50 protein-coding genes and 2 tRNA genes (2 of these 52 only partly in view) are annotated in these 56,068 nt (G+C 71.3%); 26 read left to right on the forward strand and 26 right to left on the reverse strand.

Annotated features, from left to right (window positions below; all coding sequences use genetic code 11):
- Positions 1-314, forward strand: the 3' portion of a protein-coding gene (locus ABZ622_RS05275) for an MFS transporter (RefSeq protein WP_360540563.1). The gene continues 1,063 nt to the left of window position 1, outside the view; the window shows 314 of its 1,377 coding nt (coding positions 1,064-1,377); its start codon lies beyond the left edge, outside the window; its stop codon occupies positions 312-314.
- A gap of 47 nt (positions 315-361) precedes the next feature.
- Here ABZ622_RS05275 and ABZ622_RS05280 read toward each other — a convergent pair whose 3' ends face one another.
- The gene (locus tag ABZ622_RS05280; protein ID WP_360540565.1) at positions 362-724 is read right to left on the reverse strand and encodes a cupin domain-containing protein; all 363 of its coding nucleotides are present in this window, start codon (positions 722-724) and stop codon (positions 362-364) included.
- A 152-nt stretch (positions 725-876) separates the two neighbouring features.
- Here ABZ622_RS05280 and ABZ622_RS05285 point away from each other — a divergent pair, with 152 nt between their 5' ends.
- On the forward strand, positions 877-1,863 hold the full coding sequence (locus tag ABZ622_RS05285; protein ID WP_360540567.1) for a pseudouridine-5'-phosphate glycosidase: 987 nt from the start codon (positions 877-879) through the stop codon (positions 1,861-1,863).
- Positions 1,860-2,807: a PfkB family carbohydrate kinase gene (locus ABZ622_RS05290; protein WP_360540569.1), complete on the forward strand. Its 948-nt coding sequence runs from the start codon at positions 1,860-1,862 to the stop codon at positions 2,805-2,807. Before ABZ622_RS05285 ends, ABZ622_RS05290 begins: the two co-directional genes overlap by 4 nt.
- Before the next feature lie 34 nt (positions 2,808-2,841).
- Here ABZ622_RS05290 and ABZ622_RS05295 read toward each other — a convergent pair whose 3' ends face one another.
- Together ABZ622_RS05295 and ABZ622_RS05300 are read right to left on the reverse strand one after the other, a co-directional pair.
- Entirely contained in the window at positions 2,842-3,492 is a 651-nt protein-coding gene (locus ABZ622_RS05295) for a uridine kinase (protein WP_360540571.1), read from the reverse strand.
- Positions 3,493-3,632: 140 nt separating this feature from the next.
- Positions 3,633-4,775 (reverse strand): nucleotidyltransferase domain-containing protein, encoded by a 1,143-nt coding sequence (locus ABZ622_RS05300; RefSeq protein ID WP_360540573.1) that lies wholly within the window; start codon positions 4,773-4,775, stop codon positions 3,633-3,635.
- 85 nt (positions 4,776-4,860) lie between these two features.
- Between ABZ622_RS05300 and ABZ622_RS05305 the strand changes: the two genes are divergently transcribed.
- Positions 4,861-5,226 (forward strand): nuclear transport factor 2 family protein, encoded by a 366-nt coding sequence (locus tag ABZ622_RS05305; protein WP_360540575.1) that lies wholly within the window; start codon positions 4,861-4,863, stop codon positions 5,224-5,226.
- Between the two features lie 26 nt (positions 5,227-5,252).
- On the opposite strand, the gene ABZ622_RS05310 is transcribed toward ABZ622_RS05305, so the two are convergent.
- Both ABZ622_RS05310 and ABZ622_RS05315 read right to left on the reverse strand, forming a co-directional pair.
- Positions 5,253-5,717, reverse strand: coding sequence for a cupin domain-containing protein (locus ABZ622_RS05310; protein ID WP_360541013.1), 465 nt, complete (start codon positions 5,715-5,717; stop codon positions 5,253-5,255).
- Positions 5,718-5,910: 193 nt separating this feature from the next.
- On the reverse strand, positions 5,911-6,579 hold the full coding sequence (locus ABZ622_RS05315; protein WP_360540577.1) for a winged helix-turn-helix transcriptional regulator: 669 nt from the start codon (positions 6,577-6,579) through the stop codon (positions 5,911-5,913).
- Positions 6,580-6,665: 86 nt separating this feature from the next.
- On the opposite strand from ABZ622_RS05315, the gene ABZ622_RS05320 reads away from it, so the two are divergent.
- Positions 6,666-7,877, forward strand: coding sequence for a pyridoxal phosphate-dependent aminotransferase (locus tag ABZ622_RS05320; protein ID WP_360540579.1), 1,212 nt, complete (start codon positions 6,666-6,668; stop codon positions 7,875-7,877).
- Positions 7,878-7,890: 13 nt separating this feature from the next.
- The gene (locus tag ABZ622_RS05325; protein ID WP_360540581.1) at positions 7,891-8,508 is read left to right on the forward strand and encodes a peptidase; all 618 of its coding nucleotides are present in this window, start codon (positions 7,891-7,893) and stop codon (positions 8,506-8,508) included.
- 316 nt (positions 8,509-8,824) lie between these two features.
- On the opposite strand, the gene ABZ622_RS05330 is transcribed toward ABZ622_RS05325, so the two are convergent.
- The 3 genes from ABZ622_RS05330 to ABZ622_RS05340 form a co-directional block, all read right to left on the reverse strand.
- A tRNA-OTHER gene (locus ABZ622_RS05330) sits at positions 8,825-8,910 on the reverse strand.
- A gap of 32 nt (positions 8,911-8,942) precedes the next feature.
- Positions 8,943-9,674, reverse strand: a complete 732-nt coding sequence (locus ABZ622_RS05335; RefSeq protein ID WP_360540583.1) for a hypothetical protein — start codon at positions 9,672-9,674, stop codon at positions 8,943-8,945.
- Between the two features lie 41 nt (positions 9,675-9,715).
- A complete protein-coding gene (locus ABZ622_RS05340; RefSeq protein WP_360540585.1) occupies positions 9,716-10,159 on the reverse strand; it encodes a Rid family hydrolase in 444 nt (147 codons plus the stop codon).
- Between the two features lie 304 nt (positions 10,160-10,463).
- Here ABZ622_RS05340 and ABZ622_RS05345 point away from each other — a divergent pair, with 304 nt between their 5' ends.
- The gene (locus tag ABZ622_RS05345; protein ID WP_360540587.1) at positions 10,464-10,979 is read left to right on the forward strand and encodes a DUF3574 domain-containing protein; all 516 of its coding nucleotides are present in this window, start codon (positions 10,464-10,466) and stop codon (positions 10,977-10,979) included.
- Positions 10,980-11,347: 368 nt separating this feature from the next.
- Positions 11,348-11,659 carry a hypothetical protein gene (locus ABZ622_RS05350; RefSeq protein ID WP_360540589.1) on the forward strand — a complete coding sequence of 104 codons (312 nt, stop codon included), beginning with the start codon at positions 11,348-11,350 and terminating at the stop codon, positions 11,657-11,659.
- A 16-nt stretch (positions 11,660-11,675) separates the two neighbouring features.
- Here the strand turns inward: ABZ622_RS05350 and ABZ622_RS05355 are convergent, their stop codons facing one another.
- The 3 genes from ABZ622_RS05355 to ABZ622_RS05365 form a co-directional block, all read right to left on the reverse strand.
- Positions 11,676-12,980: an SWIM zinc finger family protein gene (locus tag ABZ622_RS05355; protein WP_360540591.1), complete on the reverse strand. Its 1,305-nt coding sequence runs from the start codon at positions 12,978-12,980 to the stop codon at positions 11,676-11,678.
- Positions 12,977-15,982 (reverse strand): DEAD/DEAH box helicase, encoded by a 3,006-nt coding sequence (locus tag ABZ622_RS05360; RefSeq protein ID WP_360540593.1) that lies wholly within the window; start codon positions 15,980-15,982, stop codon positions 12,977-12,979. The genes ABZ622_RS05355 and ABZ622_RS05360 overlap by 4 nt, the downstream gene beginning before the upstream one ends.
- Before the next feature lie 215 nt (positions 15,983-16,197).
- On the reverse strand, positions 16,198-17,211 hold the full coding sequence (locus ABZ622_RS05365) for a slipin family protein (protein WP_360540595.1): 1,014 nt from the start codon (positions 17,209-17,211) through the stop codon (positions 16,198-16,200).
- A gap of 314 nt (positions 17,212-17,525) precedes the next feature.
- Between ABZ622_RS05365 and ABZ622_RS05370 the strand changes: the two genes are divergently transcribed.
- Entirely contained in the window at positions 17,526-17,873 is a 348-nt protein-coding gene (locus ABZ622_RS05370) for a hypothetical protein (protein WP_360540597.1), read from the forward strand.
- Positions 17,874-17,937: 64 nt separating this feature from the next.
- Here ABZ622_RS05370 and ABZ622_RS05375 read toward each other — a convergent pair whose 3' ends face one another.
- Both ABZ622_RS05375 and ABZ622_RS05380 read right to left on the reverse strand, forming a co-directional pair.
- Positions 17,938-18,648, reverse strand: coding sequence for a class I SAM-dependent methyltransferase (locus tag ABZ622_RS05375; RefSeq protein WP_360540599.1), 711 nt, complete (start codon positions 18,646-18,648; stop codon positions 17,938-17,940).
- Positions 18,649-18,715: 67 nt separating this feature from the next.
- Positions 18,716-19,927 carry a helix-turn-helix domain-containing protein gene (locus tag ABZ622_RS05380; RefSeq protein ID WP_360541015.1) on the reverse strand — a complete coding sequence of 404 codons (1,212 nt, stop codon included), beginning with the start codon at positions 19,925-19,927 and terminating at the stop codon, positions 18,716-18,718.
- Positions 19,928-20,121: 194 nt separating this feature from the next.
- On the opposite strand from ABZ622_RS05380, the gene ABZ622_RS05385 reads away from it, so the two are divergent.
- From ABZ622_RS05385 to ABZ622_RS05395, 3 genes are read left to right on the forward strand one after another with little or no spacing between them, the layout of a single operon-like run.
- A complete protein-coding gene (locus ABZ622_RS05385) occupies positions 20,122-21,018 on the forward strand; it encodes an SGNH/GDSL hydrolase family protein (RefSeq protein ID WP_360540601.1) in 897 nt (298 codons plus the stop codon).
- Positions 21,019-21,024: 6 nt separating this feature from the next.
- Positions 21,025-23,016 carry a hypothetical protein gene (locus ABZ622_RS05390; protein WP_360540603.1) on the forward strand — a complete coding sequence of 664 codons (1,992 nt, stop codon included), beginning with the start codon at positions 21,025-21,027 and terminating at the stop codon, positions 23,014-23,016.
- A 41-nt stretch (positions 23,017-23,057) separates the two neighbouring features.
- Positions 23,058-24,155 carry a tyrosine-protein phosphatase gene (locus tag ABZ622_RS05395; RefSeq protein WP_360540606.1) on the forward strand — a complete coding sequence of 366 codons (1,098 nt, stop codon included), beginning with the start codon at positions 23,058-23,060 and terminating at the stop codon, positions 24,153-24,155.
- Positions 24,156-24,203: 48 nt separating this feature from the next.
- On the opposite strand, the gene ABZ622_RS05400 is transcribed toward ABZ622_RS05395, so the two are convergent.
- Positions 24,204-25,322, reverse strand: a complete 1,119-nt coding sequence (locus tag ABZ622_RS05400; protein ID WP_360540608.1) for an ADP-ribosylglycohydrolase family protein — start codon at positions 25,320-25,322, stop codon at positions 24,204-24,206.
- Between the two features lie 77 nt (positions 25,323-25,399).
- Between ABZ622_RS05400 and ABZ622_RS05405 the strand changes: the two genes are divergently transcribed.
- A complete protein-coding gene (locus tag ABZ622_RS05405) occupies positions 25,400-25,678 on the forward strand; it encodes a DUF6343 family protein (protein WP_360540610.1) in 279 nt (92 codons plus the stop codon).
- 36 nt (positions 25,679-25,714) lie between these two features.
- Here ABZ622_RS05405 and ABZ622_RS05410 read toward each other — a convergent pair whose 3' ends face one another.
- The 3 genes from ABZ622_RS05410 to ABZ622_RS05420 all read right to left on the reverse strand — a co-directional run bounded on the left by ABZ622_RS05410 (position 25,715) and on the right by ABZ622_RS05420 (position 27,745).
- A complete protein-coding gene (locus tag ABZ622_RS05410; protein WP_124718274.1) occupies positions 25,715-26,083 on the reverse strand; it encodes a tetratricopeptide repeat protein in 369 nt (122 codons plus the stop codon).
- 77 nt (positions 26,084-26,160) lie between these two features.
- Complete coding sequence (gene coaE, locus ABZ622_RS05415; protein WP_360540612.1) at positions 26,161-26,766, reverse strand: dephospho-CoA kinase; 606 nt, start codon at positions 26,764-26,766, stop codon at positions 26,161-26,163.
- A gap of 40 nt (positions 26,767-26,806) precedes the next feature.
- Positions 26,807-27,745, reverse strand: a complete 939-nt coding sequence (locus ABZ622_RS05420; protein WP_360540614.1) for a PAC2 family protein — start codon at positions 27,743-27,745, stop codon at positions 26,807-26,809.
- 454 nt (positions 27,746-28,199) lie between these two features.
- On the opposite strand from ABZ622_RS05420, the gene ABZ622_RS05425 reads away from it, so the two are divergent.
- On the forward strand, positions 28,200-29,162 hold the full coding sequence (locus tag ABZ622_RS05425; RefSeq protein ID WP_360540616.1) for a right-handed parallel beta-helix repeat-containing protein: 963 nt from the start codon (positions 28,200-28,202) through the stop codon (positions 29,160-29,162).
- A 94-nt stretch (positions 29,163-29,256) separates the two neighbouring features.
- Here ABZ622_RS05425 and rpsA read toward each other — a convergent pair whose 3' ends face one another.
- Positions 29,257-30,771, reverse strand: a complete 1,515-nt coding sequence (gene rpsA / locus ABZ622_RS05430; protein ID WP_360540618.1) for a 30S ribosomal protein S1 — start codon at positions 30,769-30,771, stop codon at positions 29,257-29,259.
- A 402-nt stretch (positions 30,772-31,173) separates the two neighbouring features.
- Here rpsA and ABZ622_RS05435 point away from each other — a divergent pair, with 402 nt between their 5' ends.
- Both ABZ622_RS05435 and hrpB read left to right on the forward strand, forming a co-directional pair.
- Complete coding sequence (locus tag ABZ622_RS05435) at positions 31,174-32,004, forward strand: class I SAM-dependent methyltransferase (protein WP_360540620.1); 831 nt, start codon at positions 31,174-31,176, stop codon at positions 32,002-32,004.
- A gap of 47 nt (positions 32,005-32,051) precedes the next feature.
- Positions 32,052-34,547, forward strand: a complete 2,496-nt coding sequence (gene hrpB / locus ABZ622_RS05440; protein ID WP_360540622.1) for an ATP-dependent helicase HrpB — start codon at positions 32,052-32,054, stop codon at positions 34,545-34,547.
- Positions 34,548-34,597: 50 nt separating this feature from the next.
- Here the strand turns inward: hrpB and ABZ622_RS05445 are convergent, their stop codons facing one another.
- The 3 genes from ABZ622_RS05445 to ABZ622_RS05455 all read right to left on the reverse strand — a co-directional run bounded on the left by ABZ622_RS05445 (position 34,598) and on the right by ABZ622_RS05455 (position 37,683).
- Positions 34,598-35,581 (reverse strand): DUF3068 domain-containing protein, encoded by a 984-nt coding sequence (locus tag ABZ622_RS05445; RefSeq protein WP_360540624.1) that lies wholly within the window; start codon positions 35,579-35,581, stop codon positions 34,598-34,600.
- A 56-nt stretch (positions 35,582-35,637) separates the two neighbouring features.
- The gene (locus ABZ622_RS05450; RefSeq protein WP_266916575.1) at positions 35,638-35,775 is read right to left on the reverse strand and encodes an SPW_0924 family protein; all 138 of its coding nucleotides are present in this window, start codon (positions 35,773-35,775) and stop codon (positions 35,638-35,640) included.
- A 141-nt stretch (positions 35,776-35,916) separates the two neighbouring features.
- Positions 35,917-37,683, reverse strand: a complete 1,767-nt coding sequence (locus tag ABZ622_RS05455; RefSeq protein WP_360540627.1) for a lytic transglycosylase domain-containing protein — start codon at positions 37,681-37,683, stop codon at positions 35,917-35,919.
- A 185-nt stretch (positions 37,684-37,868) separates the two neighbouring features.
- On the opposite strand from ABZ622_RS05455, the gene ABZ622_RS05460 reads away from it, so the two are divergent.
- Complete coding sequence (locus ABZ622_RS05460) at positions 37,869-38,699, forward strand: DUF4184 family protein (RefSeq protein WP_360540629.1); 831 nt, start codon at positions 37,869-37,871, stop codon at positions 38,697-38,699.
- Between the two features lie 32 nt (positions 38,700-38,731).
- Here the strand turns inward: ABZ622_RS05460 and ABZ622_RS05465 are convergent, their stop codons facing one another.
- Both ABZ622_RS05465 and polA read right to left on the reverse strand, forming a co-directional pair.
- Positions 38,732-39,823 carry a hypothetical protein gene (locus ABZ622_RS05465; RefSeq protein ID WP_360541017.1) on the reverse strand — a complete coding sequence of 364 codons (1,092 nt, stop codon included), beginning with the start codon at positions 39,821-39,823 and terminating at the stop codon, positions 38,732-38,734.
- 290 nt (positions 39,824-40,113) lie between these two features.
- Positions 40,114-42,825 carry a DNA polymerase I gene (polA, locus tag ABZ622_RS05470; protein WP_360540631.1) on the reverse strand — a complete coding sequence of 904 codons (2,712 nt, stop codon included), beginning with the start codon at positions 42,823-42,825 and terminating at the stop codon, positions 40,114-40,116.
- Positions 42,826-42,983: 158 nt separating this feature from the next.
- Here polA and ABZ622_RS05475 point away from each other — a divergent pair, with 158 nt between their 5' ends.
- From ABZ622_RS05475 to ABZ622_RS05505, 7 genes are all read left to right on the forward strand, one after another.
- Positions 42,984-45,305 carry an FdhF/YdeP family oxidoreductase gene (locus ABZ622_RS05475; protein ID WP_360540633.1) on the forward strand — a complete coding sequence of 774 codons (2,322 nt, stop codon included), beginning with the start codon at positions 42,984-42,986 and terminating at the stop codon, positions 45,303-45,305.
- Positions 45,306-45,385: 80 nt separating this feature from the next.
- Entirely contained in the window at positions 45,386-45,856 is a 471-nt protein-coding gene (locus tag ABZ622_RS05480) for a hotdog fold thioesterase (protein ID WP_360540635.1), read from the forward strand.
- A 647-nt stretch (positions 45,857-46,503) separates the two neighbouring features.
- Positions 46,504-47,721: a branched-chain amino acid ABC transporter substrate-binding protein gene (locus ABZ622_RS05485; protein ID WP_360541019.1), complete on the forward strand. Its 1,218-nt coding sequence runs from the start codon at positions 46,504-46,506 to the stop codon at positions 47,719-47,721.
- A 100-nt stretch (positions 47,722-47,821) separates the two neighbouring features.
- Complete coding sequence (locus ABZ622_RS05490) at positions 47,822-48,751, forward strand: branched-chain amino acid ABC transporter permease (protein WP_360540637.1); 930 nt, start codon at positions 47,822-47,824, stop codon at positions 48,749-48,751.
- Positions 48,752-48,756: 5 nt separating this feature from the next.
- Positions 48,757-50,547 (forward strand): branched-chain amino acid ABC transporter permease, encoded by a 1,791-nt coding sequence (locus ABZ622_RS05495; RefSeq protein WP_360540639.1) that lies wholly within the window; start codon positions 48,757-48,759, stop codon positions 50,545-50,547.
- 5 nt (positions 50,548-50,552) lie between these two features.
- Positions 50,553-51,440, forward strand: a complete 888-nt coding sequence (locus tag ABZ622_RS05500) for an ABC transporter ATP-binding protein (RefSeq protein WP_360541021.1) — start codon at positions 50,553-50,555, stop codon at positions 51,438-51,440.
- Positions 51,437-52,153, forward strand: a complete 717-nt coding sequence (locus ABZ622_RS05505) for an ABC transporter ATP-binding protein (RefSeq protein ID WP_360540641.1) — start codon at positions 51,437-51,439, stop codon at positions 52,151-52,153. Before ABZ622_RS05500 ends, ABZ622_RS05505 begins: the two co-directional genes overlap by 4 nt.
- Before the next feature lie 65 nt (positions 52,154-52,218).
- Here the strand turns inward: ABZ622_RS05505 and ABZ622_RS05510 are convergent, their stop codons facing one another.
- Positions 52,219-52,869 (reverse strand): response regulator, encoded by a 651-nt coding sequence (locus ABZ622_RS05510; RefSeq protein WP_124718259.1) that lies wholly within the window; start codon positions 52,867-52,869, stop codon positions 52,219-52,221.
- Positions 52,870-52,968: 99 nt separating this feature from the next.
- Here ABZ622_RS05510 and ABZ622_RS05515 point away from each other — a divergent pair.
- Positions 52,969-53,043: transfer RNA gene (locus ABZ622_RS05515), tRNA-Leu, on the forward strand.
- A 109-nt stretch (positions 53,044-53,152) separates the two neighbouring features.
- Positions 53,153-53,911, forward strand: coding sequence for a transcriptional regulator (locus ABZ622_RS05520; protein WP_360540643.1), 759 nt, complete (start codon positions 53,153-53,155; stop codon positions 53,909-53,911).
- 8 nt (positions 53,912-53,919) lie between these two features.
- Here ABZ622_RS05520 and pyk read toward each other — a convergent pair whose 3' ends face one another.
- Together pyk and ABZ622_RS05530 are read right to left on the reverse strand one after the other, a co-directional pair.
- On the reverse strand, positions 53,920-55,353 hold the full coding sequence (gene pyk / locus ABZ622_RS05525) for a pyruvate kinase (RefSeq protein ID WP_360540645.1): 1,434 nt from the start codon (positions 55,351-55,353) through the stop codon (positions 53,920-53,922).
- 126 nt (positions 55,354-55,479) lie between these two features.
- Positions 55,480-56,068, reverse strand: the 3' portion of a protein-coding gene (locus ABZ622_RS05530; RefSeq protein ID WP_360540647.1) for an SIMPL domain-containing protein. It continues 110 nt past the right edge of the window; the window shows 589 of its 699 coding nt (coding positions 111-699); the start codon falls outside the window, past its right edge; it ends in the stop codon at positions 55,480-55,482.

A 56,068-nucleotide genomic window follows, 5' to 3' on the forward strand; every position in this document is an offset into this window, starting at 1 on the left:
CGGGGCTGGTCGCCGGTTCGGCGCTGCTCACCGACTCCGTGCCGCAGCCCGCCCGCGCCGCCGTGCAGGGTCTGTCGGATCTGACCATGAACACGGCGGCGGGCATCGGCGGAGCGGTCGCCGGGGTCATCGTCGCCCGGGCGAGCTACGGCTGGCTGAACGTGGTCGGAGCCTGTCTGCTGCTGCCGATGGCGGCACTGGCACTGCGCCGGGCGCTGGCCCGGCCCACGCCCGCACCCGCACCCGCAGCCACGCCCGCACCCGCGCCCACGTCCACGTCCACGCACACAGCCACGCCCGGGGCTTCCGACTGAACCGCGAGGAAGCCCCCCGGAAGGCTTCAGAAGTTGCCGGAAGGGCTTCAGAGGCTGATGTGGTACGCCTTGCGCAGCGTCTCGTGCACCGTCCACGTCGTACGGTCGCCCTCGCGCAGCACACAGGCGTCCCCCGGCCCGATCTCCAGCGTCGCACCGCCCTCGACCACCACGGTCGCGCGTCCGCTGACGACCACGAAGAGTTCGTTGGCCTCGGTGTCGGTGACCACGCCGGGCGTGATCTGCCAGATGCCGCGCACCTGCTTGCCGTCGGCCGACTCCCAGAGCACCTTGCCGGTCACCACGGGCTCGCCCGAGACGATCTGCGCGGGGTCCAGCGGCTCCGGTTCAAGTTCCGCGTTCGGAATGTGCACGGCGAACGAGGCAGGGGCTTGATCAAATGTGGTCATGGCCGGTCACCTTAGCGACCGACGGGAAACGACTCGGCAGCAGGATGCGCCGAAATGGCAAGCGGAATCCCGGCCAGTCCGGCGCGCGCCGGACGGGTCCGTCGCCCCGGCCGCACGTTTGAGGCGGCCGCGCCCGCGACAGGGATGTGGACATGTCATCCAACGCGTCGCATCGCGCACACCCCTGCGCCCCCGTCCTCTCCCCCGAGGTACGAGCGGCCCTCGCCACGCACCACCCCGTCGTGGCCCTGGAGTCGACGATCATCGCCCACGGTCTGCCGCGTCCCCGCAATCTGCGGGTCGCCGAGGAGCTCGAAGGGCTCGTACGGTCGTCGGGCGCGGTGCCCGCGACGATCGCCGTACTCGACGGAAGGGCCCATATCGGCCTGGACAAAGCCCAGTTGGAGCGGGTCGCCACGGACCCCGGGATGCGGAAGCTGGGGCACCGGGACCTCGCGCCGGCCCTGGCGACGGGCGCGAGCGGGGCGACGACCGTGTCCGCCACGGCGTTCCTGGCCGCCCGCGCCGGGCTGCGCGTCTTCGCGACCGGCGGCCTCGGCGGCGTACACCGGGAGTGGACGCGGACCCAGGACGAGTCCGCCGATCTCCGGCTCCTGGCGCGGACCGGCATCACCGTGGTGTGCGCCGGTGTGAAGTCGATCCTGGACGTCCCGGCGACGCTGCAACGCCTGGAGACGCTGGGCATCACCGTTCTCGGATACGGCACCGGCCTCTTCCCCGGTTTCTATCTGACCAGTTCGGGCGAGCCGGTCGACTGGACCGTGCGGACGCCCGAGGAGGTCGCGGACGTGATGCGGGCCCAGGACGTGCTCGGCGGACCGGGGGGCGCGCTCGTCGTCGCCAACCCCGTCCCCGTGGCGGACCAGTTGGATCCCGCACTCCACGACCGTGTGCTGGCCGAGGCCCTGGCGGAATGCCGGGAGCGCGGCATCGTGGGCCAGGCCGTCACACCGTTCCTGCTGGACCGGCTGATGCGGGGAACCGGCGGCGCCTCGCTGGAGGCCAATCTGGCGGCCGTACGCGCCAATGTGTCGCTCGCCGCGCGGATCTCCGGCGCCTGGGCGGCCCGGCCTCCCGAGGGCCCGGCCCCGCGGCCCGGCCGGGCGGCCGGACAATGACCGACGGCCGGGCGCCGGGCGGTGACCGGACGACCACTGACGACGGGGCGACGGCCGGCGGGCTGCTCGTCATCGGGGACGTGGTCACGGATGTGGTGGCCCGGCACCGGACGGCACTGGTCCACGGCACGGACACCTCGGCCCGGATCCGTACCCTTCCCGGCGGCGCGGGGGCCAATGTCGCCTGCTGGGCGGCCCGTTCGGGATGTGCCGATGTGCGGCTGCTGGCCAGGGTCGGTGCCGACAGCGCGGACTGGCACCGGGCCGCGCTGCGGCGGGCGGGGGTGCGCTCTCTGCTGGCCGTGGACGAGGAAGCGCCGACCGCCACCGTCGTCGCGCTCGTCGATTCCACCGCCGAGCGCACCTTCCTCACCGACAGCGGTGCCGTGCTCCGTCTGTCCCCCGACGACTGGTCACCGTCGATGCTGGACGGCGTCGCCCATCTCCATCTCTCCGGCTACCTTCTCTTCGCCGCGACGAGCCGTGCGACGGCCCTGCTCGCCCTGCGGGAGGCGCGGTCGCGGCGGATCCCGGTGAGCGTCGACCCGGCCTCGGCCGGCTTCCTCGCCGAGCTGGGCACCGACCGGTTCCTGGCCGCCGTGGAGGGCGCCGATCTGCTGCTGCCCAACGCGGACGAGGCCCGGCTGCTCACCGGACTGCCCGAACCGGCCGATGCCGCAGCCAAGTTGAGTCTCCAGGTGGGCCGGGTGGTCGTCACGCTCGGCGAGGACGGAGCCCTGCTCGCCGCCGCCGGTGCGGTGACCGGGCACATCCCGGCCGTTCAGGCAGGCGGGGCGGTGGACTCGACGGGTGCGGGCGACGCGTTCACCGGCGGTTTTCTCGCGGCGCGTCTGGCGGGTGCGGACGCCGCTTCGGCCGCGGCGGCGGGATGCCGGGCGGGCGCGGAGGCGGTCACCACCGTGGGCGGCCGTCCGGGCCCCTGAGTACGGCCGAAGGCCGCGTTCCCCGACCGTGACGTCAGCCCGCCGTCCCGCGCCACCCGGTCCAGGCCGGGTGCAGCGGATCGTCGGCGCGTACGACCGCGTCCGCGTGGTCGCCGGGCGCCGCCTCGTCCTCGTACCGCGCGAAGGCGGGCAGCGTCCAGCGCTCCGCCTCCCCGGTACGGCGGCGCAGCGCGCCCGGCGACAGCCGCAGATGGACACTCAGGTCGAACGGGAACCAGTGCCCCAGCAGCAGTGGCCCGTGCACCACCAGCACCCCGCCCTCGGGCAGCGGCCGGTACGGGCTGCGGGTGGCCCGGTCGGTCACCGGATCCCAGAGGTCGGGCAGCACCCGCCCGCTCCCGCCGGCCTCCAGCGGCCCGAAGACCTCGCGCCACAGCGCGCCCGTGTCGAACCAGCTGCCGTAGTACGAGTCGGGGTCCTCCTTGCCGTACTCGTACCGGAGGCTCGCCGGCCGCAGGAAACCCTCGGTGGACACCACCAGTACCGCGCGGCCCCGGACCCGCAGCGCCTGTGCGACGCGGTCGGCCGGCTCCCCGGTGCGGGCCGCGGGAGCGCCGTCCACGGCGACCTTCAGCCAGGGGCCGCCGTCGGCGGGTTCCAGGGTGTCGGTCCGTGCGGCGATGGCTTCGGCCAGCCGCTCCCAGGTGATCGCTTCGAATCGCACCCGCCCATCATCGCGCGGGCCCGTCATCGCCTCCGGTCCGTCATCGCCCCCGGCCCGTCGTCGCCTCCGGTCCGTCATCGCTCCCGGCCCGTCGTCGCCCCGGGCCGGCCGCTCGGTGCCCGCCGCTCAGTGCCGGGCGCTCAGTGCCGGGCGTCCCACCAGCGAGGGGCGTCCTCGTCGGGTTCGTCGGGGCTCGCGAAGCGGAACGGGACGCCCAGCCGCTCCGCCAGTTCCCGGCCCGTCCGCGCCGCCTCGCCGGTCCCCGCCGCGCCGATCCGGAAGCCGTCCAGGACGACGCTCTCCCACGGCCCGGCCAGAACGGCGGTCAGCACCACGGCCCAGCCCCGGGTGTCGCCGTCCCAGACCGCCTCGACGGCCACCGGACCGCGGGGCAGAGCGCGGGCAGCGGCGGCCATGGTGTCCACGTCCGGGCGGGCCGGGGGCGGCATGCGGTCGGCGAGGGCCCGGTGGCGCCCGTCCAGCACCTCCACGCATTCGTGCAGCTCCGGACGGGGTGCGATGCCACTCTCCCGCATCGCCCGGACGGCCTGGATGTCCCGTCCCGCCAGGACCAGTTCGTCGACCCGCTCGCGTACGCCGGCGGGAAACGTCCACCACCTGAGCTGCGCCCGGTGGCCCTCGGCGAGGCTCAGCACCCGGTCGGCGAGGGGGCGCAGCTCCGGTTCGCGCCCGGCCGCCGTTTCGGCGAGCCTGCGGATGTCGGCGTACCACCGCCCGGACACGTCGTCCGGCGCGTCGATGCGCCGGAAGCCGCGCTCCAGCAGCCCCCGGGCGTTCGTCGGCTGCCCGCGCAGTACGGCCTTCGTCGCGGCGACCGCGTTGGCAAGCGCGCTCGCGTACGGCGACCAGCCGTCACCGGGCGCCGCGGAGTGGCCCTCGCCCCGGGCGGCCCGGGACGCCACGAACTCCAGATCCACCCGCCAGAAGAGCGGAAGCCCTCGGAAGGCGACGAAGAGCAGCCGCCGCTCACGGGAGTTCCGCGAATCGGGATCCGTACGGAGGGAGTCCAGGGGCACGACCGCTCCGAGCACCTCGGGAACGGCGGCGAGGCAGGCGTCGAACCGGTCGTCGGGCACCGTCCAGGCGATGTCGATGTCGCTGTACTCGTCCGCCGTTCCGCGGGCGAGCGAGCCCCGCAGCTCCGCTCGCGAACCGGGGCAGTACGCGGCGAGCGCCCGCAGCAGCTCCTGCGCGAACGCGGCGCGCCGCGCCGGGTCGAGTCCGCCCGTATCCGTCCGGTCCTGCGGGATCTGCCCGTTCATGGCCGTTCCCTCCTGTCGTCGGCCGCTGTCTCCCTCATTCGAAAATGCTCCGTCCGCGGCGGGTCCGCCTCCTACGCTCTTCCCCATGGACCTCGCATTCGCCCGCGCATTCGCCGCCGAGTGGCTGGACGGCTGGAACTCCCATGATCTGGACCACATTCTGACGCACTATCACGACGACGTGACGTTCAGTTCACCCGTCCTCGCGCAGCTGACCGGCGACGCCTCCGGCACGGTGCACGGCAAGGAGGCGCTGCGCGCGTACTGGGCGACGGGCCTGGAGCGCATCCCCGAGCTGAGGTTCGAGCTGGTGGACGTCCGGGTGAGCGTCCACGCCCTGGTGATCGACTACCGCAACCAGATCGGCGGCCGGGTCAGCGAGGTGCTGATCTTCCGCGACGGCCTGGTGATCTCCGGTTTCGGGGCGTACGGCGAGACGCTCGCCAACTGACGGCCGTCCGGCCGGCCGGTCCGGCGCTATCGGTGGGCGGACGGCGCGCGCCCTCTCCCCGTGCCGCAGTCCACCGCCTCGGCTTCGTCGGAGAGTTCGCTGCCCTCCGGCAGCAGATAGGTCACCCACAGCACGACGGGCTCGGTGCCCAGGTTGCGCCCGATGTGCCGGTGGTCGGCCCCGGACGGCTCGATGAACGACGAGCCCGCGGGCGTCTCCTGGACCGAGCAGTCGTCCAGAGTGCGCGTCAGCGTCCCGGACTTGACGACGGCGATCAGCCGGCCGCGATGGGTGTGCCAGCCGGTGGAGCCTCCCGGCTCGACCGTGATGGTCCGGAAGGTCACATCGGTGCGGCCGTCCGGCGTGCGCACCTCCAGCTTCCCCGTCGATGTGCCCTTCGCGAGGACCGTGCCGCTCACTCCGCTGCCCGGGGTGGCGACGGCCACCGGCCGCACGAGGCCGAGCGCGGCCACACAGCCCACCAGAGCCAGGGCCTTCGCGGACCGTCCCCGGCCCGCCCACCGCTCGCCGTTCCTCCGCTGCCCACCGCCGCGCACACCCGGCTCCTCCGCCTCGGCGTCCGGCGATCGCCCCCGGACCGGCCGGTGTCCATGATCCACGCGGAGGTCGGCGCGGCAGCTCACGCGGCGAGGGCGAACCACAGCTCACTCTCCTGCCGCCCCGTCACTCACCGCGCAGCGCAGCGGCGAGCGGCCCGTCGCCCGACACCTCGACACGGCCGCCCTCGACGGCCTCCGCGAGGGTCAGCCCGCCGCGCGCGAGCTCCAGGCAGACCTCGGCGTCCAGCGCGATACGGGCATCGGCACGGTCGGCGGGACCGTCCCCGTACACCGCCTCTCCCTCCTCCGCAACGCCGGCGCGCACATGGAACTCGCCCTCGTCCAGGTGTACTTCGACGACCCCGGAGTAGGCCGGCCCGTCCAGCGCGCGCAGCAGTGGAAGCGCGAACCAGTGGGCCCGCACCGCGTCGGTCGGGCGTCGTTCGGCGAGCGCGGGCGCGCCCCATTCGGCGAGCGCGGCGAGCACCGGCATCAGTCCGTGGCCGCGCTCGGTCAGCTCGTAGACCGAGGCGGCGGCGGGCGGCGGGAGCCGGCGGCGGGTGGCGAGGCCGTTCTGCTCCATGTCCCGGAGCCGGGAGGCGAGCACGTCCGTGCTGACACCCGGAAGGTCGGCGTGCAGGTCGGTGTAGCGGCGGGGGCCCGCCAGCAGTTCACGGACGATCAGCAGCGTCCATCGGTCACCCACGGAATCGAGGGCGCGTGCGGTGGCGCAGAACTGGTCGTAGCTCCGGCGGCGGACCGGGCGTGTTGCGGGCTGTTGCTGACGTGGCATGCGACGCAGTCTAGACATGTTGTTGGACTTTCCAAGCCTGAGCTTGGTAAAACCAAGTATCGCAATCAGGTCGGGGAGGCCACCGCATGGAATTCCGGCAGTCCAGCAAGCTCAACGAGGTCTGTTACGAGATCCGGGGCCCTGTCATCGAGCACGCCAACGCCCTGGAGGAGGCGGGCCACAGCGTGCTCCGGCTCAACACGGGCAACCCCGCGCTCTTCGGTTTCGAGGCGCCGGAGGAGGTCGTCCAGGACATGATCCGGATGCTTCCGCAGGCCCACGGCTACACGGATTCGCGCGGCATCCTGTCCGCCCGCCGGGCCGTGGCGCAGCGCTATCAGGCGATGGGACTGCCGGATGTCGGGGTCGACGACGTCTTCCTCGGCAACGGCGTCTCCGAGCTGATCTCGATGGCCGTCCAGGCGCTGCTGGAGGACGGGGACGAGGTGCTCGTCCCGTCCCCCGACTACCCGTTGTGGACCGCGGTGGTGACCCTCGCGGGTGGTAAGTCCGTGCACTACACCTGTGACGAGGCGTCGGACTGGAATCCCGATCTCGCCGACATGGCCTCGAAGATCACCGACCGCACCAAGGCCGTCGTGATCATCAACCCGAACAATCCGACCGGTGCCGTCTACCCGCGCGAGATCCTCGAAGGCATCCTCGACCTGGCGCGCAGGCACGGCCTGATGGTGTTCGCCGACGAGATCTACGACCAGATCCTGTACGACGACGCCGAGCACCACAGTGTGGCGGCCCTCGCTCCCGACCTGGTCTGCCTCACCTTCAGCGGCCTGTCGAAGACGTACCGCGTGGCGGGTTTCCGCTCCGGCTGGATGGTGGTCTCCGGCCCGCAGCAGCACGCCCGCAACTATCTGGAGGGGCTGACCACGCTCGCCTCCATGCGGCTGTGCCCCAACGCGCCCGCGCAGTACGCCATTCAGGCCGCGCTGGGCGGCCGGCAGTCGATCCGGGAGCTGGTCGCGCCGGGGGGCAGGCTGTACGAGCAGCGCAACCGGGCCTGGGAGAAGCTGAACGAGATCCCGGGGGTGTCGTGCGTGAAGCCGAAGGGCGCGCTGTACGCGTTCCCGCGCCTCGACCCGAAGGTGCACCGGATCGTCGACGACGAGAAGTTCGTGCTGGATCTGCTGCTGCGGGAGAAGATCCAGGTCGTCCAGGGCACCGGTTTCAACTGGCCGCGGCCCGACCATTTCCGGATCCTCACGCTCCCGTACGCTGACGATCTCGACGCGGCGATCAGCCGTATCGGCCGCTTCCTGACCGGATACCGCCAGTGATCGGATGCCCCCGGTGACCTGCTCCGCCTGCCGCTTTCCCGTCCACACCCAGTTCGCCTCGCCCGGACTCGTCGGCCCGATCGTGGAGGACGGGGTCGATCCGGCCACCGACCCGGCGTGGGCGGAGTCGGGCGCGGAGTCACCGGCCGAGTACGCGCGCTGGTCGGGCCATCTGTGCGGGATGACCTGTCTGCGCATGGCGCTCGGCGCCGGGGCCCCGTCCCTGTTCGCGCTGCGCGACGGGGCGCTCCGGTACGGCGCCTACACACAGGACGCGCGGGGGGAGATCCGGGGGCTGATCTACGCCCCCTTCGCCGAGTACGCACGCGAGGCGCACGGCGTGGACGCCACGGTGCACCGGCATCTCTCGCCGGAGGAGATCCTCGGCCTGCTGGACGGCGGCCGTACGGTCATGGCCTCGGTGCACTACGGCATCCGGTACCCGGGGCGGCCGGCTCCCGGGCGGGGCGGGCATCTGGTGCTGCTGACGTCCCGTACGGCCGACGGCACGGGCGTCCACTTCCACAACCCGTCGGGGACGACGGCGCGGACCCGGGCCGCGGAGCTGGCGCTGCCCGACTTCGAGCGCTTCTTCGCGGGGCGCGGGGTGTCGCTGCCCGCGAGCGCCTGACTGCGCGTCGCCCGGAACAGGAGCGGGCCCGGGGGCGTAGCCGGCCCCCGAGCCCTGGTGTGCCACCCGTACGGCACGCCGACACTTTTAAGGACCCGTGTCAGGTTGATGTCGCCGCGTCCTGCCTTTAGACGACCGCAGATCGAAGCTCTGCGGGCCGGAGTCGAACCGGCATCTCGACGCCCGTGGGCACGGGCCCGTTTGATTCGGCGATGGGTGGCGAATGCTGAGTCTGGAGCAAGAGTCTGAGATTGATCGCGGTCTGCCTCTACCATTTGGGCCACCCCGGCCCGTTCGTGCGCCGGAGCGCACTGAGTGCCGGGGGGAGGACTCGAACCTCCACTGGAACCGCGTCGTCACGACAAGCTTCAGTTTCAGCTTGCGCTCCTGGCGCACCCCGGCCGAAATTGGTCGGCCGGGGAATCAATGGTCGGTCACCCGAAGAGGTAACCGAATACCGCATCACCCACCCGCTGGTCGGTGACGTCCGCGCCGTTGGCTTCCTCGCGGGCGTACTTCACGGCCTGCTGGAGCTTCTCCACCCGGTCCAGCAGCTCGTTGACGCGCCGCGCGGGGAGTGCGCCGGAGAACTTCACCGTCGTCCAGTACCCGATCGGGATGTCCTCGTAGTACACCTCGACCTGCGCCGGGTGCTTCTCGGTGGCCTCCGCCTTCACGTGGTTGCGGGGCACCTTCTTGGTACGGAGCGTCCGCACCGGCTCGGTCTTCCAGGAGTCCGTCGACGGGTCCTGGGTCCAGGCCTCCGCGGCGTCGAGCACGGGCAGCTTGCGGATGAAGGTGTTGAGGTCCGTCAGCTGCTTCTCCAGGAAGAGCAGATACGAGACGGGAACTTCGCTCACCAGCACCCGGCCGTCGACCTTGACGTCGGCGCGGGCCGAGCAGTTCGCCCAGTCCTTCGTGGCGGTCACATCGAAGAGCCGGGTCAGGGTCGCCGCGGTTTCCCGCAGCACGTCCTCGGCCTTGATCTGCACCAGAGTCGACTCGGGCGGCAGCTGCTCGCCCTCCTCGTCCTTCGGCTGGTACGTCCGGGAGATTCCGGCAAGCAGGCCGGTCTTCTGGAGGCCGTGATGGGCCGCCGTCAGGTCCTGGTGAGCCTTGGACTTGACGCCCTTCTCCACTGCGATGATCTGATTGAGTTTCGCCACGTCACGGAACCTAACAGCGCCGAGCTGGTACGAACAAACGATTACCGCGGGGCTCGTTCCGCTGCTTCGGCGGCTCGGGCGGGCAGGGCCGCGGTCAGATCGACCTCGACGAGCTGTCCCGTGAAGCCGAGCCGTGCGACGCCGAGCAGTGTGCTCGCGCTGGTGAACGCGGGCCCGAGGGCCGAGCCGATGAGTCTGTGCCAGGTGGCTCCCAGGGCCGTTGCATCGTCGCTGACGACGTAGATCACCGACCGGACGACCTGAGCCGGTCCGGCCCCCACCGCGGCCAACGCGACGAGTGCGTTGGCCACGACCTGGTCGATCTGGGCGTCCAGGTCGCCCGGCCCCACCAGGGTGCCCGAGCGGTCGAGCGGGCACTGCCCGGCCAGATACGCGGTCCGGACCGCCTCCACGACAGTGATGTGGTGATAGCCGGGCGTGGGGTGAAGTTGCTCCGGATTGATCCGGCCGATCTCCGTGGTCATGCGGCGATTGTGGCGGCCCGTGCGCCGGGGCGCAGCGGGATTTCGCCGACGCTCCGGACCGACGCGTACGGGTGGTTTCCACCGGACGCCCATGTCCTTGCCACTGTCCGGCGGGGGCCTCTTGTCACAGTGAGGCCCGCAGGTCCGCACCACCCGGCCCGTGGGCTCTCCCCAGGCGCCCCGCGTACGGACCCCATCCGCTCGCGGGCACCACCTGCCTGCGGACACCACCCCCTTGCGGACATCACCCGCTTGTGGACACCACCCGCCACCGCCTCCCCGGACGCCGAAAGAAGGCCCCGCCTTGCCTCGCATCCACCGCTTCACGTCACCGCAGGGCCGCACCGGCCCGCAGAAGCGCACCGCGCTGACCACGGCCGCCGTCGCCCTGGCCGTACTGGCCGTGGGCACGCCCGTCGCGTATGCCACGCTCGGCGACGAAGCCCCTGCGGCTTCTCGGTCCACGGCGTCGGCCCTCGCCACACGCGGGAAGGCGTACATCGAGACCCGGCTCCTCTTCGGCACCGAACGCCCCGACGGCGGACCGAATGTGACCGATCGTCAGTTCCTGGCGTTCATCGACGAGGAGGTCACACCGCGCTTCCCGAACGGGCTGACCATCCAGGACGGCCGGGGGCAGTGGCGGGACTCCAACGGCGTCATCGAACGGGAGCGCAGCTACGAACTGACCCTGCTCTACCCCGCGTCCGAGGCCCGCGTGCGCGACATCCAGATCGAGCGGATCCGCGACGCCTACGAGAAGGCCTACGCCCAGGACTCGGTGGCCCGGCTCGAAGAGCGTACGACCGCCGACTTCTGACCCCAGCCGTCAACCCGGGCCGTCACCCGGCCACGCCGCCGGTCATGCCGTCGGTCACGCCGCCGGTCATGCCGCCGCGCGGGCCCTGCGCCCGCGCGGCCGGTTGATCCGGTGCGCCGGCGCGTGAACTCCCGCCGCGGCGAACTCCCCGCGGGCCCCGGCCCGATGCTGTCGCTGGACCTGATCGCGGGGGCGGTCCGGATGGGGGTACTGCTCCGCCGCGAACCGGTGCCGCCCGGCTTCGCCGGGGATGTCGTGGATGCCGTGCTGCCGCGCCGACGGCGGCGGGACCGGGCGCGGTCCTGTCGGGTACTGTGCCGCGGCCGGGTACGGGACCGTACACACGCACCGAACGGGGAACGATCCACATGGGCACGCCAGTACGCCACTTCACGGCCACGACACCGGACGGTCAGGTGTTCACGGTCAATATCGAGCGGGACTTCCGGTACGACCCGTACCGCGACTTCCTCGTCTGCGCCCACTGCGACTGGTCGCCGTCGCTCCTGACCATGAAGAAGATCGTCGACATGGCGGGGGAGCATCTGGCATCGGTGCACGGCGCCGACCAGGGCCTGTCCCAGCAGGACAACGAGGCGTTCCGCAAAGCAGGGCTGATCATGCTGCCGATCGTCGCCGTGTTCCTGATCGCCCTTTTCGTCTATCTGCAGAACTCCTGAGGCCCACAGGGCCGGTTCAGCCCCCGCTCAGCTCCATGAGCGCGCTCACCGGGTCGGTGTCCGGCGTGGCGCGGGGCCACCAGTCGTCCTCGCCCGGGTCGGATTCGTAGCCGTACCAGCGGCCGTCGTGGCCGAAGCGGAGCTGGAGCGTGCCGCCGGGGTGGGTGAGGTGGTTGCGCCGGGGCTGGAAGCGGGGGAAGCCGGCGGCCGCGAGCGCGGGGCGGGCCCGGTCGAAGGGGCCGGCCGGGGGATCCCAGGGGGTTTCGAGGACGGCCAGCCCTCCGGCGCCGCCCTGGCGCCAGGCCGCGACCGCGCGGGCCAGGTCGGTGGTGGTGCGGCCGGTGGCGTACGCCAGCTCGCGGTAGAGGGCGCGAGTGGTGGCGGTGAGCCCGGCTGTGGGCCGGGACGCGGCCAGCCGCACCGCGTCCTGCCAGGAGGTGAGTCCGGCGAGCGGATCGAGGCCGGTGGTGAGCAGCGCCTGCGCGCGGGCCGCCGCGTCCGTGGCGAGGTGGTCGAGGGCGAGCGGGTCGCGTGCGCCGGGCAGGCTCGGGTACGAGGGCGGCTGCGCGGGATGCGGCAGCACCGGAAGCGGGGCGGGGAGCGGCGGGAGATAGCGGTCTGCGAGGGCCTCGCGGGCCGGCACGGAGGGGGTGTCGGGGGCCGGGGGGCGTTCCCGCGCGGAGTGGGCGGCGTTGCGGCGGCCCAGCTCTTCGAGTAGCTCCCGCTCGCCCCGGCCGCGCAGCAGCAGCAGGACGAACGGGTCGGTGTCCAGCAGCCGCGCCATCTGATAGCAGAGCGCGGCCACGTGCTTGCAGGGCCAGCCGTGGTCCGGGCAGGAGCAGCCGGGGTCGAGGTCCCCCGCGGCGGGCAGCAGTGCGATGCCGGCCTCGGCCGCCGTGTCGGCCAGTGAGTGCGGCATCTCCTTGCCGAGCAGCGCGGCGAGGTGTCCGGGCCGGACCGCTGCCGCGTCCAGGAAGGTGTCCCAGTCGGGGTCGGCGAGGGTCCGCAGCCGCAGCTCGCAGCGGTAGGGGCGGGGGCGGCTGCCGTGGACGTAGGCGACGACCCGGCCGGGGGTGACGGTGATCGCGGCGACCTTGCCGCTGTCGGCGTACGTACGGCCTCGGGAGAGCCGGGCCTCGTCCATCGAGAGGGATTCCAGGGCGGCCACCCAGGCACGCCCCCACCAGCTGTCCGCGAAGGGTTCGTCGCCGTCCCCCGTGCGGGGCGGTACGGCCTCGAAGGTGCGCCGCAGGTCGTCGGGGCCGGGGCGCGGGCGGGCGACGGGGCGGGGGTCGTGGCCGGTGTGCGGGCGGGGGCTCATGCCGGCCTCCGGAGCGAGACGAGATCGGCCAGATCGCGGTCGCTCAGCTCGGTCAGCGCGGCCTCGCCGGTCCCGAGGACCGTGTCGGCCAGGGCCCGCTTGGCCTCCAGCAGCTCACCGATCCGGTCCTCGACGGTGCCTTCCGCGATCAGCCGGTGCACCTGCACGGGCTGTGTCTGGCCGATGCGGTACGCCCGGTCCGTGGCCTGTTCCTCGACGGCCGGGTTCCACCAGCGGTCGTAGTGGATGACGTGGGCGGCCCGGGTGAGATTGAGGCCGGTGCCCGCCGCCTTGAGGGAGAGCAGGAAGACCGGGACCTCGCCGCACTGGAAGCGGTCCACCATCCGTTCCCGCTCGGCGACCGGTGTGCCGCCGTGCAGGAGCTGGGAGGGGACGCCGCGCGAGGTGAGGTGGGCGGAGAGAAGCCTGGCCATGGTCACGTACTGGGTGAAGATGAGGACGGAACCGTCCTCGGCGAGGATCGTGTCGAGCAGTTCGTCGAGCAGGGCGAGCTTTCCGGAGCGGCCGACGAGCCGGGTCGGCTCCTCCTTCAGATACTGCGCGGGGTGGTTGCAGATCTGCTTGAGCGAGGCCAGCAGCTTCATGATCAGGCCGCGCCGGGCGATGCCCTCCGACGCCTCGATGAACGCCATCGTCTCGCGGACCGCCGCCTCGTAGAGCGTGACCTGTTCGCGGGTGAGGAAGACGGGGTGGTCGGTCTCCGTCTTGGGCGGCAGCTCGGGGGCGATGCCCGGGTCGGACTTCTTGCGGCGCAGGAGGAAGGGCCGGACCAGCCGGGAGAGCCGTTCGACCGCTTCGTCGTTGGCGAGCCCGGCGGCCGTGCCGGTGTTCTCGACGATGCGGGCGTGCCGGGCCCGGAACGCCTTGAGGGGGCCGAGCAGTCCTGGGGTGGTCCAGTCGAGCAGGGCCCACAGCTCGGAGAGGTTGTTCTCCACCGGGGTGCCGGTCAGGGCGACCCGGGCCGGGGCCGGGATGGTGCGCAGCGCCTTCGCCGTGGAGGACTTCGGGTTCTTCACGTGCTGGGCCTCGTCCGCGACGATCAGGCCCCAGCCGTGACCGGCCAGTTGGGCGGCGCTGGAACGCATCGTGCCGTACGTGGTGAGGACGAAGCCGCCGCCGGACCCGGTGAGTGTGCGGTCGGTGCCGTGGAAGCGGCGCACGGGGACACCGGGAGCGAAGCGGTTGATCTCCCGGTGCCAGTTGCCCAGGAGGGAGGCGGGGCAGATCACGAGGGTGGGCTCGGGGTGGGCGCGGTGCAGATGGAGCGCGATGAGGGTGATCGTCTTGCCCAGGCCCATGTCGTCGGCGAGGCAGCCGCCGAGGCCGAGCGAGGTCATCCGGTCCAGCCAGGCCAGGCCGCGCAGCTGGTAGTCGCGGAGGGTGGCGTCGAGGCCGGGCGGCGGGGCGATGACGGTGTGGTCGGCGGTGATGCGCTCGCGGAGCGCGGCCAGCGCACCGACGGGCACCGCTTCGACCTGTTCGCCGTCGACCTCGGCGGTGCCGGTCAGGGCGACGGAGAGGGCGTCGACCGGATCGAGCAGGCCGAGCTCCCGCTTGCGTGCCTTGCGTACGAGCGCGGGGTCGACGACGACCCACTGGTCCCGCAGGCGCACCACCGGCCGGTGGGCCTCCGCGAGGATGTCCATCTCCGCCTCGGTGAGCCGCTCGTCGCCCAGCGACAGCTGCCAGTTGAAGGCGAAGAGCTGCTCGGCGTCGAAGAACGAGGTGCCGTCGGTGGCCGAGCCGGGTGCGGGCCGCACGACGGCGGAGGCGGTGAGCGAACGGGCCAGCTCCCTGGGCCAGTGCACGCTCACTCCGGCCGCCGTCAGCCGGGCTCCGGCGTCGCTGAGCAGCTCGTACAGCTCGTCCTCCTCAAGGGCGAGCACATCGGGCACCGGCTGGTCCAGCAACCGCTCCAGCGGCGCCCAGACGCGGGCGGCGCGGCGCAGAGCCAGCACGGCGTCGATCCTGGCGCGCGGGCCGAACGGCTCGCCCGCCCCGCCGTTCCACAGCGCGGCGGCGTCGGTGACATAGGTCGGGTCGGCGAGGCTGTGCACCAGGGTGATGGCCGCGGCCGCGTGCCGAGCGGCGCCGGTGCGGTGCGCGGTGACCTCGGCCTCGCCCTCGCCGGGACCGGTGACGTCGGAGATGCCGTGTGCGTCGGAGGAGTCGTACGTACCGGCGGTGCCATACGTACCGGAGGCGTCGTACGCGTCGGCCGTGTCGAAGAGTTCGTACGCCGACAGGTCCAGGCGCAGCGACACCCGTACACCCGCGTCGAGCCCGGACGCGACCTCGACCGCCCAGTCACGCGCCCCCGGCAGGTGCTGGGCCTCGCGGGACGCGAAGGGCGCCCCCATCGCGTACGCCGCGGCGGGTGTACGGGGCAGGGTGTCGGCGACCGCGTCGAGGAAGGAGCCCAGCAGCCACTGGGGGTCGGGGAGCCGGAGCGGGGTGAGGTCCGGCAGCGGGACCGCGTGGCCCTCGCCCGGCATGGCGGCGGCGATCGCCCGGAGATGGGCGATGTCCTCGGCGTCGCGCGGCCCGGCCCGCCAGGCGTCGTGGTCGTCGACCGTCAGACCGGGGAGCAGCCTGCCGCGCGCCGCGAGGTTGAGCGCCTGGAGCGCTGCGGCGCCCCAGCAGCGCGTGGCGGGGTGGGCGGACTCCTGGTGTCGGGCCCGCACCAGCAGCGGCAGGGCATCGGCGACGGGCAGCAGCAGCGCGGGCACCGTCTGCCTTCGGACGTCGTCGCCCTGCCCGTGCCGGCGGGCGACGGTGATCTCGGCCGTGCTCGCACCGGGGGCCGGGCTCTCCGGGTCCGAGGGGTGCGCGCGGACGTCGCCCGGCTCCGGGAGAGGGCCGCCCGCGGGATCCCAGAAGGCAACCCGCCCGCTTCTCGGCAGCGGCGCGGGCAGGAAGACGGCGGCACAGCGCAGCAGACGGAGGGTGGCGGCGTCCTGTTGGTGCTGTGCCGTACTCATCGGTCCCCTCCCCTCCCGCCCTGATCGGCTCGGCCCTCTTGGACCCTCTTGATCGCCTTGTTCTTTGTCGACTCCTGCGAGTCTAGGCGGGGGCTCTGACAACCGGACTCTCACCCGTGTTCCAGCAGGTCAGACACGACATGAAACGCCCCGGTCCGTGTCGGTCGGACCAGGGCGGGGGACGGTCGGCAGAGGGCCGGTGCGGGCGGGCCGGCTCAGTGCCTGGCCAATGGCTTCGGACGGGAGGGCCGGGCCGGAACGGCGTTCGGCGGTGCGGGCACGGGCGGGGGTGAGGGGGTGGGTGCGGATGCCCCGGACGACGGCGGCCGAGGCCGAGGCCTCGGCTGAGCCTGCGCGGGTCGCTGGCCCTGCGCGGCGCGCTGCGGCTGACCGGTCTGCGGCGGCGCCACCTGCTGCCGCGCGGAAGGCTGCTCTGCGGGCTGCTGCGCGAGCTGCGGCTGCTGAGCGGGCTGCTGCGCCCGCTCCAGGAAGCGGAGCAGCTCCACCGGGAACGGCAGCACCAGCGTGGAGTTCTTCTCCGCCGCCACCGCCACCACCGTCTGCAGCAGACGCAGCTGGAGTGCGGCCGGCTGGGAGGACATCTCCTTCGCCGCCTCGGCGAGCTTCTTCGACGCCTGGAGCTCGGCGTCCGCGTTGATGACCCGGGCCCGCCGCTCACGGTCGGCCTCGGCCTGGCGGGCCATGGAGCGCTTCATCGTCTCCGGCAGCGAGACGTCCTTGATCTCCACCCGGTCGATCTGAACGCCCCAGCCGACCGCCGGGCTGTCGATCATCAGCTCAAGGCCCTGATTCAGCTTCTCGCGGTTGGACAGCAGATCGTCCAGATCGCTCTTGCCGATGATCGAGCGCAGCGAGGTCTGGGCCATCTGCGACACCGCGAACCGGTAGTCCTCGACCTGGATCACGGCGCTCGCCGCATCGACGACCTTGAAGTAGATGACCGCGTCCACCCGCACCGTGACGTTGTCCCGGGTGATCCCGTCCTGTGCCGGCACCGGCATCGTCACGATCTGCATGTTGACCTTGCGCAGCCGCTCGATGCCGGGGAGCACCATGGTGAACCCGGGCCCTCGTACGTCGTCACGGAGCCTGCCGAGCCGCAGCACCACACCGCGCTCGTACTGCTTGACGACCTTGGCCGCCGCCGCCGTGTACAGCGCGCCCGCCGAGGCCGCCGCCACTATCGCGATCACGAGCTCCTGGACCATGACGGCCCCCTGAAAGCCGGAAACTGCCGAAAGCTGCCGATTCGGGTGATCCAGAATCATGCAGATCACACGAATCAGTCGCTATTACCACGGTATGCCCAATATCAATCGATATGAACATGGATCGGGTCCCCGCCCTCCCGCCCGTCCCCCGCCCGGCCGCGCCCCGGATGCCGGGGCTTCGGGGAGTGGGCAGGGTGGCCAGCGTCAGCACCTACCGAGTACGCGCTCCGTGACCATCCGTGCGTACCCCGTGGCATGCGCGGCGCCAGTGCCGTGCAACGAGCCGGACGAGACAGACGAGGACCCCACCCATGCCCGTGATCGCTCACCGACGCCGCCGTCTCGGCATCGCAGCCGGGACCGCGCTCCTGACCCTCACCGTCGCAGGCTGTTCCGGCCTCGGCCGGACCGCGGTCGGACCGATCGCCTACACGACGGAGCGCAATGTCGAGATCACGGTGAACAGCCCGCCCGTCAAGGGCTGCCACCGGCTCGCCCCCTCGGGCGCCAAGGTGGTGAGCAACGGCACCCTGGTCGACATCATTCTGTACCGCACCCGCAACTGCACCGGTCCGGGCACGACCTACGTCGCGAGGTCGGTCACCGATGTCAACGCGGGCTCCGCCCTGCCCTGGCGCAGCTACAGCACGGTCCACTGACCGGCCGGCCTCGTTCGCCACGCCCGTCCGCGGTCCGGAAGCCGGCGCTCCCGGGCCGCGGGGCTCACTCGCCCCGAGGCCGCTCCGGCACCGCGCGCACCCATATCCCGTCGTCCGTGAGATACCGGTCGACGGACAGGCCCGCCGCCTCCAGGTGTCCCTCGAACTGTTCCTTCGACAGCTCCCGCGACCGGAACGTCTGGGTCCATCGCGCGTCGTCGAAGACGTACTCGGCATGCACCGAGTCCACCCCGTCCCCCACGGGCTCCGCCGAGACGATCCGTACGGTGTATCCGGCCGGATGGGTCCTCTCCCGCGGCAGGTCGGTGTGGTAGTCGGCGCCCTCGCGCTGGATGAGCACGACGCCGCCGTCCTTGACGTGCTTGCGGCAGGTCCGCAGCATCCCGTCACGCACCCGGTGCTCGCTCGCGTGCACCAGGAACGACGCCAGCATCACCACGTCGAACCGCTCCTCGCCGAGGTCCAGCGACTCGATGGGGCTGCGCACGGTGCGGGCGCCCCGGATGTGCTCCAGCATCCGCGCCGACTCGTCCACGGCGGTGACCTCGAAACCGCGCCCGATCAGCGGGTGCGTCATCCGGCCCGCGCCGCAGCCCAGTTCCAGAATGGTCGCCCCGGCGGGCACCGCCGCCGCGATCACGTCCGGTTCGCCGCCGACGGAGAGCCGTCTGTACAGCTCGACCGCGCAACCGTCCGGTGTGATCTCGCCGGGGCCCGTCCCCGAATACCCTTCACGCACCAGTTGTCCACTCATGTTCGGTTGAACGAACGGCAGTTGACCGCAGTTCCGCTCACCCCGCTCCGGATCGTCCCGCACCGGCTCACACCGAGCGACGGGCGACCAGTGCCGCGCTGATGTGCTGGAGGTCGGCCGGGCGGGCCGGGGAGAGGCCGGTCAGCCGGTCGATGCGGCGGATGCGGTAGTCGACGGTGTTGGGGTGGATGTGCAGGGCGGCCGCGGTGGCCCGCCGGTCCAGGCCCAGTTCGAGGTACGTCTCCAGGGTGCGCAGCAGCTCCGGCTTCGCCTCCAGCGGGCGCAGCAGCAGCGCGAGCCCGTGCAGGGCCTCGCTGGGCCGGCTGAGCTGGTATTCGAGCAGTACATCGGCCAGCCGGTACAGGCCGGGCGGCCGGCCGGTACGGGCGATCAGATCGACGATCTCGGCGTTACGGGCCACCGCGGCCGGCACCGCTTCCGGCTCGGCGGTCTCCGCGGCGGCCGTGATGGGGACCCCGGCGGCGCGGGTCGCCTCCCCGATCAGCGCGCGCAGCCCGCCCGGTCCGTGCCACGGCGGCGGCTCGGCGGCGGGCAGCAGCACCGTGCCGCCGGAGGCGTCCAGGGCGGTGAGCACCGGCGTTCCGGCGAAGTGGTCGAGGGCCGTGCGGACCCGGCGGATCTTGCGCCGGGCCGCGACGCCCGCGCCGGGCCCCGGTGGCTGATTCAGCTCGTCGGGGTGCGGGGCGAGTGCGAGCGTCATCGTGAGGTAGCGGGCGGCCGGGCGCAGTCCGGTGCGGTGGGTGAAGCGGTCCAGGGGTTCACCGGTCAGCAGGGCGGCCATCAGGGCGTGCCGGCCGCCGTGGTCCTGGCTGTCGAGGATCTGCCGGGCCTCCAGGTACGCGCCGCTGACGGCGGAGGTCAGCTGCTGCTGAAGGACCATGATGCGGTCCATGATCTCCAGGACGGTGGCGAGATCGCCGGGCAGCGCCCCCTTCGCGGTCTCCTGCCAGCACATCGCGGTGCCGACCTGGTAGGCGGTGAGGATCGCGTCCAGCGGCACGCCCTCCTCGGCGCGCTGGGCCGCCGAGTCGCGCTGCTGGGCGAGTTCGGCGTCCGTGGCGGGGCGGCGGTGCTCGACGACGTCGGCGAAGAGCCGCAGATTGTGCTGGACGATGTCGGCGATGTCGCCGGAGATCTCCTCGTGCGGCAGATCGGCGTAGACCGGCAGGTCGGCCAGCAGCCGGGCCACGACACGGCCGGTCAGGGCCGGGACCCGGGCACGCAGCTGTGCGGCGACCGGACGTCCGGCGATGGACAGCGGACGGCTCCCCGGCCCGCCCGGGACACCGTGCTCGCCCGTGATGACGAGCGGCCGATTGTCACGCGTCACAAGTTCCCCCGCAGAAGTCTGCGTTACCCACCAGTTAAACGACGGCACTTGAGTCTGCATGATGACCGGCGTCACACGCCATGCCACGTTCCCGCCCCCCACCGTCGGAGGATTCCGTGAACATGCCGCAGAAAAAGGGCATCTGTCGTTCCGCCAGGACCGTCATGGGCGCGCTCGCCCTGGCCGGTCTGGCCGTGGGGACCGGTGCGGTACCGGCATCCGCCGCCGGTACGGACGGCGCCACATCCTATGTCGCGCTCGGCGACTCCATGGCCTCGGGACCGCTCATCCCCGACATCACGGGGCCGGTGGCCTGCGGCCGTTCGACGCACAACTACCCGCACGAACTGGCCGATCGCCTCGGCGCCTCGCTGACCGACGTCACGTGCAGCGGCGCCGCCTCCAAGCACATGACCGAGAAGCAGTCGCTGTCGCTGCTCGACATCCCGATGGGCTCGGCGCCGCCCCAGTTCGACGCGCTGCGCCCGGACACGGACCTGGTGACGCTGACCATCGGCGGCAACGACGCCGGACTGGTCGGCATCGCGCAGAAGTGCACCACCCTCGACCCGAACGCCACCCCGTGCAAGGAGAAGTACAACGAGGGCGGCGTGGACCAGGTGGGGCAGCGCATCGCGGAGTTCGCGCCGAAGCTGGGCGTCGTACTGGACTCGATCCACCAGCGTTCGCCGCAGGCCCGGGTGATCGTCACGGGGTACGGGCTGTACATCAAGCCCGGCGGCTGCTGGCCGCTACAGCCGGTCCTGCCGGTGGACGCGGACTTCCTCCAGGGCAGCGTCGACCGGATGAACTCGGCGATCGCCGAGCAGAGCGCCGCGCACGGGGCCGAGTACATCGATCTGGCCACGCCCAGCAAGGGACACGACTCCTGCCAGGCCCCGTCGGACAAGTGGGTCGAGGGCTACGTGCCGACCGCGGCCGCCGCCCCGCTGCACCCCAACCGCAAGGGTGAGGCGAACTACGCCGCCATCATCGGCGCGCGCCTCCAGGGGAGCTGACCGGAGTTGCTCCATCGCCTGCTGCGCGGGCTGCTGGCGGCGGCGCTCGGCGCCGCCGCCCTGCTCGTCCCGGACGCCCGGCCGGCACACGCCGCCGGGCCGTCCGGGCCGGGCTGCGACCCGCTGGCGCCCGTCGAGTGCCTGCTGCCGTTCCCGAACGACTGGTACACCCGGCCCGACCCGGCCACCGACACCGGCCGCCGGGTGGCCTTCGACTCCGCCGTCCTGCCGCACGCCACGGCCGGCCGGCCCGTCGACCCGACGGCCTGGAACCGGTCCGACGGCTTCTCCCCCGGCTCGACGCTGATCGCGCACGTCCCCGGCCTCGACCCGGCGGCGACCGGCGCGGCCCCGATCACCGACATCGGCCGCTCCCTGGCCCCGGACGCCCCCGTCGTACTGCTGGACACCCGGACCGGCGAGCGGTGGCCGTACTGGGCGGAGCCGGACTCCAACGCCACCGACCCCGCACGCCGGGCCCTGCTGATCCATCCCGCGCGCAACTTCCGCGACGGCCACCACTACGCCGTCGCCCTGCGGAACCTCAAGGACGGGGCGGGGCGCACCGTCCCGGCGGCCGATCCGTTCGCCGCCGTCGCCGGGAGGACGCTGCCCGGCGGGCATCCGCTGCGCGCCCGGCAGCGTCAGCTCCGCCCGGCCCTCAAGGCGCTGCGCAGGGCCGGGGTGCGGTCCGAAGGGCTGTATCTGGCCTGGGACTTCACCGTCGCGAGCACCCGCGGTCTCACCGGTGACCTCTTCACCGTCCGCGACGACGCGTTCCGCCGGCTCGGCGGCCGCTCCCCCGGGTTCGCCGTCACCCAGGTCACCGACTTCACGGCCGAGCAGGACCCCCGGATCGCCCGGGAGGTGACCGGCCGGATCACGGTGCCCAGCTATCTGAACCTGCCCGGCGGCCCGCCCGGCTCCGTACTGCACCGCGGCCGCGACGGACTGCCCCGGCAGCTCCCGCTCAACACCCAGCTCGCCACGTTCCGCTGCGAGATACCGCGCTCAGCCTTCCGTGCCGCCTCGCACCCCGCCCTCTACGGGCACGGCCTCCTCGGCCGCCGTTCCGAGGTCGGCGCCGGCAATGTCAAGGCGATGGCGGCGGAGCACAACTTCACGTTCTGCGCGACGGACTGGATCGGAATGGCCGAGGAGGACATTCCCACGGTGCTCGGCGCGCTCGCCGACCCGAACCTCTTCCCCGCCGTCCCCGAACGCAGCGAACAGGGCATGTTGAACGCCCTCTTCCTCGCCCGCGCCCTGATCCACGCCGACGGGCTGAGCACCGACCCGGCCTTCCGCGACGCGGCCGGCCGGCCGCTCGTCGACACCCGGCACGGCATCGGCTACGACGGGAACAGCCAGGGCGGAATCCTCGGCGGCGCGCTGATGGCCGCCTCGCCCGACATCCGGCGCGGAGTCCTCGGCGTCACCGGCATGAACTACGGCCTGCTCCTCAACCGCAGCGCCGACTTCGCCCCGTTCCAGCAGGTCCTGGACCTCTCCTACCCGGACAAACTGCGCCAGCAGATCGTCCTCCAGCTGTTCCAGATGGTGTGGGACCGCGGCGAGACCAATGGGTATGCGAGCCACCTCACCGACCGCCATCAGGTGCTGATGCACATCGCGTACGGGGACCACCAGGTCGCGAACGCGGCGGCCGACGTGGAGGCGCGCACCCTCGGCGCCCGGCTGATCGCCCCCGCACTGGCACCGGGCCGCAGCCCGGACACCGTCCCGTACTGGGGCATCGGGACCGTCCTTCGAGGCCAACTGCCCTACCGGGGCTCCGCGATGACGGTGTGGGACAGCGGTACGCCCACCCCGCCGCTCACCAACACCCCGCCCAACGGGCCGCAGTACGGCCACGATCCGCACTCGGACCCCCGCAACTCGTCGGCCGCGCGTCAGCAGAAGGCCACCTTCCTGACCACCGGCCGTGTCATCAATGTCTGCGGCACCACGCCGTGCACCGCCGTCCCCGCCTCCTGACACCCCCCACCCCCCTGACAGGGATGCAGACAAGGAGCACCATGCGCACGCACCGCATCACCCAGGCAGCCGTCGCGGCCGTCCTGCTCGCCGGTACGGTCCTCGTACCGCCGGCCCTCGCCGCCACGCCCGCCGGCGCACCCGCGGCGAGCGCCGAGGCCGGCACCCGGGCCGCCGCGGTACCGTTCACCGCGGCCACCGCCAAGCGCGCCGCCGACGGGGGCTACACGATCTCCTGGTCCTCCGCCGCCGGCTCGGTGACCGTCACCGCGGTCACCTCCCCCGACGCCACCACCGGCACCCCGGTGGGCACCGCCCCCGGCACCGGTTCGCTGACCGTCCCCGCCGCGGCCCTCGCCGAGGCGGGGCGCTGGTACTTCCGGCTGGTGCCGGACAGCGGTTCCCCGCTGGTCGTTGCCGAACGCTCGCTCGGGATCGAGTCCGCCCGCAACTTCCGGGACATCGGCGGCTACCGCACCACCGACGGCCGCTGGGTCCGCCCGGGGCTGGTCTACCGCTCCAACAAGGTCAACAAGCTCACCGACGCCGAGCAGCAGCGCCTGGTCTCCCAGCGGCTCACCCTCGACGTGGACCTGCGCAACGCGGTGGAGCGGCACGACGACCCGGACCGGGTGCCCGCCGGTGTGAAGTACCAGGTCGCCGACGTGGTGTCGCTCAGCCACGGCATCCGCTTCCACGACTCGGCCCTGATGACACTGGCCGAGGCCATCGCGGCCGGGCTGTTCTCCGGCTCGTCCGACCTCGGCCAGTCCATCGGCTACCCGTTCATGGTCAACTTCGTGGGCGCCGACTACGCCTTCCGCGACCTGCTCACGGCCGTCGCCACGAACGACTCCGGTGCGACGGTCTTCCACTGCAGCTCGGGCAAGGACCGCACCGGCTGGAGCGCTGCCGTACTGCTCACCCTGCTCGGCGTCCCGCGCGAGACCGTCGAGGCGGACTTCCTCGCCAGCAACGACTACCTGGGCAACCCGAAGGCCGTCGAACTGAGCTGGCTGCGCGCGGCGTTCGACGAGGTGGACCACATCTACGGCGACTTCGACACCTACGTACGCGAGGGCCTGAAGCTCGACGACGCGACGGTGGCCGCCCTGCGCACCAAGCTGCTGACCGACTGACGCGGCGTCAAGACCCGGTGTGCCGAACGGTGGTGACCCCGCCGCCCGTCAGCACACCGGGTACCGTCCGGCCGGCCAGGCGACCGCGTGCTCCGCCTCCAGGCAGAGATCGTCGGCCACCTCGGTGATCACCGCGCGGCCCTCGGTCGACACCAGCCAGGACGGCGGAAGGTGTACGTCCCCGTGGCGTGCGCCGAGCAGATTGCCGCAGATCGCTCCCGTGGAGTCGCTGTCGCCCGAGTGGTTGACCGAGAGCAGCAGCGCCGGGGCCACCTGGTCGGCGCCGGGCAGCACCAGGGCGCAGTACACGGCGATGGCGAGGGCCTCCTCGGCGACCCAGCCCGCGCCCAGCGTCTCCACCTTCTCGCCGGTCGGCGCACCCTCCGCGGCCAGATCCACGGCGGCCCGCAGCGCCGCCGTCGTCTCCTCGTGCCCCGGGTGGTGGCGCAGCAGCTCCATCGCCCTCAGCACGGCGCCCGCCGTCGAGTCGCCCTCCAGGAGGTGGGTGACGATCGCGGCGAGGGCCCCGGCGGCGTACGCGCCGGTCGGGTGACCGTGGGTGATCTGCGCGCACCAGTACGCGAGCCGGAAGCCCGCCTCGGCGTCCTGGCCCAGCAGCCCGAAGGGGGCGGACCGCATCACCGTGCCGCACCCCTTGGACCCGGTGTTGACGGGTCCGGGTTCACCGAGCCGGCGCGTCGGTTCGGGGAGGTGGCCGGTGGCGAGCCCGGTCAGACAGGCGTTGCCGGGGGCCCGGCGGGCGTAGAGCCAGGGCTGCTGCCGGAGCCAGCCGGTGCGTATCGGGTTGTCACCGCCCGCGATGGGCGGCGCGGGGTGGTTCTGGGTGTCCAGCCAACGGAGGTAGGCGTTCCGTACGAGCTCGGTCTCGGCGCCGCCGATCCCCTCGGACGCCGTCCGGGCATGGGCCCTGATCAGCCCCTCGGCCGTGAACAGGGTCATCTGCGTATCGTCCGTGACCCGTCCGACGACCCCTTCCTCGTCCGGGAGCAGGCCCTGTACGCCGTGCTCACCGTGTGCCCGGCGGATACCGGCCAGGGACAGGAACTCCACCGGGTTCCCCAGCGCGTCCCCAATCGCCCCGCCCAACAGACAGCCACGCACCCTCGCCCTGCGGCCGGTGCGGCCCTCCCACGATGTGCCGTTCACGCACGCTCTCCTCAGTCCGACGTCGAGATGTCCCAAAACGCCGTCGCGGGTCCATCCTGGTAGAAGAGGCGATCGCCATGCGTACCGGCAATGAACCGACGACTGCCCGCAGCCCACTGCGGCTGCGGCTCTGGCTGAGTCTATGGGGGCTGGCCTGGGCCGTCTTCGGCCTGGCCGCCTTCGCGCTGACCGACCGGCCGGGCTGGGCCGCCGCCTGCGGCCTGCTGCTCCTGCTGGTCCTGGTGGATCTGACCGTGATCGTCCACCACATCCACCAGGGCCCGCACTACCAGCCCGGTCGCAACATCCCGCCGTACGAACCCGACCACGGCGGTCGCGGCAGGTACGGGCACTGAAGCGCCGCCGGGGGCGCGCCCGCCCGGCGCCGGCCGTCAGTCCTGGGCCGGGAAGCGGGCCGCCTTCAGATACTCCGGGTTCGGGTCGAGCGCGGCGGCCAGCCGGAAGTGGCGGGCGGCCCGGTCGGTGCGGCCGGAGCGCTCGAAGGTACGGGCCAGCGCGAAGTGCGCGAAGGCGTTGTCCGGTTCGCGCTCCAGGACGAGTTCGAATTCGAGTTCGGCGGGGCGCAGCTGGGCGGCGGCGAAGAACGCGCGGGCGCGCAGCAGCCGGGCCGCGGTGTTCTCCGGATGGGCCGCGATCACCGAATCCAGCAGTTTCACCGCGCCCCTGGGGTCGCGCGCGGCCAGCAGGTGTTCGGCCGCGCGGAAGTCGATGACGTCGGTCTCCGGGGTCCTCTCGGGCACGGTCTCGTCCTTTCCTTCGTCACCGGGTTCCCAACGTCCGGCCGCGACCGGGTATTCCGGTCCGGCCGGTGCCGGGGTCAGCCGGCCGCGGCGGCCCGCCCGGTCAGCTCCGACCAGACCTTGCGGACCTGCGGTTCCAGGTCCTCCAGCGGTCCGTCGTTGTCGATGATCAGGTCGGCCACGGCCCTCCGCTGCTCGCGGGTGGCCTGGGCGGCCATCCGGGCGCGGGCCTCGGGCTCGGTCATGCCGCGCAGCCGTACGAGCCGGTCGAGCTGGGTCCCGGGGCTCGCGTCCACGACGACGACCAGGTCGTAGAGCGGTGCCAGGCCGTTCTCGGTGAGGAGGGGGACGTCGTGGACGACGACCGAGTCGGGGCCCGCGGCCCGCTCCAGCTCGGCGGAGCGGGCGCCGACCAGGGGGTGGACGATCGCGTTGAGAGTGGCGAGCCGGTCGGTGTCGGAGAAGACGATCGAGCCGAGTTTCGGCCGGTCCAGGGTGCCGTCGGTGGTGAGGATGCCGGCGCCGAACGCGTCGACGACGGCCGCGAGCCCGGGGGTTCCCGGCTCGACGACCTCACGGGCGATCCGGTCCGCGTCGATCAGCACGGCCCCGTATCCGACGAGCAGCCGTGACACTTCACTCTTGCCGGCGCCGATCCCACCGGTCAGGCCCACTTTCAGCATGCCCGGCAGCCTAGTACGAGGGGGTGACCGGCGGGGGTGGTCAGGCGTCCCCCTCGCGCTCCGCGAGGAACCGCTCGAATTCGAGGCCGATCTCGTCGGCGGACGGCAGGTCCACCGGCTCGGCGACCAGGTTGCCCCGGGTCTCGGATCCGGCGACCGCGTCGTACTGGTGCTCAAGGCCCTCGACGAGCGAGACGAGCTCCTCGTCGCCCTGGTCGATCTGCCGGTCGATCTCCGTCTGGGTGCGGTGCGCCTCGGTGCGCAGCGCATGGGCGACGCTCGGCAGGACCAGGCCGGTCGCGGCCGTGATCGACTCCAGCGCGGTGAGCGCGGCGTCCGGGTACGCGGAGCGGGCGACGTAGTGCGGGACGTGGGCGGCGACGCCGAGGACGTCGTGTCCGGCCTCCATCAGCCGGTACTCCACCAGGGACTCGGCGGAGCCGGGCACCTGCGCCTCGTCGAAGGGGCTGCGGTGGCCGGGCATGAGGTCCGTGCGGTTACCGTGCGGGGTGATGCCGACGGGGCGGGTGTGCGGGACGCCCATCGGGATGCCGTGGAAATTCACCGCGAGGCGGACACCGAGGCGCTCGACGATCTGCTCGACGGCGGCGGCGAAGCGCTCCCACTCCACGTCGGGCTCGGGCCCGGACAGCAGCAGGAAGGGCGCCCCGGTGGCGTCCTGCACGACCCTGACGTCGAGCGTCGGGGTCTCGTAGGCGGCCCAGCGGTCGCGCCGGAAGGTGAGCAGCGGGCGTCGTGCGCGGTAGTCGACCAGACGGTCGTGGTCGAAGCTGGCCACGACCTGGTGCGGCAGCGTTTCGAGCAGACCGTCCACGATCTGCTCGCCGGTCTCGCCCGCGTCGATGTATCCGTCGAAGTGGTAGAGCATGACCAGGCCGACCGACTCCTGGGCGAGCGCCATGTCGACGACGGCCAGGCCCTTCGGCTCCCATTCGTACAAACTCTGCGGATCAGGCACGGTTACCGCTCCTCCTCGTGTTCGTCGAGAAGAACGTCCGGCAGGGCACAGGCATTCCCGGACTGTGCCCTTTCACCCGCCGGTTCATGCCGGATCCGATGCGAGAACCCGGGTACGGCCCGCAAGGCGGGCTCCGGTGGCGGGCGTCCGCCCTCCCGCTCGGGGCACAGGCGTTGATGTTCATGTCGGTGAACAACGGGCCGGTGAAGCCGAGTTCATGGCAGACCCCTGGCCGCCGGCTCCGCGCACGGGCGGGCAACGGACCGTCAGCTCCCCGTGCACCACACAGCCGTTCCCCGGTTCACCCGCTTCACCGGCCCACCCTCGCCAAGCATTGGTCCAGACATTGACAGGGCCACACCCCGTCCCTACCGTCACTGGGCAGAACGTTCAGAGACTCGCCCCACATTCATGTACGAGAACCTCGGACTCCTTCGACGGGAAGGCACCCCCCATGCGCACCCGCACTCTGTTCCCCGCCCTGCTGGCCACCGCGCTCACCACCGGCGGCCTCGCCCTCGCCTCCGCCACCGCGGCGGGCGCGGCGACGGTCATCGACGTGAGCACCGCCGCCCAGCTCAAGTCCGCCCTCACCGCCGCGGCCCCGGGCGACACCATCCGGCTCGCCGACGGCACATACACCGGCAACTTCAAGGCGACCGTCCCCGGCACCACTTCCGCCCGGATCACCCTGACGGGCTCGGCCAAGGCGGTCCTCACCGCCGGCGGGGGCTACGGACTGCACCTCGACGGTGCCTCCTACTGGACCGTCAAGGGCATCACCGTCACCGGCGGCCAGAAGGGCATCATGGCCGACACCGCCACCGGCGTCGTCATCGACTCGGTGACCGTGCACGACCTGGACATGGAGGGCGTCCACTTCCGCAGGTCCAGCAGGAACGGCGTCGTCAAGAACTCGCGGATCTACGACACCGGGCACGACGGCCGCGGCATGGGCGAGGGCGTCTACGTCGGCACGGCCGGCGATCTCTCCGACCGGAGCGACGGGGTCCAGATCCTGGACAACACGATCGGCCCGGGGGTCGGCGGCGAGAACGTCGACATCAAGGAGGGCACCACCGGGGCGAGGATCATCGGCAACACCTTCGACGGCAGCGGACTGACCGGCGCCAACTACGACGACTCCTGGGTCGACGTGAAGGGCAATGACGTCCTGGTCGAGGGCAACAAGGGCTCCCGTACGACCAACAACGGCTACGAGACCCACACCCAGCAGAGCGGCTGGGGCTGCGGCACCGTCTTCCGCGACAACACCTCGGACCTGACCGGCGCCAAGGGCGACAAGCAGCTCGCCGTCAACGTCACCAACTACGGCACGGACTGCCCGACCACCGTGTACAGCGGCAACACGGTGACCGGCGGCAAGGGGCTGACCAACATCGCGGTCACACCGTAATCGGATCCCGGAACGAGTGAGGCCCGCTCCCCGAGGGGAGCGGGCCTCACTTTTCAGCTACTGCGGTCGATCATCGACCGGAGGGGGCAGAGCGTCAGCTCTGGCCGCCCGCCAGCTTCTCGCGCAGGGCAGCCAGGGCCTCGTCCGACGCCAGGGCGCCGGAGTTGTCCGCGGACTCCGAGGAGTACGAGCCGCCGCCACCGCTGCCGCCGGAGGCAGCCGGGGCGCCACCGGCCGGGGCGGCAGCGCCCTCGGCAGCAGCGGCCTCGTCGGCCTCGCGGGACTTGATGACCTGGGCCTGGTGCTGCTCGAAGCGCGTCTGCGCCTCGGCGTACTGCGTCTCCCACACCTCGCGCTGAGCCTCGAAGCCCTCGAGCCAGTCGTTGGTCTCGGGGTCGAAGCCCTCGGGGTAGATGTAGTTGCCCTGGTCGTCGTAGGACGCGGCCATGCCGTACAGGGTCGGGTCGAACTCGACCGAGGCCGGGTCGGCACCGAAGGCCTCGTTGGCCTGCTTCAGCGAGAGGCTGATGCGACGGCGCTCAAGGTCGATGTCGATGACCTTGACGAAGATCTCGTCGTTGACCTGGACGACCTGCTCCGGGATCTCCACGTGGCGCTCGGCCAGCTCGGAGATGTGGACCAGACCCTCGATGCCCTCGTCGACGCGCACGAACGCACCGAACGGAACGAGCTTGGTGACCTTACCGGGAACGACCTGCCCGATCTGGTGCGTACGGGCGAACTGCTGCCACGGGTCTTCCTGCGTCGCCTTGAGCGACAGGGAGACGCGCTCGCGGTCCATGTCGACGTCGAGAACCTCGACGGTGACTTCCTGGCCGACCTCGACAACCTCGGAGGGGTGGTCGATGTGCTTCCAGGACAGCTCGGAGACGTGCACGAGACCGTCGACGCCGCCGAGGTCCACGAACGCACCGAAGTTGACGATCGAGGAGACGACGCCGGAGCGGACCTGGCCCTTCTGCAGGGTCGTGAGGAACGTCTGGCGAACCTCGGACTGGGTCTGCTCCAGCCAGGCACGGCGGGACAGGACCACGTTGTTGCGGTTCTTGTCCAGCTCGATGATCTTCGCCTCGAGCTCCTTGCCCACGTAGGGCTGAAGGTCGCGGACACGACGCATCTCGACGAGCGACGCCGGGAGGAAGCCGCGGAGGCCGATGTCGAGGATGAGACCACCCTTGACGACCTCGATGACGGTACCGGTGACGATGCCGTCTTCTTCCTTGATCTTCTCGATGGTGCCCCAGGCACGCTCGTACTGAGCGCGCTTCTTCGAGAGGATCAGGCGGCCTTCCTTGTCCTCCTTCTGGAGAACCAGGGCCTCGATCTCGTCACCGACCTTGACGACCTCATTCGGGTCGACGTCGTGCTTGATCGAGAGTTCGCGGCTCGGGATGACGCCTTCGGTCTTGTAACCGATGTCGAGGAGAACCTCGTCCCGGTCAACCTTGACGATGACACCGTCAACGATATCGCCGTCGTTGAAGTACTTGATCGTCTCGTCGATCGCCGCGAGGAACGCGTCCGCGTCGCCGATGTCGTTGACCGCAACCTGCGGAGTGGTGGCGGTGGTCTCGGTGCTGCTCGTCATGTGGGAAAGGGCTCCGGTACGGACAGTGAGTCGTAGGTACTGCTACGCCGGGAGCCCGTATCACCTCTGCAGAAGCCGGACAGCTCGGGAAACACCGAACCCGCTGGACCGGGAGGCGCCTCGTGAACCGAGGGGACATACAACAGATGCGAGCGCGGCCTGCTAGGTCTGAGGCGCGCAGGCTCGCAGCGCAACTTGTAGCATACGGGGGCAGCCGGGCACGGTCAATGCGCGAAGGCGCACACCGGGGGCGCAACGGCGCATATCCGGCACAACTCGTGTTCCCCGAGGCCAGATCGGCCCCAGGAGACAAACCCATGGGCACGGGAGCCGTACTCACAGGTACCCCCCAGGTACGTACCGCGTGCGGCGGGGTGAAGGCAAACTACAACGACGGACACGATGAGCCAAGAGATCTACCCGGCCGAACCCGGGACCGAACCCGAGGCGACCCGCCGCGACGCGTCGGAGGCCGAGAGCAGCCGGGCCAGTCGCGGCTGGTGGGACCGGAACGCCGACGAGTACCAGAGCGACCACGGCGCCTTCCTCGGCGACGACCGCTTCGTCTGGGGCCCGGAAGGGCTCGACGAGGCGGAGGCCGGTCTGCTGGGTCCCGCCGGGTCGCTGCGGGGCCTGGACGTCCTGGAGATCGGCGCGGGCGCCGCGCAGTGCTCGCGCTGGCTCGCCGCGCAGGGGGCCCGGCCGGTGGCGCTGGACCTCTCGCACCGGCAGTTGCAGCACGCGCTGCGGATCGGCGACGGGCCGGCGGTCCGGCTGGTGGAGGCGGACGCCGGGGTGCTGCCGTTCCGGGACGGCTCCTTCGACCTGGCGTGCTCCGCCTACGGGGCGGTGCCGTTCGTCGCGGACCCCGTGCAGGTGTTCCGCGAGGTGCGCCGGGTGCTGCGCCCCGGGGGCCGCTGGGTCTTCTCGGTGACGCATCCGGTGCGCTGGGCGTTCCCGGACGAGCCGGGGCCGGAGGGCCTGTCGGTCGCGGCCTCCTACTTCGACCGCACTCCCTATGTCGAACAGGACGAGCGGGGCGAGGCCGTGTACGTCGAGCACCACCGGACGCTGGGCGACCGGGTGCGGGACGTGGTGGCCGGCGGCTTCCGGCTGGTCGACCTCGTCGAACCGGAGTGGCCCGCCTGGAACCGCCAGGAGTGGGGCGGCTGGTCCCCGCTGCGCGGAAACCTGATTCCCGGCACGGCGATCTTCGTCTGCGAACGGGACTGATCCGGTACCGGTACGGGAGCAGGGGCGGATCGTACGAGACTGGGGGCGTGATCCGTACCGACGCCCTGGACCAGTTGCCCGTACGCACCGCTGTGCCCGCCCTGGAGCGGGCGCTCGACGACCGCGGTGCCGCAGTGCTGTGCGCCCCGCCGGGCACCGGCAAGACGACCCTGGTACCGCTGGTCCTGGCCGGTCTGACCGGCGGCGGTCCGGTACGCCGGGTGGTGGTCGCGGAGCCGCGGCGGATCGCGGCACGGGCGGCGGCGCGGCGGATGGCGTGGCTCATCGGGGAGCGGGCCGGCGGCCGGGTGGGGTTCACGGTCCGCGGGGAGCGGGTGGTGGGGCGCGACACGGTGGTGGAGGTGGTGACCACCGGTGTGCTGCTCCAGCGGCTGCAGCGCGACCAGGAGCTGGCCGGGGTCGACGCGGTGATCATCGACGAGTGCCACGAGCGGCATCTGGACGCGGACACGGTCGCCGCGTTCCTGCTCGACGTGCGGGAGGCGATCCGGCCCGATCTGCGGCTGGTCGCCGCGTCCGCGACGACGGACGCGCAGGGCTGGGCGCGGCTGCTGGGCGATGCCCCGGTGGTCGAGGCGGAGGGTGTCTCGCATCCGGTGGAGGTGGTCTGGGCGCCGCCCGCCGCTCCGGTGCGGCCGCCGCACGGGATGAGGGTCGATCCGGCGCTGCTGACGCACGTGGCCGCGACGGTGCGCCGGGCGCTCGCGGAGCGGGACGGGGACGTGTTGTGTTTTCTGCCGGGTGTCGGCGAGATCGGGCGGGTGGCCGGGCAGCTGGCGGGGGTGGCCGCCGAGGTGCTCCAGGTGCACGGGCGGGCTCCGGCGGCGGTGCAGGACGCGGTGCTGGCCGGGTCGTCCGGCGAGCGGCGGCGGGTGGTGCTGGCGACCTCGGTGGCGGAGTCGTCCCTCACGGTGCCCGGGGTCCGGGTCGTGGTCGACTCGGGGCTGGCCAGGGAGCCGCGTACCGATCACGCGCGGGGGCTGAGCGCGCTGACGACGGTGCGGGCCTCGCAGGCGGCGGGGCGGCAGCGGGCGGGCCGGGCCGGGCGTGAGGCGCCCGGGGCGGTGTACCGGTGCTGGGCGCAGGCGGAGGACGGCCGGCTCGCCCGGTTCCCGTCCCCGGAGATCAAGGTCGCGGACCTGGCGGCGTTCGCGTTGCAGGCGGCGTGCTGGGGCGATCCGGACGCGTCGGGGCTGGCGCTGCTCGACCCGCCGCCCGCGGGTGCGATGGGTGCGGCGCGCGAGGTGCTGACGGCGGTCGGTGCGGTGGACACGGACGGGCGGGTGACCGACCGGGGCGTACGGATGTCCCGTCTCGGCCTGCATCCGCGGCTGGCGCGGGCGCTGCTGGACGGGGCCGCCGAGGTGGGCGGCCGGCGGGCGGCCGAGGTCGTGGCGCTGCTGAGCGAGGAGCCGCCGCGGGAGTACGGGGACGATCTGGCGGCCGCGTTGCGCGCCGCGCGGCGGGGCGGCGACGGGTACGCGGGGCGGTGGCGGCAGGAGGTGCGCCGGCTGTCCTCCTTCGTCGCGGACGCGGGCCGGGGCTCCGGGCCGGACGACGTGGCGGTGGGCCTGGTGGCCGCGCTGGCGTTCCCGGAGCGGGTGGCGCGGGCCCGGGGCGAGGGGGCGTTCCTGATGGTGTCGGGGACGGGTGCGGAACTTCGGGACGGTTCGGGGCTGCGCAGTGCGCCGTGGCTGGCGGTCGCGGTGGCCGACCGGCCCGCGCACTCGGCGTCCGCGCGGGTGCGGCTCGCAGCCGTGATCGACGAGGACACGGCGCGGGCGGCCGCCGGGCATCTGCGGTTCGCGGGCGAGGAGGTCCACTGGGCCGGTGGCGATGTGGTGGCCCGCCGGGTGGAGCGGCTGGGGGCCGTCGAGCTGTCGGTGCGTCCGCTGAAGCAGCCGGCGACCGGGCTGGTGCGCGAGGCGCTGGTCGAGGGCCTGCGACGGGAAGGTCTCGGGCTGCTGCGGTGGACGCGGGAGAGCGGGCAGTTGCGGGAGCGGCTCGCGTTCCTGCGCCGTGAGCTGGGCGAGCCCTGGCCGGATGTGTCGCAGGGCGCGTTGCTGGAACGTACCGAGCAGTGGCTGGAGCCCGAGCTGTCACGGGCCCGGCGGCGCTCCGACCTGGCCCGGATCGACGCGGGGCAGGCGCTGCGGCGGCTGCTGCCGTGGGCGACCGGCGAGGCGGTGCGGCTGGACGAGCTGGCGCCGGAGCGGATCGAGGTGCCGAGCGGTTCCCGGATCAGGATGGAGTACGGCGGGGCGCAGCCCGTGCTCGCGGTGAAGCTCCAGGAGCTGTTCGGTCTGCGGGAGACCCCGAGGGTGGCCGGGGTGCCGGTCCTGGTCCATCTCCTCTCCCCGGCCGGCCGGCCCGCCGCCGTCACCGCCGATCTGGCGTCGTTCTGGCGGGACGGCTACCGGGCCGTACGGGCGGAGCTGCGCGGCCGCTATCCGAAGCACCCGTGGCCGGAGGATCCGACGACGGTGGAGGCGACCCGGTTCACCAAGAGGGCCCGGCGGTAGGCAGCCCCGCGACACCGCGGTGCCTGCCGCCGGGCCCTCCGGGGCGCGGCTCAAGCGGGAGCAGGGGCGGGGTCGGGTGCCGGGTCCGGGCGGCGCGAGCGGGCCTCCAGCCACAGGGCGAGGGCGAGCAGTCCGGCGCCGAGGACCAGGAAGCCCCAGGGCAGGTACGAGGTGAGGAGCAGGACCAGCAGGCGCTGGGACTTGACCAGGTCGACGATCGATTCGACGTAGTCCGGGCGCATCTTCACGTGCCCGGCGAACACGGTCATGGTGTCCTGCGGCATCCCCATCTTCCGGGCGTTGCGCAGCTCCTCCTTGTGGAGCTCCTCGCCGTTGACCGGCGCTCCGGTGACCGGGTCCACCCAGAACATCCGCTTGGTGGTGTACCAGCGGGTCATGCCCGTCTTCGCGATCTGTTCCGGTGTGACGCCCTTGATCGGCATCTTCTTCGGCATCGGGACCCTGGTCCACGGGATGGTCTGCTCGAAGTAGTAGACGTCCATGCCGTGGAAGGTGCGGGTGCCCTTGTAGTGGATGGGCGAGCTGGTGCGGGCCTGGGCGTCGAAGTACTCGTAGTCGCGCTTCTGGGTGAGGAAGGGCCACTTGAACTCGATGCCCTCGCGCCTGACCGGGTCGCCGTCGACCATTTCGCCGGTGGCGTGGACGGGGGCCTGGCTGTGGGCGTCGAAGATGTAGCGCTCGGGGATCTCGGAGACCATCTTGCCGTCCGGCCCGGCGACGTAGCTAAGCGCGTCCCAGACGACGACGTCGCGGCCGGCGCTTCGTTCGATCTTCTCGGACTCCTCGACGTTGCCCTTGAGGGTCTGCACGATGGTGACCTTGGGGACCGTCTTCACCTTCATGTTGTCGTTGTAGTCGAGGAGGGTGGCGGGCTTCGCCTCCAGCACCGTCTCCTGGTACTGGCTGGGCGGGATCTTCGCCAGCCTGGGGAAGGCGTACCAGCGCATCAGTGGCGACATGGCGGCGAAGAAGACGGCGAATGCCAGGAGTACGAGGCTGGCTCGGCGGCGCATGTGGGTGCCCTCCCTCGGCTTCGGTTGCTTCCGGTGGTCAGTGCCGGATCGGGGCACTAGTTCTTGGGGCCCGGGACGGTGGTCAGCAGGGGTTCGGGCGAGGTCTCTCCGGGCGGGGCACCGATCGCCGTGATGGTGAAGACGAGCGCGAGGGCTGCGGCGAGCCCGATGGCGGCGGCGACGAGAGCACGCATGCCGGTCCTCCCGGAGAGCATGGATCTGATGGGTCGTCAGGGTTGGGGCACCGTAGCAACGCGGGCGCGAGATGAGAACACGTGGAACAGCCCCTCTGCCGGGTGGTGGCAAAGGGGCTGTTCCGACGTGAGGGAGCGGGGTCAGGCGGTGGGCGTCCCGGAGGCCCCGGGCGTCTTCGACGGCTCGGGGGTCCCGGAGGGTCCGGGCGTCGCGGAGGGATCGGGTGTCCCGGAGGGGTCGGGTGTCCCGGTGGCCCCGGCGGCCTCGACCTTCAGCTCGATGACGACCGTGGCGCCGCCCTCGGTGGTGAGGCGCAGCTTGTAGGTACCCGCGGTGCCCTCGGCGTAGATCCTGGGCAGCTTCAGGGTGCCGTCGGCACCGGTCTTCAGGTCCGTGAGGGTACGGACCGGCTTGCCGTCTGCGTCCTCGTCCTTGAAGTAGGGGCCCTTGTCGTTCTCGACCGGCTTCTCGTCGTCGGTGATCATGGTGGCGGTGACGGCGACACCCGCCGCGACCGCGCCCTTGTAGGTGGCCTTGACCTCGACGGTGTCGGCGAACTCGGTGCCGGCCTCCGTGGTCAGCGCCTTCTCGTCGGTCCTGGCGATCGCGTCGGCCGGGCGGCCGGTGACGGTCGCGCGGTAGGCGACGGCGGGCAGCGAGCGGCCGGTGGCGACGGCCTGCACCATGAACTTCCCGGCCTCCTCGCCCGCCTTCAGGACCGGGGCGGTGACCGTGCCGTCGGCGCCGGTCCGGAGGGTGACCGTCTTCTTCCCGCCGTCGAAGGCGGCGTCGGTGTCACCGACGACGGTGAAGGTCACGGACACCCTGGCGAGCGGGCCGCCGAGCTTGTTCCTGGCCCTGACCTTGATCCGCTCGGCGAAGGCGTCGCCCGCGGTGGCCGTCAGCGGGCCGGTACCCGCGTTCTCCACACCCGCGAGGGTCTCGGCCGGCTTGGTGGGCGGTGTCGGCTCCGGGGTGGGGCTGGTCGGTCCGCCGTCGCCCGGCTTCGAGGGGCCGGGGGTCGGCCTGCCGGGCCCGGACGGCGAGGGCGACGGGCTCGGGCTGCCGGGGTCGCGGTCCGTACCGCCGCCGAGGCCGGGCGGGACGGTGCCCGTTCCGTCGGGGATCTCGTGGGTGCCGCGCTTGTAGTAGTCGAACCACGAGCGGACGGTACGCAGATAGGCGTCCGAGTGGTTGTAGCTCAGGACCGCCCGGTCGAGGTCCGCGGCGAGGGACAGGTCGCGGGAGCCGGCGCAGAGGTAGCGGCCGGCCGCGAGCGCCGCGTCGTAGATGTTGTTGGGGTCCTTGCGGCCGTCGCCGTTGCCGTCCTGGCCCCAGGTCGCCCAGGTGGACGGGATGAACTGCATCGGGCCGACGGCACGGTCGTGGGTCGAGTCCCCGTCGTACGCCCCGTTGTCGGTGTCCTTGATCATGGCGAAGCCCCGGCCGTCCAGGACCGGGCCGAGGATCGGTGAGAACGTGGTGCCGTTCGCGTCGACCCGGCCGCCGCGTGCCTGGCCGGACTCGACCTTGCCGATCGCGGCGAGCAGTTGCCAGGGCAGCCGGCAGGCGGCGTCGCTGCCGGCGACGGTCTGCTCGGCCTTCTTGTACGCGGCCAGGATCGAGGCCGGGATGCCGGATTCCGCGCTGCCGGTGACGGGCAGATTCGTGGAGGTGCCCGGCTTGTCGGGGGTGTTCAGCGGCGGCAGGTCCGTGTAGTACGGCGAGTTGCCGGTGGCCGCGCTGTCGTCTGGCGGAGGTGTCGACCCGGTGGCCTGCGGGTCGTCGCTCCCGGTGACCAGCGTGGCGCCCGGGGCCCCCGAGGCGGAGAGCGCCGCCACGGCGACGGCGGCCACAGCGGTGGTGGTCGCCCCCTTGCGAAGCCGGCGACCGAATTGCGCTGCCATACTCTGGCCCCTCCCCTTCGACGACAGTCCGCGCTCCCCAGCGACAGGACTCAGGCGACCCTACGGCAACTTGTGCCGCCGGGTCACTGCGCACTGACCGGTTCTTACCTGTTTTTCACGTTGCCGACGGCAAGTTGTACGGCGGTGGTCAGGGGGGCTCACACGGCTCGCGCATACTTGCCGCCATGCCGTTCACACTCAGTCATGCCGCCGCCGTACTGCCGGGGATGCGGCGGGACGGGACGGCGCGTGGGCCGCTGTTCGCCTCGGCCCTGGTAGCGGGTTCGTTCGCCCCCGACATGACGTACTACGCGGACACCGCGATCCCCGGCGCCATGGAGTTCGGGCAGGTCACCCACTCGGTGTGGGGCGTGTTCACCGTCGATGTGCTGATCACCGCGGCCGTGGTGGCGCTGTGGCTGCTGCTGCGCGAACCACTGGTGGCGCTGCTGCCGGCGGGTTGGCAGGGGCGCGTCCACGCGTTCGTACGCGGACGGCGCGGGGCCCGGGGTGTCCGGGAGGCAGGCGGGTTCGTGGTGTCGGCGATGATCGGGGCCGCCACGCATGTCGTCTGGGACGCCTTCACCCATCACGACCGTTGGGGTGTGCGCCTGGTGCCGGTGCTCGACGGGAGCGTCGGCGGATTCCCGGTGTTCCAGCTGGTGCAGTACGGCAGTTCGGCGGTGGCCCTGGCCGTGCTCGCCCGGTTCACGGCTTCGGGGCTGCGTGCCGCCGGGGCGCGTCCGGTCCCGCCGTCGGTGCCGGTGCTGGAGGGGCGGGGGCGGTGGGCGGCGGGGGTGCTGCTGGGCGTCTGCGCACTGCTCGGCGTCGTCCACCGGTGCGCGCGCTGGTACGCGTACTTCGGGCACATCGACACCCCGCTGGACATCATCCCGACCGCCTGCTTCGGCGCCGGGGCGGGGCTGGCGGTGGGCCTGGTGCTGTACGGGGTGTGGATGCGGCTGCGGGCGCGGCGGCCACGCCCGGCCGCACCCGTGACCGCCGGACGGACCTGAGGGCCGGTCCGGCACGAGCCGAACGAGACGCCCTAGGAGCGGATGGCGGTCGCGCAGTTGCCGCCCGTGGCCGTCGTACCGTCGCCCGTGTCGACCGGCTTGCTGCGGTCGTACGGATCGACCCGGCGGGCCCGGCCGGCGGGCTGCTCGCCGGCCGTGCCGAAGGGTGGCACGAAGTAGCCGGTCGGGGCGGAGCAGCCGCCGTTGGTCATGTCGAGCGCGTAGGAGACGAGGGACATCGTGCCCGGTTCGGTGATGATCCTGGCCGGGTCGTCCCAGCTCATCACCACCTGGCGCCGCACGATCGTACGGATGACCTCCGCGTCCCGCCCGCCGTCTCCCGCCGGGGTGACCGGGTACACGAAGGTGACGTCAGCCGTCACCTCGACCGCCCCCTTTCTCCCCTCCCGGTACGTGAGCCGGCCGCGGGTCCTGACCACGTCACCGACCGGCCGGGACTGCTCCGGCCGGAAGCGGCTGAACAGCAGCAGCGGGTCGGTCCTGCCGCTGGGCGCCTTCGACGACAGGGCGGTACGCAGATACTCCTGGACGTCCTTCTGATGCGGGTTCAGCAGCGCGATCGCCTTCGTGGGCCGCTCACCGCGCAGCACCCGGGAGTCGAGGCCCGCGGCCACCAGGAAGTCCCGGCTCCGGCGCAGTGCCCGCCCGACCTGGGCGGCGCCCATCCAGCCGGTCGCCTCGGCCGGCGGCACCGTGATTCCGGCCGCTCCGTCGGCCCAGCGGGCGGCGGGCGAACCCCGGAAGGGCTCGGCGACGGTAGGGGGCAGATCCCGCTCGGCTCCGGGAGCCTCCCGCGGGCGCTCCGACTCGGCGGCCTGCGGCGCCCCGTCCTGCCCGCCGTCGTCGCCGCCGAACCAGCCGATGACCTGCTGCGGGAAGAGCGTCACGACCAGCAGGGCCACGACCACCACCAGACCGGTCACGTACCGGCCCGTCCTGCGGCGGGGCCGGGCCGGAGCGTACGTACGCCATCCTCCCGGCTGCCCGGGGCTCTCCCCCAGCCGCCGCTCCACCTCACGGGCGCGCGCCGACGGCTCCACAGGAGCCCCGGGCACACCCGCCACCGATTCGCGGAGGAACCGCTCCCACTCCTCTTCGGACATGGACGACTCGTCCTGCCCCCCAGCCCCGCCCACGCCGCGCTCCCGTTCCCGCTCGATGTCCGGTGGCCCCATCGGCCGACCGTCCGATCAGTCGGCTGCGCACCGGTCCATCGAGAGCCGACCGTATGATCGCATGAGCAAGTCGGCGGCCCGCCGGGGCCGTGAGTGGCCGTCAGGTCGTCACGCTGTCCGCCGGCACGGGCGCGGCATCCGGCGGCGGAACCCGGGGCCCGGATACGCGGACGGGCCCGGGGCGGCGCGCCCCGGGCCCGTCCGGCACCTCCGGCAGGTCAGTGCGCCGCGGACTCCCAGTCCGTGCCGACGCCCACCGAGACGTCCAGGGGGGCGCGCAACTGCACGGCCGTGGACATCTCGTGGCGCAGGATCTCCTCGACCCGCTCCCGCTCGCCCCCGGCGATCTCCAGCACGATTTCGTCATGGACCTGGAGCAGCATCCGGGACTTCAGCTCCGCCTCGGTCAGCGCCCGGTCGACCTGGAGCATGGCCACCTTGACGATGTCCGCGGCCGTGCCCTGGATCGGTGCGTTGAGCGCCATCCGCTCGGCCATCTCGCGGCGCTGGCGGTTGTCGCTGTTGAGGTCGGGGAGGTAGCGGCGGCGGCCGAAGGCCGTCTCCGTGTAACCGGTGGCCCGCGCCTCCTCCACCACCCGGTGCAGATAGTCGCGCACTCCGCCGAACCGCTCGAAGTAGGTGTCCATCAGGCCGCGCGCCTCGCCGGCCTCGATGTTCAGCTGCTGGGAGAGGCCGAACGCGGAGAGCCCGTACGCGAGTCCGTAGCTCATGGCCTTGATCTTGCGGCGCATCTCCGGGTCGACGGCCGGCTTGTCGACGCCGAAGACCTGCGAGGCGACCGTGGTGTGCAGGTCCTCGCCGGAGGTGAACGCCTCGATCAGGCCCTCGTCCTCGGAGAGGTGTGCCATCACCCGCAGCTCGATCTGGCTGTAGTCGGCGGTCATCAGCGTCTCGAAGCCCTCGCCGACGACGAAGCCGCGGCGGATGGCCCGGCCCTCGTCCGTACGGACCGGGATGTTCTGCAGGTTGGGGTCGGTGGAGGAGAGCCGGCCCGTCGCCGCCACGGTCTGGTTGAACGTGGTGTGGATCCGGCCGTCCGCCGCGATCGTCTTGACCAGGCCCTCGACCGTGACCCGCAGCTTGGCCTGCTCGCGGTGGCGCAGCATGATCACCGGCAGCTCGTGCTCGGTCTGCGCGGCGAGCCAGGCCAGGGCGTCGGCGTCCGTGGTGTACCCGGTCTTCGTCTTCTTCGTCTTCGGCAGGCCCAGCTCACCGAAGAGGACTTCCTGGAGCTGCTTGGGCGAACCGAGGTTGAACTCGCGGCCGACCGCGGCGTGCGCCTCCTTCACCGCCTGCTGCACCGCACCGGCGAACTGCTGCTCCATGCCTTCCAGATGGGCCCGGTCGGCGGCGATGCCGTGCCGCTCCAGACGGGCCAGCAGCGCGGACGTCGGCAGCTCCATGCCGTGCAGCAGCTCTGCCGCGCCGACCTCCGCCAGCCGCGTGGTGAACGCGTCGCCCAGGTCAAGGACCGCGCGGGCCTGCGCCATCAGGGACTCGGCCTCGGCCTGGTCGTCCGCGCCGAAGGCCAGCTGCCCGTCGGACGCCGCGGCGGGGGCCAGCTCGCGGCCCAGGTACTCCACCGCCAGCGCGTCCAGCGCGAAGGAACGACGGCCCGGCTTGACCAGATAGGCGGCCAGCGCGGTGTCCATCGTGACGCCCTCGACCTGCCAGCCGTGCTCGGGGAAGACCCGCATGGCGCTCTTCGCGTTGTGCATGACCTTGGGCCGGTCCGCGTCGGCGATCCACGCGGCGAACGCCTGCTCGTCGCCCTCGTCGACCGCGGCCGGGTCGAACCAGGCCGCCGCACCGTCCGCCGCGGCCAGCGCGACCTCGGTGACCGCGCCGCTGCCCAGCGCCCAGGTGTCGACGGTGGCCACACCGAGCGGCTGCGCGCCGTGCTCGGCGAGCCACGGGGCGAGCTCGCCCGCGCCCAGCACCGCACCGTCCAGCTCGATGCCCGCGGCCGGCGCCGGAGCCTCGTCCTCGGCCGCGCCCGGGTCGACGGCCAGCAGCCGCTCGCGCAGGCTGGGGTTGCGGATCTCCAGGACGTCCAGCACGCCGGTCACCGCCGTGCGGTCGTACGGAGCGCGCTCCAGGTCCCCGGGGGTCTTCGGCAGCTCCACGTCGCGGACCATCTCGGTCAGCCTGCGGTTGAGCCGCACCGCGTCCAGGTGGTCCCGGAAATTCTGCCCGGCCTTGCCCTTGACCTCCTCGGCCCGCTCGACCAGCTCGGCGAACGAACCGAACTGGTTGATCCACTTCGCCGCGGTCTTCTCACCGACACCGGGGATACCCGGGAGGTTGTCCGACGGGTCGCCGCGCAGCGCCGCGAAGTCCGGGTACTGCTGCGGCGTGAGCCCGTACTTCTCCTCGACCTTCGCCGGGGTGAACCGGGTCAGCTCCGAGACACCCTTCGTCGGGTACAGCACGGTGATGTTGTCGGTGATCAGCTGGAAGGAATCCCGGTCACCGGTGACGATCAGCACTTCGAAGCCGGCCGCCTCGGCCTGCGTGGCCAGCGTGGCGATGACGTCGTCCGCCTCGAAGCCGTCGACCGCGAAGCGGTCCGCGTGCATCGCGTCCAGCAGCTCGCCGATCAGCTCGACCTGCCCCTTGAACTCGTCCGGGGTCTTCGAGCGGTTCGCCTTGTACTCCGGGAACTCCTGGGAGCGCCAGGTCTTGCGGGAGACGTCGAACGCCACCGCGAAATGCGTCGGCGCCTCGTCACGCAGTGTGTTCGCGAGCATCGACGCGAAGCCGTACACCGCGTTCGTCGGCTGCCCCGACCCTGTCGTGAAATTCTCCGCAGGCAGCGCAAAGAACGCCCGGTACGCCAGGGAGTGCCCGTCCATCAGGAGCAGGCGCGGTCGGTTGTCTGCCGTCTTCTTCGATGCCGTCTCAGCCACGCCCCCGATCCTGCCACGGACCACTGACATTCCCGACCGACCCGGCTCGCAGCCCGCCCTGTCCGTGCCGCGTGACAGGATCGGAAGAAGAACACGGACAGCACCGATGCGCACAGCACACCGCCCAGGTCCGCCGCCGGCTCGAAGGGGAGCACGCAATGGCCACCAAACCGCCCACGGGTGACCCGGTCCAGGACGCGCCGCGGGTCCAGCCAGCCCAGCACGCCGCCGCCGGGCTGCCCGCCGTCGCCCACAGCCTGCTCATGGCCCAGCAGCAGATGGGCGTGCGGCGCACCGCGCAGACCCTCCTCAAGGTCAACCAGAAGAACGGCTTCGACTGCCCCGGCTGCGCCTGGCCCGAGGGCGACAAGCGGCACACCGCGGAATTCTGCGAGAACGGCGCCAAGGCGGTCGCCGAGGAGGCGACGCTGCGCCGGGTCACCCCCGACTTCTTCGCCGCGCACCCGGTCGCCGACCTCGCCACCCGCAGCGGGTACTGGCTGGGCCAGCAGGGCCGGATCACCCAGCCGATGTACCTCCCCGAGGGCGCCGAGCGGTACGAGGCGGTGACCTGGGAGCGCGCCTTCGACATCATCGCCGAGGAGCTGCGCGCGCTCGGCTCCCCCGACGAGGCGCTCTTCTACACCTCGGGACGCACCAGCAACGAGGCCGCGTTCCTGCTCCAGCTGTTCGCCCGCGAATTCGGCACCAACAACCTCCCCGACTGCTCCAACATGTGCCACGAGTCCTCCGGCTCCGCGCTGACGGAGACCATCGGCATCGGCAAGGGCAGCGTCTCCCTGGAGGACCTCCACCGGGCCGACCTGATCATCGTCGCCGGACAGAACCCCGGCACGAACCACCCCCGGATGCTCTCCGCCCTGGAGAAGGCCAAAGCGGCCGGAGCGAAGATCATTTCGGTGAACCCGCTCCCCGAGGCCGGCCTGGAGCGGTTCAAGAACCCGCAGACCCCGCTCGGCATGATCAGGGGCGCCGCGCTCAACGATCTCTTCCTGCAGATCCGGATCGGCGGCGACCAGGCCCTCTTCCGGCTGCTCAACAAGATGATCCTGGAGACCGACGGCGCCGTCGACGAGACCTTCGTGCAGGAGCACACCCACGGTTACGAGGAGTTCGCCGCCGCCGCCCGCGAGGCCGACTGGGCACAGACCCTCGCCGCCACCGGCCTCGACCGCGGGACCATCGAAGAAGCCCTGGCCATGGTCCTCGCCTCGAAGCGCACCATCGTCTGCTGGGCCATGGGCCTCACCCAGCACAAGCACTCCGTGCCCACCATCCGCGAGGTCGTCAACTTCCTGCTGCTGCGCGGCAACATCGGCCGTCCCGGCGCCGGGGTCTGCCCCGTCCGGGGCCACTCCAACGTGCAGGGCGACCGCACCATGGGCATCTTCGAGCGCCCCGCCCCCGCCTTCCTCGACGCCCTCGACGCGGAGTTCGGGATCACCTCACCGCGCCACCACGGCTACGACGTCGTCCGCTCCATCCGCGCCCTGCGCGACGGCGACGCCAAGGTCTTCTTCGCCATGGGCGGCAACTTCGTCTCGGCCACCCCCGACACGGACGTCACCGAGGCCGCGATGCGCCGCGCCCGCCTCACCGTCCACGTCTCCACCAAGCTCAACCGCTCGCACGCCGTGACCGGCACCCGCGCGCTGATCCTGCCGACGCTGGGCCGCACCGACAAGGACGTCCAGGCCGGCGGTAAGCAGTTCGTCACCGTCGAGGACTCCATGAGCATGGTCCACGCCTCGCGCGGCAACCTCACCCCCGCCGGCCCCCACCTGCTCTCCGAGCCCGCTATCGTCGCCCGCCTCGCCCGTGCCGTGCTCGGCCCCGCGTCGCACACCCCGTGGGAAGAGTTCGAGAAGGACTACGCCACGATCCGCGACCGCATCTCCCGCGTCGTCCCCGGCTTCGAGGACTTCAACGCCCGGGTGGCGCACCCCGGCGGCTTCACCCTCCCGCACGCCCCGCGCGACGAGCGCCGGTTCCCCACCGCGACCGGCCGGGCCAACTTCACCGCCGCCCCCGTCGAGTACCCCGAACTCCCCGAAGGCAGGCTGCTGTTGCAGACCCTGCGCTCCCACGACCAGTACAACACCACCATCTACGGCCTCGACGACCGCTACCGCGGCATCAAGGGCGGCCGCCGAGTCGTCCTGGTCAACCCCGACGACGCCCGCACCCTCGGCCTCGCCGACGGGGCGTACACCGACCTCGTCGGCGAATGGAAGGACGGGGTGGAGCGCCGCGCCCCCGGTTTCCGCGTCGTGCACTACCCGACCGCCCGGGGCTGCGCCGCCGCCTACTACCCGGAGACCAATGTGCTGGTCCCCCTCGACTCCACCGCCGACACCAGCAACACCCCGGCCAGCAAGTCCGTCGTCGTCCGCTTCGAGAACACCACCGCCCGACCGGAACACACGGCCGCGCCGCACACCGGACCGGACAGGCCCTAAGCGTCCGCTCAGTCGTCTGATAAGAACGATGCACACAGCAACGAAGCAGTGAACCATCGCAGACGATCGGAGCCGGACCCATGGGCGAGCACACCGCACCCAAGTTCCCCCAGGAGATCATCGACGAGTACGCCGCTCTCGGCGTCGACCTGCCCGCACTCTTCTCCGCCGGCCACCTCGGCGAACGCATGGGCGTCACCGTCGTCGAGGCCTCCGCGGAGCGCGTCGTGGGCACCATGCCCGTCGAGGGCAACACCCAGCCCTACGGACTGCTGCACGGCGGCGCCTCCGCCGTGCTCGCCGAGACCCTCGGCTCCATCGGCTCCATGCTCCACGGCGGCGCCACCAAGCTCGCCGTCGGTGTCGACCTGAACTGCACCCACCACCGCGGTGTGCGCAGCGGACTCGTCACGGGCGTCGCCACCCCCGTACACCGCGGCCGCTCCACCGCCACCTACGAGATCGCCATCACCGACGAACAGGACAAGCGGGTCTGCACCGCACGCCTCACCTGCATGCTCCGCGACGCCCCCCGGCCCGACGCCGCCTGACGGCCCGGAACACACCGCACAACACACCGCGACACCACTGCCCGGCCGGAACACAATCCGACCGGGCAGCGCCATACCCGCCACAACCACCCACTCCTGAACGGGAGTTGGCAAACAAACGCGCCAACTCCCTTGACCGGAACCAACGTTGTGTGGCCAACTCGGCACCCCACACACACCACACCGCGTCGATCACATCAGCCCCGATGTGACACTGAGTAACCGACGCCCGGTCCGCGGACACCCCCACGCGACCCCACCGACCCGGCCGCGAAGCCGCCGGGCACCTCGCCGCGCCCACCCGCGCCGCACCCCCTCCCACCTCGCGCGACAGCAGCATGATCGGCTCAAGCCCCTTAGCAGAGCTGCGTGTTCTCAGAATGCGGTCACTTCACGCTCCGGTAAAAAGCCGTACATGTCCGCACAGCCACCTCAAGCCTTCCTCAACGGCATAACAAGACAGTCACATCCTGCGGCTGAGTCATCCCGGACCCCCACACCTACGCCTAGAGTCACCGCCAGTCACCGCGCCGCCGGGCGCGTCTGCAGCACGTCCCTGTACCACCCAGTACGGCCCGGCGAACGTCACGGCACCTCAAGCAGAGGAGGCCGCGCCAGGGAAAGGACCTTTCGTGCGACACCGTTCTTTGCTCATCCTCACCACCGTGCTCACGACCGGAGCACTGACCCTCACCGCCTGCGGGTCGCGCGACGACAGCAAGAAGAGCAGCGACAGCGGCGGCACCCAGACCGTCGTCATCGGCGTCGACGCGCCGATCACCGGCGACCTGTCCGCCCTCGGCCTCGGCATCAAGAACTCCGCCGACCTCGCCGCCAAGATAGCCAACAAGAAGAACACCGTCCCCGGCATCAAATTCGAGGTCAAGCCCCTCGATGACCAGGCACAGCCCTCGGTCGGCCAGCAGAACGCCCAGAAGTTCATCGACGACGACACCGTCGTCGGCGTCGTCGGCCCCCTGAACTCCGGCGTCTCCCAGTCGATGCAGAAGCCGCTCAACGACGCCAACCTCACCCAGGTCTCCCCCGCCAACACCGGCACCGAACTCACCCAGGGCGAGAACTGGAAGACCGGCGACAAGAAGCGCCCCTTCAAGACCTACTTCCGCACCGCCACCACGGACCAGATCCAGGGCGCCTTCGCAGCGAAGTACCTCTACAACAACGCGAAGATCAAGCAGGTCTACCTCATCGACGACCAGAAGCCCTACGGCGCCGGTCTCGCCGCGTCCTTCAAGAACACCTTCACCACCCTCGGCGGCAAGATCGTCGGCTCCGACCACGTCAACCCCGACGACCGCGACTTCAACGCCGTCGTCACCAAGGTCAAGAAGTCCGGCGCCAAGGCCGTCTACTACGGCGGCGAATACCCCGCCGGCGCACCCCTGAGCCAGCAGCTCAAGGACAGCTTCCAGATCCCGCTCATGGGCGGCGACGGCATGTACAGCGCCGACTTCATCAAGCTCAACAAGAAGGCCCAGGGCGACATCGCCACCTCCGTCGGCAAGCCCGTCGAGGAACTCGACTCGGCCAAGCAGTTCATCGCGGACTACAAGACGGCCGGATACAAGGACGCCTACGAGGCGTACGGCGGCGGCACCTACGACGCCACCTGGTCGATCATCGAAGCCGTCAAGATCGCCGTCGCCGACAACGGCGGCAAGCTCCCCAGCGGCGACGACGCCCGCACCAAGGTCCTCGCGGCCATGGCCAAGGTCAAGTTCGACGGCGTCACCGGCCCCGTCTCCTTCGACGAATACGGCGACACCACCAACACCATGATGACCGCCTACCAGGTCGACGGCGGCAAGTGGACCTCCAAGATCAGCGAGACCTACAAGCCGTAACAAGCTCCCGGGCCACGCCCGACCCACACCAGACCGCGCGGGAGCGCCACCAGCGCCCCCGCGCGGTGCCATATCCGAACCACTCCACGGAGGCCCTGCGGTGAACGAACTGCCGCAACAGCTGGCCAATGGACTCATCCTCGGCGCGATGTACGGACTCATCGCGATCGGCTACACGATGGTCTACGGAATCATCCAGCTCATCAACTTCGCCCACGGCGAGATCTTCATGATCGGAGGCTTCGGAGCTCTCACCGTGTACCTCTGGATGCCGGCCGGTGTCTCCCTCCTCGCAATCATCCCCCTCATGATCATCGGCGGCGTCATATGCTCCGTCGCCGTCAGCACGGCCGCCGAACGCTTCGCGTACCGGCCACTGCGCACCGCCCCCCGACTGGCCCCGCTGATCACCGCGATCGGACTCTCGCTCGCACTCCAGCAAGCCATCTGGAAGTGGTACCCCGACGCCAAGAAGGACCGCTCCTTCCCCCAGTTCAAGGGCGAAGCGATCGACATCTTCGGCGCCCACATCCAACGCGGTGACCTCTTCGTCCTCATTACCGCACCCATCTGCATGCTCGCCCTCGGGCTCTTCGTCTCCAAGACCCGCGCCGGCCGCGGCATGCAGGCCACCAGCCAGGACCCCGACACCGCCAAGCTCATGGGCATCAACACCGACCGCATCATCGTCATGGCCTTCGCCATCGGTGCCGCGTTCGCCGCCGTCGCCGCCGTCGCCTACGGGCTCAAGAACGGCCAGATCGGCTTCAAAATGGGCTTCATCATGGGCCTCAAGGCCTTCACCGCAGCCGTACTCGGCGGCATCGGCAACATCTACGGAGCCATGCTCGGCGGCGTCGTACTGGGCATCGCCGAATCCCTCGCCACCGGCTACATGAGCAACGTCCCCGGCATGGACCTCTTCGGCGGCGGCGCCTGGAAGGACGTATGGGCCTTCGTCCTCCTCATCATCGTCCTGCTGCTCCGCCCCCAGGGCCTGCTCGGCGAACGCGTCGCGGATCGGGCGTGATACCGATGACCACCAACCACACCACCGCACCCGGCCCCGCGCCCCTGCCGATCCCCCCGGCCGCGGCCCGCATCGGCACCGCCGCAGGCTCCGCCGTCGCACTCGCCGGCACCTTCCTCGCCTGGACCTGGACCGACGAATTCCCCGGCGACCTCACCGTCACCGGCTACCCCGGCGGCCTCCAGGTCCTCACCCTCATCAGCGCCGCACTCACCCTGCTGCTCACGCTGTCCGGGTACGGCATCCGAGGCCTGCGCTGGCTCACCCCCGCCGGCACCAACAGCCCCGTCCGTCTCTTGGCCCTCGGCACCCTCGGCACCACCGGCTACACCATCGGCGCCATCGCCTACGACCTCGGCGGCATCGTCAACCTGGAACCCGGCGCCTGGGTCAGCGGCATCGGCGCCCTCATCGCCACCGTCACCGCACTCGGCCTCCCCGCCGACCAACCGCTCGACGGGACCGCGGCCACCGCCTGGCAACGCTTCCGCAACAGCCTCGGCGCCCCCCAGGCCCCCCGCGCCAAGGCACTCCCCTCCTGGGCCGAGATCCTCGTCATCGTCGCCGCGTTCGGCACCGGCCTCTACGTCTTCGCCTACGGCATCGACACCGACTACACCGAACTCTTCATCGGCTTCCTCATCACCGTCGGCTTCGCCTTCACCGCACTCCACCGGGCCGGACTCGTCTCCCGCCTCACCGCGCTGACCTCGAAGCACCGCAACATCACACTCACCGCCGCCCTCGTCGCAGCCGTCTGCTTCCCCTTCACCCAGCAGAAGGAAGAGTTCGCGCTCATCGGCGCCAACATCCTCATCTTCGGCACGGTGGCACTCGGCCTCAACGTCGTCGTCGGCCTCGCCGGCCTGCTCGACCTCGGATACGTCGCCTTCCTCGGCGTCGGCGCCTACGCCGCCGCCCTGGTCTCCGGCTCCACCATGTCCGCCATCGGCGTCGAATTCCCCTTCTGGGCCGCCGTCCTCACCGGCGCCGGAGCATCACTCGTCTTCGGCGTACTCATCGGCGCACCCACCCTGCGACTGCGCGGCGACTACCTAGCCATCGTCACACTCGGCTTCGGTGAAATCTTCCGCCTCACCGTGAACAACCTCAACGGCAACAGCGGACCCGACCTCACCAACGGCTCCCAGGGCATCCCCAGCATCCCCGACCTCAACTTCTTCGGATTCGACTTCGGGCTCAAACACAACATCCTCGGCTTCGACCTCGGCAGGTCCTCCAACTACTACCTGCTGATGCTCGTCTTCACCGCCGTCGTCGTGCTCGTCTTCCGCCGCTCCGGAGAATCCCGCATCGGCCGCGCCTGGGTCGCCATCCGCGAGGACGAGACCGCAGCCACCGCCATGGGCATCAACGCCTTCCGGCTCAAGCTGCTCGCCTTCGCCCTCGGCGCCACCCTCGCCGGACTCGCCGGAACCGTCCAGGCACACGTCAACTACACCGTGACGCCCGAGCAGTACCAGTTCGCCGGCTCCGTACCCCCCAACTCCGCCTTCCTCCTCGCCGCCGTCATCCTCGGCGGCATGGGAACCCTCAGCGGCCCCCTGGTCGGCGCCGCGATGCTCTACCTCATCCCGGCGAAGCTGCAGTTCATGCAGGACTACCAGCTCTTCCTCTTCGGCATCGCGCTCATCCTCCTGATGCGCCTGCGCCCCGAAGGACTCGTCGCCGACCGCCGCAAGCAACTCGAATTCCACGAGAACGACCAGCCCGACGTACCCGAACCGCGACAGTCCGAAGAGACCGCCGCCGGCATCGCCAAGGCGGGGGCGTGACCACCATGACCACCACCACGAAAACCGCCACCACCGTCCTCGACGCCAACGGTGTGACCATGCGCTTCGGCGGCCTCACCGCCGTACGCAACGTCGACCTCACCGTCAACGCGGGCGAGATCGTCGGCCTCATCGGCCCCAACGGCGCCGGCAAGACCACCTTCTTCAACTGCCTCACCGGCCTGTACGTCCCCACCGAGGGCAAGGTCAGCTACAAGGGCACCGTCCTGCCACCCAAGCCCCACCTCGTCACCCAGGCAGGCATCGCCCGCACCTTCCAGAACATCCGGCTCTTCGCCAACATGACCGTCCTGGAAAACGTCCTCGTCGGACGCCACACCAGGACCAAGGAAGGCCTCTGGTCCGCCCTCCTGCGCCTCCCCGGCTTCGCCAGGGCCGAACAGGCCAGCCGCGAACGCGCCATGGAACTCCTGGAGTTCATCGGACTCACCGACAAGGCCGACCACCTCGCACGCAACCTCCCCTACGGAGACCAGCGCAAGCTCGAAATCGCCCGCGCACTGGCCAGCGACCCCGGACTCCTGCTCCTCGACGAGCCCACCGCGGGAATGAACCCGCAGGAGACCCGCGTCACCGAAGAACTCATCTTCGCCATCCGTGACCAGGGCATCGCCGTCCTCGTCATCGAGCACGACATGCGGTTCATCTTCAACCTCTGCGACCGCGTCGCCTGCCTCGTCCAGGGCGAAAAACTCGTCGAAGGCTCCCCCGACATCGTCCAGAGCGACGAACGCGTCGTCGCCGCCTACCTCGGCACCCCCTTCGAAGGCGCCCCCGGCGCCGAAGAGGCCGCCGAGGTCGAAGCCGCCGAAGCCGACGCCGAAGCCGCGAAAACAGCCACCACCGGCACCGAGGAGGAGGACACCCGATGACCGCACTTCTGGAGGTCGAGGACCTCCGCGTCGCCTACGGCAAGATCGAAGCCGTCAAGGGCATCTCCTTCACCGTCGAAGCCGGCCAGGTCGTCACCCTCATCGGCACCAACGGCGCCGGCAAGACCACCACCCTGCGCACCCTCTCCGGCCTGCTCAAGCCGGTCGGCGGCCGCATCGCCTTCGACGGCAAACCCCTCAACGACGTACCCGCCCACAAGGTCGTCGCCCTGGGCCTCGCCCACTCCCCCGAGGGACGCCACATCTTCCCCCGGCTCACCATCACCGAGAACCTCCAGCTCGGTGCCTACCTCCGCAACGACAAGGCAGGCATCGAGAAGGACATCCAGCGCGCCTACGAACTCTTCCCCATCCTCGGGGAACGCCGGAAGCAGGCCGCCGGAACCCTCTCGGGCGGCGAACAGCAGATGCTCGCCATGGGCAGGGCCCTCATGTGCCGGCCCAAGCTCCTGATGCTCGACGAGCCCTCCATGGGCCTCTCCCCGATCATGATGCAGAAGATCATGGAGACCATCGTCGAGCTGAAGGCCCAGGGCACCACCATCCTGCTCGTGGAACAGAACGCCCAGGCGGCGCTCTCCCTCGCGGACCAGGGCCACGTCATGGAGGTCGGCAAAATCGTCCTCTCCGGCACCGGCCCGGACCTCCTCCACGACGAGTCCGTCCGCAAGGCGTACCTCGGCGAGGACTGACACCCACGGGAAAGGCCCGCGCCCCGGACATCCGGGACGCGGGCCTTCCTCGTACTCGCCTACGCCTACTCGGCCGCCTTCTTCTTCTCCTCGGCGTCCTCGATCAACGCCTCGGCCAGCTGCTGCATCGACAGCCGCCGGTCCATCGACGTCTTCTGGATCCACCGGAACGCGGCCGGCTCGGAGAGCCCGTAGTCCGTCTGCAGGATGCTCTTCGCCCGGTCGACCAGCTTCCGCGTCTCCAGCCGCTGCGCGAGGTCCGCGACCTCGGTCTCCAGCGCCTTCAGCTCCGCGAACCGCGACACCGCCATCTCGATGGCCGGCACCACGTCGCTCTTGCTGAACGGCTTCACGAGATACGCCATCGCCCCGGCGTCCCGGGCCCGCTCGACGAGGTCGCGCTGTGAGAACGCGGTGAGCATCAGGACCGGCGCGATGGACTCCTCGGCGATCTTCTCGGCTGCGGAGATCCCGTCCAGAACCGGCATCTTCACATCGAGGATCACCAGATCCGGCCGGTGCTCCCGCGCCAGCTCGACGGCCCGCTGCCCGTCCCCGGCCTCGCCGACGACCGCGTAGCCCTCTTCCTCCAGCATCTCTTTGAGGTCGAGACGGATGAGCGCCTCGTCCTCGGCGATGACGACGCGGGTCGTCAGCGGCGGAACGTGCGACTTGTCGTCGTCGGCGGCGGGCTGGGGCGACTCGGGCGTGGTCACGGGGCTCCTTGATCAAGGCAGGGGTACTGCTGCCAAGAGCCTACCCAGCTACGGTAAGGTGGTCGGGCAGCGGGTCGGGGGAAACCTACGATTCAGCGAGCCCCGGTAGTCCAATTGGTTAGAGACAATGGATTCAAAACCCATACAGTGTCGGTTCGAGTCCGACTCGGGGTACTTTTCCTTCGATTCCAAGGCCGCAGAAGAACAGCAAGACTTCACGTGAACGTGTGAATGTCGGCTTGCTCCGCCCCCTGGTTGCCGAAATCCGGACAGGCTCGGTCTGGTGTACGACCTCCATACGCGCAAGCGTGCTCTGGCCCTCGTCGCGCAGGGCTTCAGCCAGAACTCCGTAAGCAAGCAGACCGGTATCTCCCGTGCCGCCATCCGTTCGTGGCAGACACGAATGGACCCCCTCAGTCGTGCTGTGGACTGCCCACGATGCGGCAACATCCCGAGCGATCCTGAAGACCCCGCCGCGTACGCATACTTACTGGGCCTCTATCTCGGCGACGGCTGCATCAGCCCCAGCAAAAGGGGCGTGTATTTTCTCCGTATCGCCTGCGCCGACAGCTGGCCGGGCCTCATCGACGCCTGCGCCGAAGCCATTCAGCTCGTGCGCCCTGGCAACAAGGTGTTCCGAGCTCAGCGTCAGGGCTGCCAGAACGTGACCTGCTACAGCAAGCACTGGCCCTGCCTCTTCCCCCAGCACGGCCCAGGCAAGAAGCATGAGCGCACGATCTCCCTGGAGCCCTGGCAACAACAGATCATGTGCACCCATCCCTGGGAGTTCATCCGCGGTCTGATCCACTCCGACGGATGCCGGGTCACCAACTGGACCACGAGGCTCATCGGGGGAAAGCAGAAACGCTACGAGTACCCCCGGTACTTCTTCACCAACTTGTCGGCCGACATCCTGGGGCTCTTCACCGATGCCCTGGACCTCGTCGGAGTCGACTGGAAGCAGGCCAACAGCCGGAACATCTCCGTCGCCCGACGGGCGTCCGTCGCGCTGATGGACGCCCATGTCGGGCCGAAGTACTGACGACCGGCCTACTTGGGGCTGTCGTCCTCGCCGATGTGATGCACCCGTACCAGGTTCGTCGAGCCCGGGACGCCCGGCGGGGAGCCGGCCGTGATGACCACGACATCGCCCTTCTCGCAGCGGCCGATCTTCAGCAGCTCCTCGTCGACCTGGGCGACCATCGCGTCCGTCGAGTCCACCTGCGGGCCGAGGAAGGTCTCGACGCCCCAGGTCAGGTTCAGCTGGGAGCGGGTGGCCGGGTCCGGGGTGAAGGCCAGGAGCGGGATGGGTGAGCGGTAGCGGGACAGGCGCCGGACCGTGTCGCCGCTCTGGGTGAAGGCGACCAGGAACTTCGCGCCCAGGAAGTCGCCCATCTCGGCCGCCGCGCGGGCCACCGCGCCGCCCTGGGTGCGGGGCTTGTTGCGGTCGGTCAGGGGCGGGAGGCCCTTGGTAAGAATGTCCTCCTCGGCGGCCTCGACGATGCGGGACATCGTGCGGACCGTCTCGACGGGGTACTTGCCCACGCTGGTCTCGCCGGAGAGCATCACCGCGTCCGTGCCGTCGATGACGGCGTTGGCGACGTCGGAGGCCTCGGCGCGGGTCGGGCGGGAGTTGTCGATCATCGAGTCGAGCATCTGGGTGGCGACGATGACCGGCTTGGCGTTGCGCCTGGCGAGTTTGATCGCGCGCTTCTGGACGATCGGCACCTGTTCCAGGGGCATTTCGACGCCGAGGTCGCCGCGGGCGACCATGATGCCGTCGAAGGCGGCGACGATGCCGTCGATGTTCTCGACGGCCTGGGGCTTCTCCACCTTGGCGATGACGGGGAGGCGGCGGCCCTCCTCGTCCATGATGCGGTGGACGTCCTCGATGTCGCGTCCGCTGCGCACGAAGGAGAGGGCGATGATGTCGGCGCCGGTGCGCAGGGCCCAGCGGAGGTCCTCGATGTCCTTCTCGGAGAGTGCGGGGACGGAGACGGCGACGCCGGGGAGGTTGAGGCCCTTGTGGTCGGAGACCATGCCGCCCTCGATGACGGTGGTGCGGACGCGGGGGCCGTCCACCTCGGTGACTTCGAGGGTGACGCGGCCGTCGTCGACAAGGATGCGTTCGCCGGGGGTGACGTCGTCGGCGAGGCCGTCGTAGGTGGTGCCGCAGGTGTGGCGGTCGCCTTCGACGGGTTCGACGGTGATGGTGAAGCTGTCGCCGCGTTCAAGGAGTACGGGTCCTTCGCGGAAGCATCCGAGGCGGATCTTCGGGCCTTGAAGGTCGGCGAGGATGCCGACGCTGCGTCCGATCTCGTCGGAGGCCTTGCGCACGCGGTGGTAGCGCTCTTCGTGTTCGGTGTAGGTGCCGTGGCTGAGGTTGAGGCGGGCGATGTCCATTCCCGCTTCGACCAATGCCTTGATCTGGTCGTATGTGTCGACGGCGGGGCCCAGGGTACAAACGATTTTTGCTCGGCGCATGGTTCGACCCTAGACCTTACCTACGGGTAGTTATTCAGCGCGCCATGACCGCTCAACGACCTTTGGATGAAGGGTTATTGACAAGTGTTGAATTGTGCGGCGGGGTGCTCGGATGAGCATTCTCCTTTACAGTTTTGGCGGTGACATGATGAAGCGGGCGTTGACCTGGGCGTAGACGGTCTGGCGTTGTGGTTCGAGGTCGAGGGCGGGGGCGGCTTCGGGTGCCGCTCCCGCGAAGGCGGCTCTGCCGCGCATGGCGCCGGGGGCTGCGGGGACGGGTGGGGCGGTGTTCTCGGCGCCGAGGTCGGCGAGTTCGACGAGTGCGGTGAGCCGGGCGCCGAGGGCGTCGGCGTACTCGCGGGCGCGCTGGACGGCTTCGTGGACGGCCTGGCGGCGGGCGTTCGCGTGCGCGGGTGAGTCGGGGCGCAGTCCCCACCAGGGGCCATTGATCCGGGTCATTTCGAGGTCGGCGATGCGGGTGGTGAATTCGCCCAGTGCGGTGAAGTCGTTGAGGACCGCGGTGATGTGGACGCGGCCGTGGTAGGCGTGGATCTGTTCGTTGCGGCCCTTCTGGGTGAGTTCGGGCGTGATGGAGAATGCGCCGGTTTCGAGTTTTTCCACGGCTTGTCCGTAGGAGCGTGCGAGTTCGAGTACGTGGTCGTTGCGGCGGGTGAGGTCTTCGAGGGCGTTGCGGCGGTTCTTGCCGCGGGTGGTG

Origin of the sequence: Streptomyces sp. NPDC007164 (assembly GCF_040634135.1) — a bacterium.
GTDB classification, from domain to species: domain Bacteria; phylum Actinomycetota; class Actinomycetes; order Streptomycetales; family Streptomycetaceae; genus Streptomyces; species Streptomyces sanglieri.

What these genes read in the sequence shown, in the direction of transcription:
- ABZ622_RS05280 (WP_360540565.1), bottom strand. Translation starts at nt 724, where the DNA reads ATGACCACATTTGATCAAGCCCCTGCCTCGTTCGCCGTGCACATTCCG.
- ABZ622_RS05285 (WP_360540567.1), top strand. Translation starts at nt 877, where the DNA reads ATGTCATCCAACGCGTCGCATCGCGCACACCCCTGCGCCCCCGTCCTC.
- ABZ622_RS05290 (WP_360540569.1), top strand. Translation starts at nt 1,860, where the DNA reads ATGACCGACGGCCGGGCGCCGGGCGGTGACCGGACGACCACTGACGAC.
- ABZ622_RS05300 (WP_360540573.1), bottom strand. Translation starts at nt 4,775, where the DNA reads ATGAACGGGCAGATCCCGCAGGACCGGACGGATACGGGCGGACTCGAC.
- ABZ622_RS05305 (WP_360540575.1), top strand. Translation starts at nt 4,861, where the DNA reads ATGGACCTCGCATTCGCCCGCGCATTCGCCGCCGAGTGGCTGGACGGC.
- ABZ622_RS05315 (WP_360540577.1), bottom strand. Translation starts at nt 6,579, where the DNA reads ATGCCACGTCAGCAACAGCCCGCAACACGCCCGGTCCGCCGCCGGAGC.
- ABZ622_RS05320 (WP_360540579.1), top strand. Translation starts at nt 6,666, where the DNA reads ATGGAATTCCGGCAGTCCAGCAAGCTCAACGAGGTCTGTTACGAGATC.
- ABZ622_RS05340 (WP_360540585.1), bottom strand. Translation starts at nt 10,159, where the DNA reads ATGACCACGGAGATCGGCCGGATCAATCCGGAGCAACTTCACCCCACG.
- ABZ622_RS05350 (WP_360540589.1), top strand. Translation starts at nt 11,348, where the DNA reads ATGGGCACGCCAGTACGCCACTTCACGGCCACGACACCGGACGGTCAG.
- ABZ622_RS05355 (WP_360540591.1), bottom strand. Translation starts at nt 12,980, where the DNA reads ATGAGCCCCCGCCCGCACACCGGCCACGACCCCCGCCCCGTCGCCCGC.
- ABZ622_RS05360 (WP_360540593.1), bottom strand. Translation starts at nt 15,982, where the DNA reads ATGAGTACGGCACAGCACCAACAGGACGCCGCCACCCTCCGTCTGCTG.
- ABZ622_RS05365 (WP_360540595.1), bottom strand. Translation starts at nt 17,211, where the DNA reads ATGGTCCAGGAGCTCGTGATCGCGATAGTGGCGGCGGCCTCGGCGGGC.
- ABZ622_RS05370 (WP_360540597.1), top strand. Translation starts at nt 17,526, where the DNA reads ATGCCCGTGATCGCTCACCGACGCCGCCGTCTCGGCATCGCAGCCGGG.
- ABZ622_RS05375 (WP_360540599.1), bottom strand. Translation starts at nt 18,648, where the DNA reads ATGAGTGGACAACTGGTGCGTGAAGGGTATTCGGGGACGGGCCCCGGC.
- ABZ622_RS05385 (WP_360540601.1), top strand. Translation starts at nt 20,122, where the DNA reads ATGCCGCAGAAAAAGGGCATCTGTCGTTCCGCCAGGACCGTCATGGGC.
- ABZ622_RS05395 (WP_360540606.1), top strand. Translation starts at nt 23,058, where the DNA reads ATGCGCACGCACCGCATCACCCAGGCAGCCGTCGCGGCCGTCCTGCTC.
- ABZ622_RS05405 (WP_360540610.1), top strand. Translation starts at nt 25,400, where the DNA reads ATGCGTACCGGCAATGAACCGACGACTGCCCGCAGCCCACTGCGGCTG.
- coaE (WP_360540612.1), bottom strand. Translation starts at nt 26,766, where the DNA reads ATGCTGAAAGTGGGCCTGACCGGTGGGATCGGCGCCGGCAAGAGTGAA.
- ABZ622_RS05425 (WP_360540616.1), top strand. Translation starts at nt 28,200, where the DNA reads ATGCGCACCCGCACTCTGTTCCCCGCCCTGCTGGCCACCGCGCTCACC.
- rpsA (WP_360540618.1), bottom strand. Translation starts at nt 30,771, where the DNA reads ATGACGAGCAGCACCGAGACCACCGCCACCACTCCGCAGGTTGCGGTC.
- ABZ622_RS05435 (WP_360540620.1), top strand. Translation starts at nt 31,174, where the DNA reads ATGAGCCAAGAGATCTACCCGGCCGAACCCGGGACCGAACCCGAGGCG.
- ABZ622_RS05445 (WP_360540624.1), bottom strand. Translation starts at nt 35,581, where the DNA reads ATGCGCCGCCGAGCCAGCCTCGTACTCCTGGCATTCGCCGTCTTCTTC.
- ABZ622_RS05450 (WP_266916575.1), bottom strand. Translation starts at nt 35,775, where the DNA reads ATGCGTGCTCTCGTCGCCGCCGCCATCGGGCTCGCCGCAGCCCTCGCG.
- ABZ622_RS05455 (WP_360540627.1), bottom strand. Translation starts at nt 37,683, where the DNA reads ATGGCAGCGCAATTCGGTCGCCGGCTTCGCAAGGGGGCGACCACCACC.
- ABZ622_RS05460 (WP_360540629.1), top strand. Translation starts at nt 37,869, where the DNA reads ATGCCGTTCACACTCAGTCATGCCGCCGCCGTACTGCCGGGGATGCGG.
- ABZ622_RS05465 (WP_360541017.1), bottom strand. Translation starts at nt 39,823, where the DNA reads ATGTCCGAAGAGGAGTGGGAGCGGTTCCTCCGCGAATCGGTGGCGGGT.
- ABZ622_RS05475 (WP_360540633.1), top strand. Translation starts at nt 42,984, where the DNA reads ATGGCCACCAAACCGCCCACGGGTGACCCGGTCCAGGACGCGCCGCGG.
- ABZ622_RS05480 (WP_360540635.1), top strand. Translation starts at nt 45,386, where the DNA reads ATGGGCGAGCACACCGCACCCAAGTTCCCCCAGGAGATCATCGACGAG.
- ABZ622_RS05495 (WP_360540639.1), top strand. Translation starts at nt 48,757, where the DNA reads ATGACCACCAACCACACCACCGCACCCGGCCCCGCGCCCCTGCCGATC.
- ABZ622_RS05500 (WP_360541021.1), top strand. Translation starts at nt 50,553, where the DNA reads ATGACCACCACCACGAAAACCGCCACCACCGTCCTCGACGCCAACGGT.
- ABZ622_RS05505 (WP_360540641.1), top strand. Translation starts at nt 51,437, where the DNA reads ATGACCGCACTTCTGGAGGTCGAGGACCTCCGCGTCGCCTACGGCAAG.
- pyk (WP_360540645.1), bottom strand. Translation starts at nt 55,353, where the DNA reads ATGCGCCGAGCAAAAATCGTTTGTACCCTGGGCCCCGCCGTCGACACA.